Source organism: Prevotella sp. AM23-5 (genome assembly GCF_003473645.1).
GTDB lineage: Bacteria > Bacteroidota > Bacteroidia > Bacteroidales > Bacteroidaceae > Prevotella > Prevotella copri_A.
In genome coordinates this window covers 301-57,971 of sequence record NZ_QUCG01000008.1, presented here as the reverse complement: position 1 = coordinate 57,971, position 57,671 = coordinate 301, and the positions used below count along the sequence as shown (strand labels likewise).

Sequence of the window (57,671 nt, the reverse complement as noted above, 5' to 3'; positions counted from 1 at the left end):
ACGGTCGTAGATAACCTTGGATGGGCGCATAGAAGCACCAGTCTCTGCATAGTAGAGACCTACTCTATCACCACCGCGGGCGATAAACTCAGTATTGACGCCATAACGACGAAGACCATTTACTGCAATCTGGCCAATCTCGTGCTTTGGCAACTTTGATACGAAATATGCATCGTGACCATAGTTAGCAAGGCTAACAGCAACGTTAGCCTCACCACCACCAGGGATGATGCGAAGTGACTCACTCTGGATGAAACGATCGTTGCCTTCTGGTGACAAACGAAGCATAATCTCGCCTAATGTTACAATCTTTGCCATTGTTTGATAGTTTTAATTTCTTTGTTTTTATTGTTTGTTTACTAATAGACAATTTTTTATTGTAGTTGTCCGTAACCGTTGGCAAAAGTAGCTATAATTTCTCGAATACCAAAATTTAATCGCAGTTTTTTTCAATTCTAGCCTTATTTTTTCGTATTTTTCTCACTTTTTCCCTTTTTTCTCCTTTTTTTTCGTTTTTTGTGCAAAAAAAGAGCTGTGCATTCGCACAATTCAAAAAAATGTTGTATATTTGCGCCCGAATGCTGACGGTGTGACCGCACACAAACCAGCAATTCAACAAAACATAGTAAAAAGCACAGTTTGTGCGCACAGTTATTATATAATAATGTACGTGTGATGTGCTCAAACCATAAACTTAAAAACAATGGCCGAAAGAATCAGAATCAAGGATATCGCCGAAAGAGCAGGCGTATCTGTAGGAACAGTGGACCGTGTGCTCCACGACCGCCCGAACGTGTCGAAGCCGGCTCGTGAGAAGGTGGAACAAGCGCTCAAGGAAATGAATTATCAACCTAATATGTATGCCAGTGCATTGGCATACAACAAGGCTTATACTTTTTGTCTTCTGATACCGAAGCATGAGTCGGAAGCCTATTGGGAAGAGATAGAAGAAGGTGCAAGGAAGTGCGAAGACCAGCGCCGGGATTTCCATATTGATTTAGAGATTCGATTCTATGAGCGTTCCAACGAGGATTCTTTCAAGGCTGTTTCACAAGAGATTGTTGATGCCAAACCGGAGGGAGTTATCATAGTACCATCATCTCTGGAAGTGACACGTGGTTTTACAGACCAGTTGCATCAAAAGGGTATTCCATTTATCCTGCTCGACTCATATATGCCAGACTTGCGTCCTCTCTCCTTCTATGGACAGGATTCGTTCTGCTCTGGCTACTTTGCAGCCAAGATGCTGATGATGCTTGCGGGCAATGAGAAAGAGGTGATGCTGATGAGACAGACCAAGGATGGTCATGTGGTCAGCAAGCAGCAGGATAACCGTGAGGTGGGATTCCGTCATTATATGCACGATCATTTCCCACAGATTGTCATCAATGTGCTTGATCTTCCGCTCAATGGAACCCGCAACGAGTACCAGAAGATGATGGCTCAGTACTTTGATGAGCATCCTGCTACCCATCATTGTATAACAATGACATCGAAGGCACATCTCGTGGGAGATTATCTGCTGAAGTCCAATCGCCGTGATGTACAGATCATGGGTTATGATATGGTGGGCAAGAATGCGAAATGTCTGCGCGAAGGCAGTATCTCGTTCCTCATCGCACAGCATGCCTATATGCAGGGCTACTATTGCGTGGATACCCTCTTCCGTGCCATCGTTCTCAAGAAGAAGGTGAATCCGGTGAATTACATGCCTATTGAGCTGCTGATGAAGGAGAATATCGATTTCTACCGCAGAACGCAGATCTAAGCTCGCAACGAGTACAACGGCTATCGTGAGATTTCCATTTTCAAGAATGGAGTAACATTGTAATAACTTAAAAAGAAACATGAGTAATAAGAAAGGATTGTTGGCGTTGTCGCCATTGTTTTTGTTGATTGTCCTCATCGTGGCATTCACCGTCTATTCGGTAGATGCCAGTCATAAGGATACCAATTTGTCGCTCACCGTGGCATTTATGATCTCCAGTATCTATGCCATAGCGATTTCTGGTGGTATGCCCATCAAGAGTCGTGTAGATACCTATAGCAAGGGTGCCGGCGCCAACAATCTGATGCTCATGCTGTGGATATATGTATTGGCAGGTTCCTTCGCAGCTTCGGCTAAGGCGATGGGAGCTGTCGATGCAACAGTCAATCTTGCACTCAGCATTCTTCCGGCAAGCATGATCCTGCCGGGACTGTTTCTGGCAGCCTGCTTTATCTCCGTATCCATCGGAACAAGTGTAGGTACTGTTGTGGCACTTGTTCCGATAGCTGCGGGACTCGCCCACTCCATGGACGTTAATACAGGTATGATGACAGCTATCATCGTTGGTGGAGCTTATTTTGGAGATAATCTCTCCTTTATCTCTGATACCACGGTAGTAGCTACCCAGACTCAGAATTGCAAGATGAGCGATAAGTTCCGTGTCAATTCTCTTATCGTAGTACCTGCCGCTGTTATTGTACTGGCCATCTATGCCGTGATGGGTATCGGTCTGCAGGCACCTACTGATATTCCGGAGGTAGAATATGTCAAGGTGCTCCCTTATCTGGTAGTACTTGTCACTGCTGTGGCGGGTATGAATGTGATGGCGGTTCTTACGATGGGAACATTGCTCTGTGGTGTGATTGGTATAAGCTGTCAGCTTCTGGGTGCTACCGGAGGTTACGATCTATTCGGCTGGTTCTCAGCCATGGGTAACGGAATCATCGGTATGGGCGAACTGGTCATCATCGCAATGATGGCGGGTGGCATGCTCGAAATCATCCGTGAGAATGGCGGTATCAATTATATCATCGACAAGATTACGGCACACGTCAGTAACAAGCGAGGAGCCGAACTGTCTATTGCAGCACTGGTTTCCATGGTCAATGTATGTACTGCCAACAATACGGTTGCCATCCTTACCGTAGGCAATATAGCCAAGAAAATCGGTGATAAGTTTGGAGTAGATAACCGCAAGGCAGCCAGTATCCTCGATACTTTCTCCTGCACGGTTCAGGGCTTGATACCTTACGGAGTACAGATGCTTCTGGCAGCAGGTCTTGCCAATCTGAGTCCGATGGATATCCTTCCATACCTCTATTATCCTCTGGCTATCGGTTTAGCTGCACTGTTTTCGATACTATTTCGTTACCCGAAGCGATATAGCTAGGAAGGAAGTGGCTTATTATCAATTGTTTAACTTTAAAATGAATGCACGATGGATTTTTTACAGAGAAACCTTTTTGTCAAGCTGCGTTCCGACCACTTCCATACAAAGGAGGAGATGGAACCGATGACTACCTTCAAGCAGAAGAAGATAGCCCAGATGATGAAGAACCTCAGCGATGTGCCTGCGGGTGAAGTACGCATGAACAATGGTTTCCTGAACCGACGTTTAGCCAGCATACAGGAAAACGAGCGTCATGCCATCGACACCTCTATTGAGACCATCCACTTACTTCGCATCATCGTATCCAATATCAATGGAATATTAGCAAATGGCGTTAATCTCGGTGGCATCATCGAGATGGGAAACTACCTGCGCACCAAGGGCGACAAGGTAGATTTCGTAAAACTGGAAAAATGGCTGCGCAAGCTCCGCATCCAGCGTATGGCGCAGTTGCAGGGCAGTGTACTTATCCTTTTCTTCGAATTTGAACAGGATGATATACCTTTCGTGCGCCGTGTAGAACGTGGTGCCTACAAGCTGACCCTCCGTTCGCTTTATTATAACAGTCTCGATCAGCAGGAAATTTTATTCGAGCAGACTCAGGCTGGATTCGTTCGCACCACCGGAGGCACGATGCGCAAGAACCTGCGCCGCAGTATGCGGTATCTGGAATATGCGCCCATAGAAACTATCAGTAATTTCTGCAATAACTTCTACCGCTCGCTCTCAGAAATCGAAGAATAATATAAAATATATAAAAAATAAGCATACTCTGTGACGAATTTCAAGTGATTTTCGTACCTTTGCATCTATGAAACGATTTTGTATAACAATAATATCATCAATTATAGCATTATGCGCAAGTGCGCAGGTGCAATGCGAGGATACCTGCAGTCATGTGCATGGCATAGACCTCAGCCACTATCAGGGCAATGTGTTCTGGGAAACGGTGGGCGATAACTCCAAGATGGCGTATGTCTATCTGAAGGCTACCGAAGGTGGAACCAATGTAGATAGCAAATATAAGCAGAATATTGATCTGGCGCATAGATATGGACTCAAGGTGGGTTCATACCACTTTTACCGTGCCCGTATTCCGCAGAAGACCCAGTTGGAGAATTTCATGGCTCAATGCCGTCCGGGCGACCAGGATCTCTTGCCGATGATCGACGTAGAGACCAAGAGTGGTTTGGAGACAGAGGAGTTTTGCGACTCACTCTTTAAGTTCCTGCATCTCGTAGAAAAGGCATACAGACAGAAACCGCTCATCTATACGGGTGCCAACTTCTATGACCATTATCTCTTGGGAAAGCTCGACAGTTACAAACTGATGATAGCACAATATACCAAGCGAGAGCCTGTGCTCAAGGATGGAAGAGACTTTGAGATGTGGCAATATACCGGTAAAGGAAAACTGAACGGTATCAATGGCTACGTGGATAAGAGTAGATTCATGGGCAGGCATCGATTGAGAGAGATTAGATTCAGACACAGATAAGACATTGTTACTTGGAACTTTGAACTTTATGATTAGTTTTAAGGTAAAGAGTGAATAGGGTCTGAAAGCATAGAAACAAGAATATATTTTAGTAAAACATAAACTTTAAATAAAACTATGGCAATTATTAAATGTCCAGAATGTGGTCGCCAGATCAGTGACAAGGCTCCAACCTGTCCTAGTTGTGGCGTTGAGATAGCTGGAAAAATCACTAAATGCCCTCATTGCGGTGAGGTTTATTTCAGCAGTCAGGAGATGTGCCCAAACTGCCATGAGATAGCAGTGGGGGTAACACGTCCTCTTGAGGCACCTGCATCACCGGTGTCGTCCGCAGCATCGGCAGCAACACCGCAGGCTCCTGCGGCTACAGCTACTCCTGTGGCTCCAACTACTCCTTCAGCACCTCCTACCCCTCCTGTTCCACCAGTACCTCCAGTACGTCGTCCTGTAGTTACAGCAAGCGGAAATGATGGCGGAGAGGGCAATACTCCTCAGGAACCACAGAAGAAAAAGAACACCCGCTCTATCTTCATCATCTCATTCATCTTTGCAGTCTTGGCATGTGGCATTATGTATTACTTCTACGACAGTGCCAATCGCAACAAGGAGATGGAAGCTTATGAGTATGCGATGCAAAGCAGCGATCCGATGGTACTGCAGAGTTATCTCGATACCTACAAGGATGCAGATGAAGCACATCGCGATTCCATCATGGCTCATCTTGACCAGTTGAAGCAGAACGACCAGGATTGGACCAATGCGGTAGTGAGCGGATCGAAAGAAGCTTTGGAGGATTATCTCCAGAAGTATCCTAACAGTTTGCACAAACAGGAAGCTTTGCTTAAAATAGATTCCCTCGACTGGAATGTGGCTAAGGCTGCAGATACAGCTGATGCCTACCAGGCATACCTGAATGCTCATACAGATGGTGCTCATATCGAAGAGGCTGAAAATGCCCTGAAGAAGGTGAAGAGCCGTGATCTCCAGCCAGAAGAAAAGCAGATGGTAAGCGGATTGTTCCGTCAGTTCTTCCAGAGCATCAATTCCCGTAATGCGGATGGATTGACAGCTACCTGCGAGGATATTCTCTCTTCCCTGCTTGGTAAGAACTCGGCTACCAAGGCTGATGTCGTTACCTTTATGGACAAGCTCTATAAAGATAATGTAGCCAATATGAACTGGCACATCAACAACGACTACCAGATCAAGAAGCGCGAGGTTGGCGATGAGGAATATGAGTATCAGGTACAGTTCTCTGCCCGTCAGGACGTAGATTTGACAGATGGCACCAAGAAGGAACAACTCTTTAAGATTTCTGCAGTTGTTTCACCTGATGGCAAAGTTTCTGCCTTCAATATGAACAAGGTTTCTGAGCCACAGCAATAGAATTGTTCTGATTAAAAGATTCGTAGTTCTAAAACAATATAAAAGAATCATAAGATTCAAAAACAATATAAAAAGAAAGCTCCGATGGTTTGTTGAGTCCATCGGAGCTTTCTTTTTTCCTTTTACTTTGCTTCCTTCATCTGTCGGAGCAATTCCTTCTGTTTTTCATTCAGACCAGTAGGCAACTTCACGTTATAGGTAATCATCAGATCACCGAAGGTTCCATCACCTCTGTCATACCCCTTGCCGCGAACACGTACCTTGGTACCGTTCTGGGTTTCCGGTTTGATTTTCAGTTTAATCTTTGAACCATTGCTCAATGTGATGATACCCTCACCACCGAGCAGTGCGGTGTACATGTCGATATTCACATTCATGTTCATCTCGCCCGTATTCGTTCTGGCGCTATGACCACCGCAGCCGCCGTTACATCCGCCTGTACCATATTCAGCACCGGCACCGAAACCAGCACCTGCTCCGCCGAATCCGCCAAAGCCACCGAAACCGGCACCTTGTGAACCGCGGGCACGACCTCCGCCGAAGAGATTTTCGAAGAAGCTGGAGAAACCTCCTCCTCCACCGAAGCCACTGAAGTCGAAGCCTTCGAATGGATTTCCACCTGCGGCACCTCCGCCGGCAGCTCCATCATAGCCTCCACCACCGAAGCCTCCTACATTCTTCCACTGTTCGCCGTACTGGTCGTACTTAGCACGCTTGTCCGGATCGGAAATCACCTCATACGCCTCGTTCAGCGCCTGGAACTTAGCCTTTGCCTTTGGGTCGTTAGGATGCAAATCCGGATGAAACTGTTTAGCACGCTTGCGATATGCAGCGCGCACATCCTTCTGCGGGATGTTCTTATCTACACCGAGAATCTTGTAATAATCTACAAATGCCATAGTATAATACCTCCTATTTTTATGATTTTTATAAGAATCCAACAAAAAGTATGCCGTAATTGCCAACTTTTTTGTAATTTTGCAGTTGAAACAAATAAATTCGAGAAAAAGTATGAAACAGTTATTCGCAGCGCTCCTCTTGGCGCTCACTTTTAATTCGCAGGCAATGGCACAGCAGCGCACCGTCAAACTCAGAGTGATTCAGACGAGTGATGTACATGGTTCTTTCTTCCCATACGATTTCATCAATCGCAAACCGAAGGCTGGAACCCTGGCACGCGTATCCTCTTATGTAAACGATCTGCGCAAGACCTATAAGGACAATGTCATCCTCCTGGAGAATGGCGATATCCTTCAGGGACAACCTACCTGCTATTTCTATAATTATGTCAACACCCAGGCTCGCAATGTGGCAGCTGATGTAGTCAACTATATGAAGTATGATGCCCAGGCTTTCGGTAATCACGATGTAGAGACCGGTCATGCGGTTTACGATAAGTGGATCAAGGAGTTAAACTGTCCGGTGCTGGGTGCCAACATCATTGATACCAAGACCGGTAAGCCTTATGTGAAGCCTTATATCATCCTGAACCGTGAGGGTGTGAAGATAGCCGTTCTCGGTATGTTGACTCCAGCTATTCCCAACTGGCTGACAGAGAATCTCTGGAGCGGTATGAAGTTTGAGAATATGGTGACCTGTGCCCGTAAATGGATGAAGATTATCCAGGAGAAGGAGAAACCGGACGTAGTCATTGGCGTCTTCCACAGCGGTAAGGATGGCGGTATTGTCACTCCCGAATATGAGGAGGATGCCTCCCTGCGGGTAGCAAAGGAGGTGCCAGGCTTCGATATGGTACTCTTCGGACATGACCATACCCGCTGCAATGAGACGATCCTGAATGTGGAAGGTAAGCCTGTGGTGTGTCTCGACCCTGCCAATAATGCACTGAATGTGGCAGACGCCGAGGTAACCATTACCCTGGATAAGAAGAAGGTGAATGGCAAGAAACAGTATGTTGTGACAGACAAGAAGATAGTTGGCAGTCTGCCAGATGTGACAAAATGTCCTATTGATGAGGATTTCATGAAGGCATTCGAGCCACAGATTGCAGAAATCAACAAGTTTGTCAGCAAGCAGATCGGAACTTTCAAGAATACCATTCACAGCCGCGAGTCTTTCTTCGGCAGCTGCGCCTTCAATGACTTCATCCTCAACCTGCAGCTTCAGATCACGAATGCCGATATCGCCTTCAATGCGCCCCTCCAGTTTAATTCTACCATCCAGGCGGGACCTATCTACGTTGGTGACATGTTCAATCTCTATAAATATGAGAATCAGCTCTACGTGATGCGCCTTACCGGTGAGGAGATCCGCAAGCATCTGGAGATGAGCTATGACCTCTGGGTGAATACGATGAAGAGTCCTGATGACCATCTTCTCCTGCTCGATACCCAGACCAAGGGCGACCAGCAGCGCCTGGGCTTCAAGAACCTCTCCTTCAATTTTGACAGTGCTGCCGGCATCGATTATGAGGTAGATGTTACCAAGCCAGACGGCGAGAAGGTGAAGATTCTGCGTATGAGCAATGGTCAGCCTTTCGATGAAAAGAAGTGGTATAAGGTGGCAGTGAACAGTTATCGCGGCAATGGCGGCGGAGAGCTCCTCACCCGTGGTGCAGGTATTCCAAAGGATAGTCTGGATAGCAGAATCATCTATCGCAGTGAGCGCGACCAGCGTTACTACCTGATGGAAGCGATAGAAAAGATGGGAACCGTAGATGCCAAGCCAAACAACAACTGGAAGTTTGTGCCGGAAGCATGGACCAAGCCTGCTGCCCAGCGTGACTATGAGTTGCTTTTCGGAAAAAAGCAATAGCACGCTACCCCCAGGGAAATCCCGTCAAAGCATATCATAAAGTTGAAAGTTCAATATTCAAAGTTCAAAGTAATGAAGTATTGGTTTATATTTTGCAAGACAGATATCTTGCTCGAGAAGAGAGAAGATGGAACCTATACGATTCCATGTAGTGAGGAAAGTCCGGTAGCAACCAAGCCTTGGACCCATATCCTCAACATCACACCGATGAATGACGGTACGGAAGTGAAGACTTTCACCATTCCAGAGCCCGTAACCGACAATCCGAAATATGAGATGTGCGGTTTGCGTCCTAGCTTTTACAAGCTCTCCCCAGAGTTGTATCAGAAAGCGGGAAAATGTCAGGAACTGAACTATTGGGATATGAATACCCAGTTTTGCGGTGTATGCGGTTCACCTATGAAGATGTCAACAGATATCAGTAAGAAGTGCACCGAGTGTGGCAAGTCTGTCTGGCCCTCTCTCGCTACAGCCATCATCGTTCTTATCAAGAAGGGCGATCAGGTGCTGCTGGTTCATGCCCGCAACTTCAAGGGTAACTTCGATTCCCTGGTAGCCGGTTTCGTGGAAACAGGTGAGAGTCTGGAGGAAGCTGTTCATCGTGAGGTGATGGAAGAAACCGGTCTGACCATCAAGAATCTCAAGTATTTCGGTTCTCAGCCATGGCCGTACCCAAGTGGCTTGATGGTAGGATATACAGCCGAATATGTAGATGGTGAGATTCATCTTCAGAAAGAAGAGCTTTCCCGCGGCAAATGGTTCAGCAAGGACAATCTCCCTGTTCTGCCGGAGAAATTGTCGATTGCCCGCAAACTCATTGATGCCTGGCTAGAGGATAGAATATAAACTTTCGCAAGCAGACTATACTCGCCCTGGACTAATGATAAGTATAGGGTAGAATCTTGAAATGAAGAAATACAGAAGAGATGAAAGAAAAACTTTGGAATGCGAATTACATCAAGGTGATGACCACCAACTTTCTGCTCTACTTTGCCTTCTATCTCCTCACCCCACTCCTTCCACTCTATCTGAGTGAAACTTTCGGGGCTACGAAGGATGTGATAGGCATTGTTCTGAGCGGATATACGGTGGCGGCACTCATCATCCGTCCGTTTAGCGGATATGTGGTGGATGGATTTTCCCGCAAGAAAGTGCTGATGGTCTGTCTGACGGCTTTTGCCATCTTCTTTGCAGGATACATAGCAGCCAGTACCATCCTGATGTTTGCCATCTGCCGAACCCTGCATGGTGGACCTTTCGGAGCGGTAACTGTTGCCAACAGTACCTGTGCCATCGATGTCTTGCCAGCGAGCAGACGCAATGAGGGTATCGGTCTTTATGGATTGAGCAACAACTTCGCCATGGCGATTGCCCCTTCCATAGGTATCTATCTGCACAATCTGGTGGGTAGCTATATGGTACTTTTCTGGATAGCCTTTGTGGTAGCCATTGCTTCTGTAGTGATAGCTGGAACGGTGAAACTCCCAGAGAAGGAAATCATCAGAAACAAGGAGAAGCTCTCGCTCGACCGCTTCTTCCTGACCCGCGCCTGGCTGTTGGCCATCAACATCTGCATGTTTGGTTTCTGCTGGGGTGTATTGAGCAACTATCTCGCCATTTACAGTAAGGAGGAATTAGGCATTACCGGAGGAACGGGTACCTATTTTGCAATCCTCTCTATGGGATTGTTCATGAGCAGATTGCAAGGCAGAAAGGCTTTGAGTCAGGGTAAGCTGACCCAGAATGCTGCCGAAGGAATGCTGATATCGCTCGTTGGTTTTACGATATTCGTAGCCATCAAGCATCCGATAGCCTACTATCTTTCAGCAGCATTGATAGGATTGGGAAATGGTCACCTGTATCCAGCCTTCCTGAATATGTTTATCAATGTTGCCCGTCACGACCAGCGTGGTACGGCTAACAGCAGTATCCTGACCGGTTGGGACCTGGGATTCGGAATCGGTTGTCTTCTGGGTGGTGTTGTAGCCGAACATTTCGGTTATAGTGGTGCCTTCTGGATGGTAGCAATCGAAAATGCTGCCGCAGTGGTATTGTTCTTTGCTGCATCCCGGGTATTCTTTGAAAAAAGAAGACGAAACGATTAGCAAAGGAATAAAAAAGTATAAGTTTTTTCCAGGTTAAAGTTTAGCTTCCATCAAGGGCTAAACTTTTACCCTTAAGGCTAGAAATATTTACCCTTAAGGGAAATTATATTTTTCCTTAAGGATAAATCTTTTTTTCCTTAAGGGTAGTTTTCTGCTGGTTTTAAACCGGTATAGAAGTCCAATTAAAGAAAAAGAGCATTCGTAAGGATTGTGGAAACAAACCCTTTCGAATGCTCTTTGCATTTTTCTTACATGCAGTTCTCTCTTAGAATGGGAGATCATCTGCGCTGCCACCTGCTGCAGGAGCTGCTGGCTGAGCTGGAGGGAATGGAGCTGTTGCACCCTGAGCAGGAGCAGGAGCTGCCTGAGGAGCCGCACTTACTGGAGGGAATGGAGAACCAACTGGCTGCATGCCACCCTGCATGGCAGCAACAGCATTAGGATCTACACGCTGAATATTCCAAGCGCGGACACTGTTGAACCAACGACCATTATATTCGTGTGCATCCAAATCAAAAGAAACCAAAAGTTCCTCACCACTCTGGATGTTGAACTGAGCAAGACGATCTGCTCCGAAAACATCGAAGCAAAGCTTCTTTGGATACTGCTCGTGAGTTTCGATAACGAACGACTGAGCCTTCCACTCACCTCTTGCAGAAACGCCGCTTCTTTCAGGTAAAACGGCAATTACCTTTCCTTGTAATTCCATATTATTATTTTAAAAATTGTTTCAATCCTTCGCCTGCCGAGCCCCATTTTCTTCGAGAATCAAAAGATGTATGAAGAGGCTCAAAAACGAGTGAATCTATCTGTTATTTTTCTTTCTGACTGCGAAATTACTAAAAATAGTTTTAAAACAAAAACATTTCTTCGATTATTTTTGTCTATCCCCAATATTTTTTGTATTTTTGTGCTCATAATTGCGCAAATGCCCCAATTTGCCCGTCAAGTAAGGAGCATCAGCAATGAAAATGAGATAAGTAATATAGAAAATTAATAATATAAAATAACGACTCATGAGATTTACAGTTTCAAGTTCAGCATTGAACAGCAAGCTCAATATGCTTGCTAAGGTGATTGGCAGCAAGAATTCTCTGCCTATCCTTGACAATTTCCTGTTTCAAGTTGCCAACGGCGAGATGACCATCACCGCAAGCGACAGTGACAACATCATCAAGAGTACCATCGCTCTCACTGACTGCGATGGCGAAGGCGAGTTCTGCGTTGCCAACCGCGTCATCCTGGATGCATTGAAGGAGTTGCCTGAGCAGCCTCTCAGCTTCGATGTAGATACAGATAGTTATGCCATTAAGATTGTATATCAGAATGGTCTCTATAATTTCACAGGCTTGAATGCTGAAGACTATCCTCCAACACAGGATATGGGTGATGCCTGCACTACCCTCGTCTTGCCAGCACAGGTGCTGATCGACAATATCAACCGTTCTCTCTTTGCAACAGCTAGCGATGAGCTGCGCCCAGTAATGAATGGTATCTATTTCGACCTTACTCCCGAATCGCTTGCCATCGTAGCAAGTGATGGCCATAAGTTGGTAAGAAGTAAGAACTTCACTGTCAAGAGTGAGACTCCTTCTTCATTCAACCTGCCAAAGAAGCCAGCATCATTGCTGAAGAACATTCTGAGCAAGGATGATGAGGCAACCATCAAGTTTGATGCACGCAGAGCTGAGATTCAGTTTAGCGATGGCGTATTGAAATGCCGCCTCATTGATGGTCGCTATCCTAATTACAACTCAGTGATTCCTGCCAACAACCCATGTGAGATAACCGTAGATCGCAAGGGCTTGCAGAGTGCATTGCGCCGTGTTTTGCCATTTGCCAGCGAGAGCAGCCAGCTGATCCGTTTCCATATCGAGAGCGGCCGTTTCGAGGTTTCTTCAGAAGACATCGACTTTTCTACTTCTGCCAAGGAAGTATTGGCTTGCGAATATAGCGGTTCCAGCATCAGCATCGGTTTCAAGGGTAGCAGCTTGATGGAAATCCTGGGTAATCTGAACAGCGATCAGGTTGTCTTCCACTTGGCTGATCCTAGCCGTGCCGGTATCATTGTACCAGCTGAGCAGCCAGAAAACGAGGACATCCTCATGCTCATCATGCCAATGCTCCTTAACGAATAAGGAGCTTGGTTCATCTAAACACCCCTTCCCTATCAGTAATATATAGTAATAAATATTAGAAGTAATGAAATTAAATCTTACTAAGCCTCTGATCGTGTTCGACCTAGAGACTACTGGTCTTGACATGGTGAAAGACAGAATCATCCAGATCTCCTATATCAAGGTGTATCCAGATGGAACAGAGGTACGTAAAAACCAGTTTATCAATCCAGGGAAGCCAATCCCTGAAGAGGTGGTTGCTCTTACAGGTATCAGCAATGATGATGTAAAGGATGCACCAACCTTCAAGCAGTTGGCGGCTACCTTCAACCAGGAGTTCTCCGGTTGTGATTTTGCTGGCTATAACTCCAATCATTTCGATGTACCTATGCTTGCAGAGGAATTCCTGCGTGCCGGCATCGATTTCGATTTCTCTAAGTGTCGCCTCATTGATGCCCAGAACATCTTTATGAAGATGGAGCGTCGTAACCTGGCTGCTGCATACAAGTTCTATTGCGGCAGAAAGATGGAGGAAGACTTCGAGGCACACCGCGCCGACCAGGATACCGAGGCTACCTATTGCGTGCTGAAAGGCGAGCTGGACCATTATGCCCCTGGTGTTCAGGAGGAAGCCGACCGTGTACTCAACAATGACATGGACGAGCTTGCGGAGTTCTCCAAGCGCAACGACAATGTAGATTTTGCCGGACGCATCGTTTGGGAGGAGTTGAAGGATGCTGACGGCAATGTGATACTCGACGAAAAGGGCAATCCTCGCAAGCACGAGGTATTCAACTTCGGCAAGTACAAAGGATGGGATGTGGCAGAGATTCTGACCAAGGATCCTAGTTACTTCACCTGGGTATTGGGAAGCGATTTCACCAACAATACCAAGCAGGTACTCACCCGTATCCGTCTGCGCGAGTTCAACAAGAGAATGGGAAAATAATATGTTAAAAGGAAAGAAAATCGTATTGGGCATTACGGGTTCCATTGCAGCCTACAAGTCATGTCTTATCATCCGTGGTCTCATCAAGAAGGGAGCTGAGGTGCAGGTGGTCATTACGCCTGCCGGTAAGGAGTTCATTACCCCTATCACCCTCTCTGCCCTGACCCACAAGCCCGTGGTAAGTGAGTTCTTCTCACAGCGTGATGGTACCTGGAATTCGCACGTGGATCTCGGTCTCTGGGCGGATGCCATGGTCATTGCACCATGTACGGCATCTACCATGGGCAAGATGGCGCATGGCATTGCAGACAACATGCTCATCACCACCTATCTCTCCATGAAGGCACCAGTCTTCATTGCTCCTGCCATGGACCTTGATATGTACAAGCATCCTTCTACCCAGGCTAACATGAAGACCCTTCTCGGCTATGGTAACCATATCATCGAGCCGGAAGTGGGATTCCTTGCTTCTGGATTAGAGGGAAAGGGACGTATGGAGGAACCGGATGTCATCGTGAATTACCTGGATAGATACTTCAACATGATGGAGAGTGCCGATGAGGTTGCTGATGTAGAATCAGAGAACCAGAAGACTGCAGGGAAAGATCTCTGCGGTAAGAAGGTGATGATTACAGCTGGACCAACCTATGAGAAGATTGACCCTGTGCGCTTCATCGGCAATTATTCTTCAGGAAAGATGGGATTCGCACTTGCCGAAGAATGTCTTCGCCGTGGTGCGGATGTTACTTTGGTGGCAGGTCCTGTCTCTTTAGATTGTAGTCCTGCTATCCACCGCATCAATGTGGAGAGCTGTGAGGAGATGTATCAGGCAGCCACTGCAGCCTTTGCTTCATCTGATGCAGCCATTCTCTGTGCAGCCGTAGCTGACTTCCGTCCTGCCAATGTAGCTGATAAGAAAATCAAGCGCGAAAAGGATGACCTGGAGCTGACACTGGTGCCTACCCATGACATCGCAGCAGCTTTGGGACAGATGAAACAAAAGAATCAGCGAATCGTAGCTTTCGCCCTGGAAACCAACGATGAAGAGAGTAATGCCCAGAAGAAAAGAGTGAAGAAAAACGCCGATTTCATCGTGCTCAACTCTACCCGTAATCCGGGCACTACTTTCCGCACTGACGACAATCAGATTACCATCATCTCTGAAAAGGGAAAGAAAGAATATGAAAAGAAACCGAAGACTGAGGTGGCTCGCGACATCATTGACGAGCTGGCTCTCCTGTTTTAGTCCGGTATCTTTAGCTGGTGGCCTCCTGTGCTGCAGTCCTTCTACGATTTCAGCACAGGAGCTGCAAGCTAAGATTACCATCAACCATGCCCAGATCTCGGGTACGGAAAAAGGCGTATTCGACAATCTGCAACAGACCTTGCAGCAATTCGTCAACAATCGCCAATGGACTCATCTTCAGTTTCAGAAGAACGAACGCATCATCTGCAACTTCAATATCACCGTCACCAAGTATGACAGAGACCAGAATCTCTTTACCTGCAAGGCGCTGATACAGGCCAATCGCCCTGTCTTCAATTCGGCATACACCTCCACCTTATATAATAATGTGGACGATAACTTCACGTTTCGTTTTGCCGAATACGACCAGTTGGAGTTCAATGAGCAGCAGATAGACAATCAGCTTACAGCTCTCTTTGCCTATTATGCATATCTTATCATCGGCATCGATCTGGATAGTTTTGCCCCCAAAGGCGGTGAAGACATCCTGCAGCGCTGCATGAATCTGACAAACAATGCCCAGAATCTGGATTATCCCGGATGGAAGGCTTTCTCTGATGACCGCAACCGATATGCCATCATCTCAGACTATCTGGATGGAGCGTTGGAACCCTTCAGACAGTTGCAGTATGACTACTATCGGAAAGGACTCGACGAGATGGCAAATAATGCGGAAAGAGGTCGTACCGAGATAACCGCCGCCCTGGAGACAGGACTGAAGAAGGCGAAGGAAAACCGCCCGCTCAGTTTGTTGCCACAGATATGGACCGACTTCAAGAAGGATGAACTTGCCAACATCTATCGCGGCAAGGGAACCCAAAAGGAAAAGGAGAGCATCTATGAACTCCTCTTCTCCATCAATCCTTCACAGAATAAATATTGGGATCTGGTCAAGGAATAATCTTTCAGGAATCATCTGTCTGGATAGATTTTTCAGGTTGGAATCTTCATGAGATCATCTTCCAGAACGGAAGCTTCTGAAAATCAGAATCAGCTTTCCCTTTATATCTTTATCAAAAAGTAGAATAAATATGCTCAAGCAATTATATATCAAGAACTTCACGCTCATCGACGAGCTGAACATCTCTCTCTATCCTGGCTTCTCCGTCATCACGGGTGAGACAGGAGCAGGAAAGAGTATCATCCTCGGTGCCATCGGACTGCTTCTGGGTAACCGTGCCGACAGCAAGGCGATCAAGGCTGGAAGAGACCGATGTGTGATAGAGGCTCACTTCGATCTCTCTAGATATGGTATGCAGAAATTCTTTGATGATAACGACATCGACTATGATGCCGATGATACAATCATCCGAAGAGAGTTGACTGCAGCCGGCAAGAGCCGTGCCTTCATCAATGACACCCCGGTGCCTCTCACCCGTATGAGAGAATTGGGAGAGCAACTCGTGGATATCCATTCGCAGCATCAGAATCTTCTTCTGCAGAAAGAAGACTTCCAGTTGAATGTGGTGGATATCATCGCTCAGGATGCCGACCAGCTCAAGGTTTACCAAAAGGAGTATTATGCTTATCGCAAAGCCAAAGAACTTCTGGAAGAGCTGAAAGCCGAGATTGCCAAGAACCGTGAGAACGAGGAGTTTATGCGCTTCCAGCATAAAGAGCTGGATGATGCAAATCTGCAGGAAGGCGAATTGGAACAGCTGGAGCAGGAAGCAGAGACCCTGAGCCATTCGGAGGACATCAAGACCGCTCTCTACGAGGCAGACAGTGCGCTTTCAGGAGACGACGACAGTATACTTGACAAACTGAAGAATGCCACTCATCAACTGGAAAATATCTGTGATGTCTATCCAAGCATGGCTGATGTGACTGGCAGAATGCAGAGCAGCTATATCGAACTGAAGGACATCGCACAGGAAATCAGCAGTAGTGTAGATCACGTGGAATTCGATCCTAACCGATTGGATGCCATCAATACCCGTCTGGACAAACTCTACACCCTGCAGCAGAAGTTCCATGTGGAAACGGTGACCGAACTCATTGCTACCCGTGACCGCATCGCAGAACAGCTTGCACATATCGATAATGGCGATGAAGACATCGAAGAGAAGGAAAAAGAAGTTGCAGCTCTCCTTGCCAAGGCTGAAAAGCAAGCTGCCCTACTCACTTCTATCCGTCAGAAATCAGCAAAGGCCATCGAAAAAGAGATGAAGGGCAGACTCATCCCGCTGGGCATTCCGAATGTGAGATTCGAGATTGCCTTTGCAGAAAAGCCACTGTCTGGAAATGGTGCCGATAAGGTCAGCTTCCTCTTCAGTGCCAACAAAAGTACACAGTTGCAGCCTGTCAGTCAGGTTGCTTCGGGTGGTGAGATTGCCCGTGTGATGCTCTCGCTGAAGGCAATGATCAGTGGAGCCGTGAAGTTGCCAACCATCATCTTTGATGAGATTGATACCGGCGTAAGCGGCAAGATAGCAGAAAAGATGGCAGATATCATGGAAGAAATGGGACTTCAGAACCGACAGGTACTCTCCATCACCCACCTGCCACAGATAGCAGCCAAGGGTAGCCATCATTACAAGGTATTGAAGGAGGAAACCGAGAATGGAACCATCTCGCACATGAAAGAACTCAACAACCAGGAGCGCATTGAGGAAATTGCCCAGATGCTCAGTGGCAGTGATATCACGCAGGCAGCTCTTGCCAATGCCAAAGAATTATTGAGAATATGAAAAGAATAAATATGATACTGATGGGACTGATGCTGGGTGCATCATCCCTCTTCGCTCAGCCAGGCTCTGTACAGAAAGCCGCTAAGAGCGTATTTACACTCACCACCTTCAACAAGGATGGTAACATCATTTCTTCTACACAAGGTGTGTTTATTGATAACAAGGGAACGGCTATCGGTACCTTCAAACCGTTTATCGGTGCTGTGAAGGCTACCATCGTGGATGCCAGCGGAAAGTCGTTGGACGTGGATGCTATCCTCGGTGCCGATGAACTTTACGATGTGGCTAAGTTCAGGGTACTGGGTAATACCACGGCTGCCAACATTGCAACAGCAGAATCACCTGCGGGCAGCAAGGTTTGGCTCGTTCCTTATTCTATCAAGAAGTCACCTTTCCAGCAGGAGGATATCGCAAGCGTTGAGAAGTTTAAGGAAACTTACAATTACTACATCTTCTCCAACACCGTACCCGACAATGCAGTGGGTTGCCCATTCGTCAACAAAAGCGGTCAGGTGATTGGTATCATGCATAGCAATGGTCAGGTAACTGCCATTGATGCCAACTATGCCAAGGAGTTGAAGGTGACAGGACTTTCCACACTGGATGCAGCCCTTCGCGAAACAGGCATCCGTACTGCTCTTCCTGATACCGAACAGGAGGCGATTACGATGATGACGCTCAACAAGTCTCAAGTGTCCCGCGACATCTATGGCAAGTATGCAGATGAGTTTATGACAAAGTTCCCTGCTTCAGCATTCGGCTATAAGGAAAAAGCAACTCTTCTTGTAGATAAGAACGAGTTTGCCGAGGCAGCCAAATGTATGGAAGATGGAATCAAGAAATCTTCTGCCAAGGATGAAGCCCACTCCAATTATTCTGATGTCATCTATCAGAAACTGATCTATAAGGGTGATTCTACCTATACAGCCTGGACTTACGACAAGGCGATAGAGGAAGCACAGAAGGCATACGCCATCAATGCCAATCCTGTATATCAGCATCAGGAGGCACGCATCATCTTTACCAAGGGTAATTATCAGAAGGCATACGATATGTTCATCGCCCTGACCAAGACTTCAGTCAAGAATCCGGAAATCTTCCTGGAGGCTGCTCAGGCTAAGATTCAGCTCAAGGCTCCAGCTACAGAGATCAAGGTTTTGCTGGACAGTGCAGTCAATGCGGCTAAGAACTCGGGCACCATGGCTGGTCCTTACTATCTGGCTCGTGGTGATTTCCAGGCGGAACAGGGAGAGTATCGCAGTGCTATAGCTGACTACAATATGTACGATTCGATAGTCCGTCCTGCTAATCCTGCATTTTTCTATGCAAGATACAAGGCTGAGACCAAGTTGCGCATGTGGCAGCCAGCGCTGATTGATATTGCCCGTACCTGCTACCTCGCTCCTAACGAGCCTACCTATTTTGCAGAATGGGCTAGTCTTGACTTGCGTGTGAAGCGATATGCAGAAGGCATCAGTGCAGCCAAGCATTGCATAGAGATTGCTCCAGAATATGCCGATGGCTATCTCCTCCTCGGTTTGCTCCAGATGGAGAACAAGCAGAAGGAAGAGGCTCGCAAGAACCTGGAAAAAGCAAAGGAACTGGGAGATACCCGTGCTGAGGGTTATCTCAAGAAACTGAAATAATAAAATTAAAGGTACATCAAAGGATTGCACTTTCAAACGCCCTGAAAGGGCAAAAGCTCATAGGAGGGTGTGTCAAAAGTCCAAGACACACCCTCTTCTTCGTTTCTTCAAGAACGCAAGCCCGCTAGGTGTCTCGGAGAATTTGAACACCGCCCCCGCTAGGCGTCTCGCCGGATTTGCAATCCGGCGTTAAAAAAAGTCCTAACCTATTTAGGCTCTGCGGATTTGCAATCCGCAGCAAAGAAGTATGCTTTTCCTTTTGTTGGGGGATTACAAATCCCCCAGTTCTAATAGGTCGAACCTTTTTTTACGGCGGATTGCAAATCCGCCGGGACGCCTAGCGGGATTCATACATCCCCAGGGCGTTGCCCTGGGCTAGGAGCTTTTGGGCCTTCAGCCCGTTCTTGAGCCACAAGCGAAAGTTCTGTGATATAAAACAAAAAGTGGATTAACCTTTCGATTAATCCACTTTTGTGATTCCGTTGGGGTTCGAACCCAAGACCCACAGCTTAGAAGGCTGTTGCTCTAATCCAACTGAGCTACGGAACCAACACTGCTATTTTTCATTAGCGAGTGCAAAGGTAATACTTTTTTGCGAAACTACCAAATTTTCCCGCATCTTTTTTACAATAAAACCGAATATTATGCAACTTTTCTCCTTCTATGAATTGAAAAGCGCATAATATTCGGTATTCCTCATTCTTTTATGCATCAAAAAGAACGAATATCTTTTATGCATCAAAAAGAATGAATATCATCTTCCACTTATTATTCAGTAATCAGTGTAAACTCTGAACCCGAAGCATAATCCTGACCATTTTGCTCATTCAATGCACGCAGACGGAAGTAGCGAGCCTTGACAGGCTTGTTCAACATCACCTTCTGCAGCTTGGCAGTCTTCTCAAAATGACCCTTCAGGATTGGCTCACCCCAAGTCTTGTTGTCGTTGCTGACGTAGATTTCATAATCCTTGATGCAACCATTCAAAGAACCATCCTGGCGTGCCAGATAAGTAAAGCCCTTGATGACCTTCTGCTTGCCAGCATCGAAGTCAACCCAGTGAGGATACTTCGCCAATGTAATGGAATACATCGTATGCCAGAATGTAGAAGGATCGCCATCTACCAAGTAGGCAGCATCACCCTCATCAGGCTCCTGGCTGGAAGCAAAGGTAATCTGAAGACTGGATGTCTGCTGATTCTGCTGCATCTTCTTCATCATCTCCTTCACCATCTCACGACCTGTAGCTGAAACCTTCACGATATTTCCAAGCTCTGACTTCACTGCTGGACGGATGATGAATCCGAATGTTGTAGGAGTACTGCGTACCTGATCTGGTGTCAAAGGACCACCCTGTCCACAGCTGGCACCGCCCAATCCTGTAACCTTTGCATCCAGGTGCAAGTGAGTACCGCTGCTCTTTGGCAACTGATATGGATGTGCTGCCAAAGTCAACTCCTGCTGACTCCAAGGCAATGCTGAGGCAGACATTGTACTGTCAGAGATGAATACTACACCCTGCTGGTTGTCGTTAGTAACGGCACACCAACGTACCTCCTCGCGGTTGCCCTGTGCCTGTGGCTTAGGAAGCATGATGCCCTGCTCTGCTACCGGACTGTGGTACCAACCGATAAACTGGCTGGTCTTGCGGTCGTTATAGTTGTTGACAGGTCCGCGTCCATAATAATCATACTGGTTCAACTCGCTTGGCAATACCATAGAATAGCCGATACGAGGCAAGATGACCTTGGAACGGTTAGCACCAATGGCACTCTGCATCTCGATAGAACCATCCTTATAGATAGTATAGATCTGGCGTGAAGTGAACTTCAGGTCAGCATCTGTCAAGGCATGCTTGTTCTTCTCGAAGTTATAGCAAGACTCTGGGTCACGGTCGCGGTTGCTGTAATTCACATCGCATCCCTCCTTACCCTGACTCTCTACAGTAAAGTCGAGCTGGTAAGTACCATTCTTCTTGGCAGTATAGTTCCAGTTCTTCACTACATGCTGCAGGTCGTACAGACCATTCTTGAACCATGCATTGTGGTATCCGATACCGGCATCGTTGTCAGTAGGAGCACGATATGCATCGAGCTTAGGACCATTGCCATCCTTGATGATATCCTGGCTGCCATACTTCAAGCTATAGATAGCACCGGTATTCAGGTCGAATGCCACCTGGAAGTTGCCACCATTGATGTTGGCACGCTTAGCCGCCTTATCTACCGAAAGCTTCATCGCCTTACCGTTCTTGGCAACAGTAGCGATAGAAGGAGCAGCCACATCAGCGCCCTTCACTCTCAACTGTTCTTCCATCTGCGGATAACCCTTGGCTGCCCAAGGCATATCCTTGCCCAGAAGGAACTGAACTGTTACGAAGTACTCGCTCTTAGGATCGAGGCTTGCATAATCGTATGGCAAGGTATAGAAGCCCTTCTCGCGAGGACCCACGATATTCTTGGCACCCTGCAATGGCTGATTCTTTGAAATGCAGACACCGTCCTTATAGAGAGACCATACAATCTGGTAATTCTTGAGAGGCTCGAAGTAGTTCTTGTTGAAGATTTCAATCTGTCCCTGCTTCATATCTACAGCCTTCACGCCTACATTCTGATAAACCTTCTTTACCTCATAGTACTGAGCCTTAGGTGAGAAGTCTGGGCGAACGATACCATTCATGCAGAACATACCATCATTTGGCTTGTTGTCCTTACCGAAGTCACCACCGTATGCCCAGTAGGTCTTTCCGGTTACAGGATCCTGCTTGTCAAGAGCCTGGTCAACCCAGTCCCAGATAGCTCCACCCATGAAGAAGTTGGTGCTCTCGATTGCCTCCCAGTAATCTATCAGGTTACCGCAGGCATTACCCATAGAGTGAGCATACTCAGAGATGTGGAACGGATACTTCAGCTTGTACTTGCCCTGTACGGCACCCTGAACCCAGGCGATGGAAGGATACTGGTTAGAACCCATATCCACGATATCATTATTACGCTCATACTGAACTGGGCGGCTGGTATCGTAAGCCTTGATGGCATTGTAACAATCTACAAAAGTTTTGCCTGGACCAGCCTCGTTACCCAAACTCCAGATTACTACAGATGGATGATTCACGGTAGCGTGTACCATCTCCATATTTCTGGCGATATGAGCGTTGCGGAACTCTGGTACATGAGAAAGACTCTGCTTGCCATAGTAGTACTCATGGCTCTCAAGGTTAGCTTCATCCTCCAGATAGATACCATACTTATCGCAGAGATAATACCAGTAAGGTGCATCTGGATAGTGGCAGTTGCGCACATGGTTGATGTTACCACGCTTCATCAGGAAGATTTCGTTCTCCATCTGCTCGCGGGTAGCAGTATGACCTAACAGCGTATTGTTCTCATGACGGTTGACACCCTTCAGTTTGATAGGCTGTCCGTTGAGATAGTAGTATCTTCCTGCTAATCCGAACTCATCCTTCTCGGCAGGAGTCTCCTTGATTTCCACCTTTCTGAAGCCCACGATGGTAGAGAAGGTCTGAACCGTTCTGCCCTTGGCATCCTTCAGTTCTCCTACCAATGTATAACGGTAAGGAGCTTCTGCACTCCAGAGCTTCACCTTGTTGGCAGCATCGAGCGTAGTCTCCAGAACTATCTCTCCCTTGGAATTCAGTTTTCCTACGAGAGGAGTAGAAGCTGTAATGCCTTCCATCAAGTCGTTGTCGTCGGAATAAAGACGGTTGGCATAGAGTGAATACTGCAAGGTATAACCCTTGATGGCCTTCTTGGAAAGGTTCTGCAACTGTGCTGTAATATGCAAGGTGGCATGGCTGTAGGTTTCATCCAGGTCAGGAATAGCCTTGATGTCTCTTACCTGAACCTGTGGTTTGGCAACCAGAGCCACGGTGCGGAAGATACCAGGCAAGCGGAACATATCCTGACTCTCCAGGAAAGAACCGTCTGAATGGCGATAAACCTCTACAGCTACCGTATTCTCCTCACCCTCCTTATTAAGATAAGGTGTAATGTCGAATTCAGCCAGGTTGCGTGAGTTTTTGGAGAATCCCACATACTTACCATTTATATATAGGTAGAAGAATGAATCTACACCATCGAAGTTCAGATAGATCTGCTGTCCCTTCCAGTCTGCAGGTACGGAGAAGGTTCTGCGATAAGACCCCACCTCATTGCGGTTGCGATAGGTCATCCAGTTGGTAGGAGGTGTACGCATCACTCCACCCTTCCAGTCGTTCATCGGCTGCCAGGAGTGCTGGAAGATGACACGCTGGTTAGAATAGAGCGGATCTCCATACTTGTTGTTTCCATCTTTCTGCAGTCCAGCCAAATTCCAGTTCATAGGCACCTTGATATCGTCCCACTGAGAGACATCATAGTCTGTACGGTAGAAATCCTTAGGACGCTCATCAGGATTTGGAGCCCAATGGAACTTCCATAATCCATCGAGAGATTTCCAGTAAGAACTGTTCTCCGGTAAAACCTTTCTCGCCTCTTCGACATTGCGGAACGAGAAGAACCAGGCATGTGGCTGCTGCTTGTTGACAGCTACGGAATCAGGACTTTGCCACTCCCATCCCGTAGGCGCAGCCTGCTGATTGTAGAAGTAGCCTCCTAAAGTACCATCTGCCCATGCCGATGAGCAAATGAGTCCGGTTAAAAGTAATAAATAAGTTTTCTTCATAAGTTGATGTTATTGTTTCTAATTATTTCCTTTGCAAAGTTACGCTTTTATTTTGAAAAGGCAAAATAGTAGAAGGGAAAAAGCGAGAAAACACCCGATTTTTTGAGATAAGTCTTTAATCTTTGCCCTACCCGATGATTTTTTGCACGAAAAACTTGGCGGAATCACAGAAAAGCTGTATCTTTGTCGCATATAAACAATCTAATGGCAATATAGATATACTAAATATATTATTAATTAATAAATTCAATCTTAAACAAAGACATTTATGGTAAACAGATTCATTCTTAATGAAGTTTCCTATTTCGGTCCAGGTGCCCGCAAGGAGCTTCCTACAGTAATCGCTAGTCGTGGTTGGAAAAAAGCTTTGGTTGTAACAGACAAGGGCTTGATGAAATTTGGCGTTGCCAAGATGGTACTCGACGTATTGGACGAGGCTAACATCGCTTACGAGGTATTTGATGACGTAAAGCCAAACCCAACAGTTTCCAATGTTACTGCAGGTATTGAGGCTTGCAAGAATGCTGAGGCAGACTTCATCATCGCTATCGGTGGTGGCAGTTCTATGGATACCGCAAAGGGTATCGGCGTGGTTGTTACTAACCCAGAGTTTGCCGACATCGTTTCTCTGGAGGGTGTTGCTCCTACCAAGAACAAGTGCTTGCCTATCGTAGCTCTTCCTACTACAGCTGGAACCGCAGCTGAGACAACCATCAACTATGTGATTATCGACGAGCAGCGCCAGCAGAAGATGGTATGCGTGGATCCTAACGATATTCCAGCCGTAGCCATCGTAGATGCAGAGCTGATGTACTCTTTGCCAAAGGGCCTCACCGCAGCTACCGGTATGGATGCGATGACTCACGCTATCGAAGGTTTGATTACCAAGGCAGCTTGGGAGATGAGTGATATGTTCGAGCTCAAGGCTATCGAGATGATTCATAAGTACCTGCCTATCGCAGTGAATGATCCTACCAATCCTGAGGGTCGCAACGGTATGGCTGTAGCTCAGTATATTGCCGGAATGGCATTCTCTAATGTAGGTTTGGGCGTTGACCATGGTATGGCTCACCCGATGAGTGCCCTTCATGATGTTCCTCACGGAGTAGCATGTGCTATCCTGCTTCCTACCGTGATGCGTTTCAATATGGAGGTAAGTGTTCCTAAGTACGTACAGATTGCCAAGGTTGTGGGTGTTTACAAGGATGGTATGACCGACCAGGAGGCAGCAGAGGCAGCATGCAATGCTATCGAGGAGTTGTCTAAGTTGGTAGGTATCCCACAGCATCTCAGCGAGTTGGGCATAACGGAGGCAGACATCCCTGCCCTTGCCGAGCAGGCATTCACCGATGTATGTACTCCAGGTAACCCTCGCGAGGTTTCTAAGGAGGATATCATCGCCTTGTATCACAAGATTTTGTAATATAGGTAAAGATAAGATAGAACTTTAGTAGTTTAATCGCCCCAGAAAGGACAAGCATAATTAATGCTTCACCTTTCTGGGCGATTTTTTATTCATTCAATCCCTCAACTAGGCACAAAGACGTAACTGAGAGGTTGCCATGATAGTACTGACAATGCATAAAGCAGCTTGTATTGCTTATTGCCTCACTATGGCACAACATTGCCCCTTACCAGGGCAATAACCTGCCATTGCCAGGCACAAAACGATACGTTGGGAGCTGGTAAAAACAGCCACTCTCTTTTTTACTCTTCACCCTTCACCAAATCGGCTGAAACCCCGATAAACACTGGGGTTGCGAGAGGTGAAGAGTTACGCACCACTCTTCACCACTCTTCACCTTATCACAAAGTCCTGACATCATTGGAGACTGAAGCTGGTCATCATTGATGAACGAAGGATTACTTAACAAAGAGAAAACTCTCCCAAAAATATTGAGGGTGAAAGGTGGTGAAGAGCGGCGCTAACTCTTCACCCGCACAAATACCTTATATCCAAATACTTATGCCATTTTTGTGAAGAATGAAGAGTGTTTTTGAAAGTGGCTTACTATTACGGCGGATTTCAAATCCGCCGGGACGCCTGGCGGGGGGCAAATTAGCCATAAATGCGGAGCCGCTTACTTTTAATTTCTTTTCCTTCATACAAATCTGATAAAATTTCTTCTTTAGTCATACAACTCCTTTTTTTTAAATTTGCTTTCAAAATACCGAATATCACTGATGAACTACGAATTGTTTTTTAGAATTTAGTGAAGTATAGCCTCAACATCTTAGAGCGGAGCATCATTTTATCGCCCTTGAGCTTCTCTTTGTAGAAAGCTTCTCGCAGATTATTGATACCATAGCTTCTGATGCTGTCATTCACAACGGTTGCAGGAATATCACCACCATTTTCTCCATGATCCTGATGCCAGTTGTTCTTGTAAGGCGAATGCAGGATCAGACTGTCACCCTTCTGTTCGAATCGGAAATAATAGCCACGGAAACTGTACATATTCGTGGGGGTAATACTGGCACAAGATATCAGCTTATGCTGCACTCCCCAGAATACACGTTCCTTGGAAAGGTCGAGATAGTTGCCCGTAGCCAACGTATCTACCCGTTCCAGATGCCAGAATCCATCAAGATCTCCATTATCGCTCGTCTCGATGGTACAGGAATTCACTACCAAACAGATAGCTGCTATCAAATATATTATTCTTTTCATTATCTTTTCTCTTTCATAAAGTTAGAACTTGACGATACCTTGTCTTGTCAGGGTAATCTGGAAACCTCTATTGTGTCCCAGCATCTCTGTACTGCCGAAATCCATACCGTAAGCGGCCTTTACAGTATATCTTCTTAAGAAGTGGTAGATGCCTTCTGCCATGAAGCTTACATTATGATGCTTCTTGGTAAATGGCAGGACATAGGTTCCCCATCCCTTCTGATAGGAGGCAAGTACACGATAGCCGAATTTGTCGGAAGGCTGACCATCGAATCCCAGGTGATAGGCGATGAAACGGTTATCCTTCACCTCAATCTTTCCATCTGTATTATAGATTGGCGAACGATAGAGCGGATTACCCATTACCTGTCCCCAATGCTGCCAGCCAGTATAGTTACTGTGATTGTAATAATTGTCCATTCCAGCCAAATGATCAGGAATATTCACGGTATGATCATGGTTATATGGACCACTCTGATATTTAGTATGTATATACTCCAAAACAATATTTCGTAACCATCTGCCATATTTGATATTCAGTTCCGCACCCAGCATCATGTCCTGGAGGGAATACATAAAGAAGCGATGGCTTTTCTTGCTCTGCCACTCCTTTCCTTCGCCATATCCATTATAATCAAGCATAAACATCTGACTGTCATCCTCGAAGAAATGATCAGCATAAACGCCCAACTTCCAGGTGTCAGCATTATAGTTGATGCGCATGAGCCAAGACCCCAACTGGTTGCCGGCAATATTGGCATATTGACCTTCACCATCATCATGACCGCCAGGAATAAAAGCATGCCACATTCCCTTTAATCCTCCTTCTGTAGCTTTGCATTTGAGTCCGCCATTTCCATCATAGGTGTATGGCTTGCCACCAAACTGTGCTGCCATTTCCAAGCCCAATTCGATACTCAAAGGGCAGAATGCGGCTTCGTTTCCTATTCGCAGATAGCCAGCCTTGCTATGATAGAGCACGCCTTCCGAATACTTGGATTTGCGCTGGGTGAAATCATGCTGCCAGTTTTCATCGGTAAATTTTCCAAAAGCTATATGTCCCTTGAGTTGAACCCAATGATTAAGAATAGGTAGCGTCCAATATTCCGGCAAGGCTAATCTTACCTGCGGTACAGGTCGAGCGTTAATGCCCAGCGTCTGGCTACCACTGGAAAGCGTCTGGTTCTTCAATTCCATCGGATATTCTTTAGCACCCACACTGAGCACACCATGCAGCCATCTTACTTCTGCAAAAGCCTGCTGCACAATAAACTTGCTGGTAAAATGAGTGGGCAATACCAGATCTACACCATAACCTACTCCCCATCTGCGCTGATTATCTGTGGATAGAGGTCGTATCAAACTACCTCTCAGATAGGCATTCGCCTCTTTCAGAGAACTTAAGCCATAACGATTGGCATTGAGCCAAAGGGGTGTTTTGCCCTTTGAAAAAGCAGACTGTATATCTATCCGGTATTCCAGAGCACTATCGAGTCTTAATTTTGCAGGTTCCGCATCTTCCTGCCAACCATATTGCGCCTTCACTGATTGCGGACACGCTACGGTGAGGAGGCAAAGCGAAACTAAACAGAAAACTTTCTTCATATCAATGTTTTATCTATAAAACTGAATAAACACTCATTTTATTGTAGTTTTTGCAGTTACTTTAACATTCCTTACGAAAAGTCAGGCTATAAATCTGGAATGGAAAGATAAAATTCGCCAAAATACAATAATTCAACAATACATGCGTTACATTATATAAGATATAAGAATTAGATTAGTAAGGTTTTTGTAAACAAGATAAACAATGGAAAATAAAGAAGAACATCTCAAACAAATAGATGTGGTGGCAATAGCCAAAGAGATGAAGAAACATAAGAAACAGTATCTTATCGCTCTTCCTGTCACCTTCGTACTCTCTTGCCTGCTCATCCTCTGCGTGCCAAGGTATTATACAAGTACGGCAAAATTGGCTCCGGAAATATCAAGCTTCAGTTCGAGTTCATTAGGTGATATTGCCTCTTCATTCGGCTTCGATATAGGAGGAAACTCTGCAAACGGAGATGCCATCTTCCCGGAACTCTACCCTGAGCTGATAGAATCCAACGACTTTATGGTCGGTATGTTTGATGTCAAGGTGAAATCTAAGGATGGAAGTATCAATACTACCTATTATGATTATCTTGCCACCAAGCGACAGACACCTTGGTGGTCTAAAGCGTATAATTCCGTAAAACAGCTGTTTGATACACCTGATTCTACACCCGTAAGTAAAAACGGAAAAGCTAATCCATTCCAACTTACCCGACGTCAGGATCAGATAGCCCGACTTATGAGCAAAAACATCAAATGTAATATTGATAAGAAGAACTATGTAATTTCCATCACCGTAGAAGATCAGGATCCTCTGATATGTGCAACCCTTGCTGATACGGTTCAGGCTAAACTTCAGGATTTCATCACTTCCTATCGTACCAAGAAAGCGAAGAAAGACTTAGAGTACTACAAGAAGTTGAGCAGTGATGCCAAGTCAAAATATGAGCGCATCAGACAGCAGTATGGCAGTTATTCAGATGCCAATCAGGATGTGGTATTGGAAAGTTACCGCCTGAAAGCCAACGATATGGAAAATGAGATGCAGTTGCTTTACAACACATACACGAGTCTTCAGGCTCAGGTTCAGCAGGCTCAGGCGAAACTTCTGATGCAGACTCCAGCCTTTACGACCCTGCAGAGTGCATCTGTGCCATTGAAACCGGCAGGACCTAAGAGAATGCTGTTTGTTCTCGGAATGACTTTTCTGGCTTTTATCGTCGTGACTGTATATTCCATTAGAAAATTGATTTTTAGAGAGTAGAAATAATAATAATGAGGAATATGAATGAACTGAATCATAGTAACCATTCGAAGCGAATAGCCACCAATACTTTGGTGCTATTTGCCAGAATGCTCATTATTACCATTGTCAATCTCTATACTGTGCGCTGGGTTCTGAAAGGTCTTGGTACAGAGGATTATGGCATATACAATGCTGTGGCAGGTGTGGTTACTACTGGCACCTGTATCAGCAGTGTTCTAGCGATGGCTACACAGCGATTCTATTCTTACGCAATAGGCTTGGGTGAGAAGGAAAAGCTAACCAGAATATTCTCTGCCAGTGTGAATTTAGTTATTGTGTTTTCGATTATCACAATCCTAGTTCTTGAGCTTGTAGGAAATTGGTTTGTTTCCACACAGATGACAATTCCTGCTGATAGGCTGTCGGCTGCAAGTTGGGTATTCCAGTTTTCTATATTTTCTTTTATTTTTACCTTGCTTCAGATACCATATATAGGAGCAATCTTTTCTAATGAAGATATGGGAGTATATGCACTTGTATCTTCAGCAGACTGCTTCGTAAAGTTGTTGATTGCGGCTTTAATCTGTATGTTTGGTTTCGATCATCTTATTTTATATAGTGGAGCCATGATGATGGAATCTGGCTTAGTGATGGTAGTTTATATGCTTGTTGCTTCTCGCAAATACATCGAATGCAGATATACAACAAAAGGTATAGACAAGGAGCTATACAAAGAATTGATATCTTTCTCTGGATGGACATTTTATGGTGCTTTGTCTGGAATGGGCATGACTCAGGGAAGTATCATTTTGCTCAATATCTTCTTTGGTCCACTGGTAAATGCTGCATTTTGTATTGGTAACCAATTATACAATGCCATCAACACGTTGAGCAATAGTATAGTTGTTGCATTCCGTCCAACATTAATCAAATCCTATTCGTGCCAGGATATGCCATATATACAGCAACTATATTTTTCTGCCAATAAGGCAATTTTGTATTTGCTGTGTTTGGTTGCAATGCCTTTGATGTTGGAAACGGAATATGTACTGCAATTCTGGTTAGGATACAGCACACCTGAAATCATACTCTTTTGCAGACTCTATATTATATATACGATAGTTTTGACTTTACATAATCCGATTACTATCATTATGCAAGCTACAGGAAAGATCAGAAAGTATAGTTTATATGTAGAAAGTCTTACCATTATGAATATTCCTGTTTGTTGGGGGCTGTTTATACTAGACTGTCCTTCTTATACTATCTTTATCGTAATGATAGTCTTGTGTCTGATAGCTCACAATATAAGATTAGTGATGCTGAGAAAAGCTATTCCAGAACTGAAGCTGAGAAGTTATTATAAACATCTGATACTTCCTGCCTTCTTCATACTGGGCATAACGAGTATATTGGAACTGTTCTTGCTTCAGTTACCGATAGCAGGTTTTCAAAGATTTGGGCTAATCGTGATCTCTTCAGTTATGGTAATGTCAATATTGATATACGTATGGGGCTTTTCGGAAGCCGAACGAAAATTATTGCATTCACTGATTCATAAGGTAGTGAATAAAAGGCAAACAGTATTATAAAGGAAACAATAAATTATGGGATACATTTTACTATCAGTACTTTTGATAACGATTATACTTTGTTATCTGGAAGATTACATCAAGAGATATAGATCTTTTCTATATATCTTGATGGGATTCGTTATGGTTCTCATAGCAGGATTACGCGAAATAGGTCTGGATCCTGATTCTGAAAATTACGAGTATTCTTTCCAGCATTATTATCAGAGTTCTGAGATGGGTATGGTAGAACCATCGTTTACTCTCATATCTGCTGTTCTAAATGTATTTACAGATAATGTGCATCTTTTGTTTTTAGTTTATGCATTCCTTGGTGTCACTATCAAGCTATATGCATTCAAAAAAAACTTGCAATGCATTTTCGTGCCAATGATGTTATATATAAGTTTCTACTTTGTATTGCATGAAATGACACAAATCAGAGCTGGAGTTGTGTCTGCTTTATTCTTGTTGGCTGTGTACCACATAGCTAAAAAAGAAAAAAGAAAAGCATTACTGCTGATCATAGTTGGCTCATTCTTCCACTATTCCTCCTTAGCTCTGCTACCAACACTCATGTTTGGCAATAAAGATTTCAACCGCAAAGAAAATATAATGATAGCGTTACTCATCCCCCTAAGCTATCTCATATATTTCGGTGGTATCAGTATGCTGCTGAATACTGACATTCCACTTATCGGTAACAAACTAGCCATCTACCAGCAGGCAATGGAAAAAGGAAAAATGACAGTAAACATAAATGTCTTTGATCCTGTACACCTTGTCTCCGTGATGTTGTTTTACTACACATTATATTTTCGAAAGACAATCACCGCCTTCAATGAAAACTATAATGTTGTAATAAAAATAGTGGCACTAGGGCTGTTCTTGCATACAAGTTTGGCTTTTCTCCCAGTTCTAGCTTTGCGAATCAGTCAGTTATACTGTATCGTTAACATTTTCTTATTTTCAGGGATCGTATATACAGTCAAACAGAAATGGATGGGAATTACAATCCTGGTGTTATTATCGATATTCCAAATGTATCTCGCTTTACCTCATTATGGATTAGGTGATATCGTGAGATTTTAAATAAAGAAATACAATGAAAGCAAGAGTTATAGCATTTTACCTGCCACAGTTTTATCCGATTCCCGAAAACGACAAGGTTTGGGGACCGGGATTCACAGAATGGACGAATGTAGCCAAGGCTCGTCCGGTTTTTCATGGGCACTATCAGCCCAGAATACCGGCAGATTTAGGTTTCTATGATCTTCGTTTGCCTGAGACTCGCGAACAGCAGGCTCAGTTGGCACGCGAAGCAGGTATAGAAGGTTTCTGCTACTGGCATTACTGGATGGGTAACGGTAAGCGCCTGTTGCAGCGTCCTTTCGATGAAGTACTAAATTCCGGCAAGCCTGACTTTCCTTTTTGTCTCGCATGGGCCAACCATGATTGGATAACAGGAACATGGAAGAACAATGGTGGCAACCAGATGATCTGCGAACAGAAATATCCTGGAGACGATGATTATATTGCTCACTTTCATTATGTTCTTCAAGCTTTCAAAGACCATCGCTACATTACCGTAGATGGAAAGCCACTGTTCTTGATATTCGACCCTTACCACTTTAAGGATGTTCGTCATTTTATACAACTCTGGCGTGACTTAGCCAAAGAAAGCGGATTGAAAGGTATATACTTCGTTGCTATGTGCTCAGCCACAACCACCATAAAGCGCAATGAAGATGGCTCTTTGAGCAGAGTGGTTCCTAATCTGGACAGTGCTTCTGAGGTTTATGAAAGCTTTATCAAACTAGGATTTGATGGCATTAATCCAATGGGAAAAAACCGCGCAGAAATGGTGTATCAAGGAAAATATTGTCGCATCATTCGAAGAGCATTACAAAAGAAGTTTTCCTTTCTGCCTCCGTTGAAATATGATTATCCGAAAGTGATGAAGCATTTCTATATGCCCGAAGACCAATGGAACAATGTATTCCCTACTCTCTTCCCACAATGGGACAGAACTCCAAGAGCAGGCAAGCATGAGGGGATATACGTAAACGCTACCCCACAGAATTTTGAGGAGCATATCAGAGGGGCACTTCAAATTATTAGAAACAAACCGGAAGATAAGAAAATTCTATTCTTGCGTTCTTGGAACGAATGGGGCGAAGGAAACTATGTGGAACCAGACTCATTATATGGCCACGGTTTTCTAGATGCCATAAAAAATGAAATAAAAGCGGAATAAAATGGAAATAAAAATAATCCCGACAGGAGGACTTTGTAATCGACTGAGAGCTATCGCAACTACCATTGCGATAGCAAAGCACTATAACTGTTTGCTATCCATCTATTGGAACAACAGTAGAGGGCTCAAGGCAAACTTTGCCGACTTATTCGAACCTATTCATATAGAAAAAGTGCATCTGATAGAGAATACGCAATGGCTATATCATATCAACGGAACCAAGGATTACCTCTTGAGAAAATGGTTCCTTCGGTTGGGTAATGAGCAGGTAGTTTTCAATCATAGTATCTATAGAGAAGGAGATATCTATCAGAAGTTGAAGAGTCATTATAAGGGCAACCTGCTCTTGATTTCTTGCTATCCTATGTGTACGGATTATCAAATTCAGAACATATTCGTTCCGAAAAGAGATCTTCAGCTGCGGATTGATCAAATAACCTCGACTTTCTCGAAAAATATGATTGGTGTTCATATCAGAAGAACAGACAACATAGCTTCTATCAAATCTTCACCAATAGATGTTTTTGTCCATCTTATGCAACTCGAAATAGAAAAAGAAGATACTGTTAAGTTTTATGTGGCTAGTGATGATGAGAAGGTAAAAAAAGAACTGCAAGATAAATTCCCGGGAAGAGTCATTACATTAATGGATGATACCAGCAGAGACTCTCTCGAAGGTATGAAATTCGCTGTAGTGGATTTATTCTGTCTAAGTATGACTAAAAAAATATTGGGTAGCGTGGCATCTTCCTATTCACAAATTGCAGCAGAAATTGGCGGTATCAAAGTAGAATATGCTAAATGTAATGAGAATTAAATAGTTTATGACACCAGAAATAAGTATCATCATACCAACTTACGCTCCTGGAGAATTACTCAGGATGTGTTTAGATAGCCTGGAGCAGCAAACTTTAGGCAAGGATGCGTATGAGGTTTGCCTCGTTTTGAATGGAGACAAAGAACCTTATTATGCCAATATAAAGGAGTATCTGAAAAATTACAAGATGAAGGTTCATTTGATTTATAGTGAGCACAAAGGTGTTTCGTTTGCTCGAAATCTAGGCATAGATTTTGCAAAAGGTAAATACCTTACTTTCATTGACGATGATGATCTTGTAAGTCCAAACTATCTGGAACAATTAACCAAAAACAGTTGCGACAATGGAATCACTGTTGCCAATATGATTGCTTTCAGAGGACAAGTTGAAAATGTGGCAGATCATTATCTCTCTTCGGCTTATCAGCGATATGATGTAGGGAAGAAAAAGAATGTTTTCCGTCATCGCAGCCTGCTGTCTAGTGCTTGCTGCAAGCTTATTCCCCGCACATTGATTGGTGATATTCGCTTTAGAACGAATTTATCTCATGGCGAAGATTCCTTCTTTATGTTTATGGTATCGGCAGGTATCAGACAAATAAACGTTACACCTTCATCCGCCATTTACTATATTCGCAAGAGAGACGACTCATCCTCAAGAAGAAAGGAGAATAGGCGCAAAAAGCAGAAAATGGAGATCAAGCTCTTCTATTTCTATACAAAAGAGTATTTCTCACATATAAAAAAATATAATTTGCTATTCTACGTAAGTCGCATTGTTGCAACTGCTTACAAATTGTTTCTAGAGGATTACGTAAGACCTCTGTAAAAGCATCTTGCTTCTTTTACAATATTAAGCAGTTTTGTTCGTTATAATATAAAAGGATAAAAGAGAATGGATAGGAACAGGTTAGTATCAGTTATCATGCCTACTTATAATGCCGGCAAATTTCTTGCCGACAGCATCAGTAGTATCCTAGACCAAACCTATCCTGACCTGGAACTGCTGATTACTGATGACGGTTCCACGGATCCGGTAACTCTGGATATTCTGTACAAGATAGAGGAAAGGGATAGCCGGGTGGATGTGCTCTATCTTGACCACAACCATGGAGCAGGATACGCCCGGAACAAGAGCATAGAACGTGCCAGGGGAAGATACATCGCTTTCTGTGATAGTGACGACCGGTGGACACCGGATAAACTGGAAAAACAAATCGCATTCATGAACCAGAAACAGTGTGCTCTATCCTGTGCCTCATACATCATCTTCAATTTGAACGAACAAAAATCTGTAGGCATCAATATCGCTCCGCCTAAAATCACCTTCTCTATGATGAAGCGGGATAATAAAATAGGTTGCCTCACTGCAATCTACGATACCCAACTGCTGGGCAGAAAATACTATATGCCCACTTTGCGCAAGCGACAGGATTGGGCACTTTTCCTGCAAATCCTGAAAGATTGCAAGGTGTGTTATTCCTACCCCGGCAAGCCGCTGGCTGTGTATTGCCGCCGCAGGCATTCCATATCCAGCAGCAAGATATCACTTGCTAAATACAATATAGCTGTTTATCGTAGCATTCTGGGGTATGGATGGTTGAAGGCTTGCTTCTACTTTGCTTTTTTGTTTTTGCCAACATACATTCTGAAGCTAATGAAGCGAAAACAGGATAGTTACTGCTTTGTTAAAAGAAAAGGATAGCTAAATATAATATATCGCACAACTTTACGTTTATATAGTAAATGGAATAACTCTATATGAGAAATAGTATTGTTAAGACAAAAGTCATAGCAGATGGAATGAGTGCTATGGAGCGAAACGTCAAGCGAGCTGGCGACTTTCTGTTAGCAACTATCAGCTTACTGCTCGTTTCGCCTCTCATGCTTCTAATATATATAATGGTAAGATGTGAAGATGGTGGACCAGCTATTTTCAAGCAGGAACGAATCGGACGGTTTGGGCGCCCCTTCAACATCTATAAATTCAGAAGCATGACGGTGGATGCAGAAAAGAACGGTCCTCAGCTCTGTTCCCATAAAAAAGATAAGCGACTTACACGTATAGGCAAGTTTCTGAGAAAACACCATCTGGATGAACTTCCTCAACTCTGGAACGTGATTTGTGGCGATATGTCGTTTATTGGTCCAAGACCCGAACGAAAGTTCTACATAGACCAGATTATGGAGCGTGACCCTAGATATAAGAATCTGTATCAGATTCGCCCTGGTGTTACTTCCTACGCAACCCTCTATAACGGATACACAGATACGATGGAGAAGATGTTGCGCCGCCTGGATATGGACCTATACTACCTGGAGCATCGCTCATGGTGGTTTGATGCCAGAATCTTAGGCAAGACTTTCATCAAGATGATCTTCGGAAGAGTTTTCTAAAACAAAAAAGTCATATCCCCAATCAAAGGGATATGATTTTTTTGTTTCTTACAGATTATTCGAAAGCCCCAGCAAAGCCAAGGCTGCCTCATTATATTCATTGATGACATCAGCCTGCTTCATACCCATATCTATCGCCTCCTGCAAGGCATTGGCATATTCCACATAGCTGATTTCGCCACTCTCATACTCGGAAGTACTGAGGCGAACGATTTCTTTTGCCTTAGAAATGTTCTCGCCGTTATAATAAGCCATGCGTTTGGCTGCATTCTGGAAACGGTTGTAGCCTAGGCGATAATCACGCTCCTTTTCTCTCCGCTCCTGCTGCATCTCCAGTTCTGCTACCTCACGATCCTTCTTGGCAGCCTTCACCTTTGCCTTGGTAGCGCCGTAGAAGAGAGGCACGCCTACTCCAATCTCAAAGCCGAAGAAGTTACCCTCGGTAAAACGCTGACGGTCGATGTGGTAAGGATCCCAACTGGAAATGAGTGCCTGGGTACGGACCGTAAGCGAAAGAGATGGCGCATAACCAGACTTGGCGCACTTCACCTCCTTATCGAGTGCCTTCAGACGGTCTTGCTGATACTGCGCATCAGCAGTCTGCTGATAGTTGAAGGTTCCGCTGACAGGAGATTCCAGTGCAATGAGATAAGATTCGGCAGGCAAAACAGGCTGATCGGTATTCAATAATGCCATCAGTTCCATCTGCTTGTTCTCAGCCTCACTCTTTACATTTACCATCTCTAAATGGTTTTCATTACGCAAGCGCTCGGCTGTAAGGAACTCCAGCTGTCTGGCTTCGCCTGCCTTGTAACGCTTCTCGGCTACATCGCAATAACGGTCGAGGATAGAATCCTGGCGCTGAAGGATGCTCAGTCGATGGGTCTGATAGAGCATCGCATAATAAGCAGAAGCAATCTCAAGCTTAATTTGCTGATTAGTTACACCCAGACGACTTTTCTCTGCCTGAGTTTCTGCCTTCAGCTGACCACGGCGGGCGGTATAAACCGTTGGAAATTCGATGCCTTGCGAAAATGCAAGAGCATTGTCAGTATCGCCGCTTGAAGCCGGATTCTGTCCGAAAGCAATCTCTGTCTTGTCCACATCCCATGCCGTTCCTTCCATTACCTTGGCACGTTCTATCGATTTTCGTCCAGCCTGCAACGTCAGGTTCTGCTTATCTGCCAACTGGAAACACTGCTCCAAAGTCATCTTCGTGCCAGAAATGGTGGCATCGAAAGGCTGAGCCTTTGCCTCTGAAGGAGCCAGCAGCATCAAAACTGCTGCCAGCCCGAATATAGTTTTCTTTTTTCTATTGTTCATCCTAAATGTTTTTATGTTATCTTCTAAAAAGCCTATTTCCTGGTGAATGTCTTGTAGATAGCAGGCAACACCAGCAAGGTGAGCAACGTACTGGTTATCAGACCACCTATCACCACCGTAGCCAGTGGGCGCTGTACCTCTGCTCCATCACCCTGAGAAAGTGCCATCGGCAGGAAGCCCATAGAGGCAACAAGTGCCGTCATCAAGACAGGACGCAAGCGAACCATACAGCTCTCGATGATGCGATGATGAATCAATTCTGTCACTCCACTGGATGCTGACAGTTTGTCTGCTGTCTTTTCTTCACGTTGCATCTGGTTCATCTGTCCGATAAGTACGATTCCATTGAGCACAGCTACACCAAAGAGGGCTATGAAGCCGACACCTGCCGAGATGCTGAAAGGCATACCTCTGATCCACAAAGCCCAGACGCCTCCGATGGCTGCCAGCGGAATGGCTGAGAAGACGAAGAGCGACTCACGGACATTCTTCACTGTAGCATAGAGCAACAGCAAGATAATGACAAGCGCTATCGGTATCACTACCATCAGACGGTTGGTAGCACTCTGCAGGTTTTCAAATTCACCACCATAATTATAATAGTAACCATCCGGCAACTTCAGCTTTTCATCGAGAATCTCCTGGATATCCTCCACGGTACTCTGCACATCCCTGCCCTTCACGTTGAATCCAACATAGATGCGGCGGGCACCATCTTCATGAGAAACCTGAGCCGGCGCTGGTGAATAATCAATTTCTGCCACCTGGGACAACGGAATATCCGTACCATCCTTGAGAGGTATGCTCAATTGCTCAAGCGTCTCTACGTTGCGCTGCGAAGGATCCATACGGAGCACAACATCAAATTTCTTGTCTCCTTCGTACAGAGAACCCGCCACGGCACCGGCAAAGGTGGTTTCCAATATCTCACTGATATCATCCACACTAACCCCGTAGGCTGCCATCTTCTCATGGTTGTATTTTACCTGGATCTGAGGCAAACCGGCAACTTCCTCAACAAAGATACCGCTCACGCCCGGCACATCTTCTATCATTCTCTTCACCTTGCCTGCCTGCTGAGTGAGCACGTCCAGATCATCACCAAAAATCTTGATAGCCACATCCTGCTTGATACCTGTCAGCAGCTCATTGTTGCGCATCTGGATGGGTTGAGAAATCTCTGCTTCCAATCCAGGAATGGCACTCAAGGTTTCCTCCATCTTCTCCATCAATTCTGGAGTAGTCTTGGCAGAGGTCCATTCGGCCTTCGGTTTCAGTGCAATCATGATGTCGGCACGTTCTACAGGCATCGGGTCGGTAGGAATCTCAGCACTACCTATACGGCTTACTACCTGCTTGATCTCAGGATATTCCTTCTTGAGCAACTTTTCAGCCTTGGTACAACTCTCCACCATCTGCGACAATGAAGTTCCCTGCGACATACTCATCTCCACGGCAAAGTCACCTTCTTCCAGACTTGGAATGAATTCGCCTCCCAGATATTTGAAGCCCACGATACTGACGCAGAAAAGAGCCACAGCACCAGTGATGACATCCTTGTTACGTGCCAAGACCCAGTCTAGAACCGGACGGTACCATGCCTGCAACTTTTCAATCACGCGGTCGGAGAATGTTTTTCGGGTATGAACCTTTCGACTTAACATCAGCGAACTTGCCATCGGCACATAGGTAAGCGAGAGAATGAAGGCTCCCAGAATGGCAAAGAATACCGTAAGTGCCATCGGACGGAACATCTTTCCTTCGATTCCTACCAGTGTCATCAGCGGAATATATACAATCATAATGATGATTTCACCGAACGCAGCACTCTGACGGATTCGGGAAGCAGAGAAATGAACTTCCTCGTCCATCTGTTTCTGAGTCAGGGCAAATGGGATTGCTGCTCCGCCATTCTGACATTGAGCAAGATAAGCTGCACGAACTTCCAGCTGCGAGAAATGACCGGTATTGATATGTGTCACCACAGCTTCAACAATGATGACCGCAGAATCCACTATCATACCAAAGTCGATGGCTCCCAGCGACATCAGGTTTCCGTCGATGCCAAAGGTCTTCATCATACCGAAGGCAAAGAGCATACTCAGTGGGATGACACTTGCTACAACAAGTCCGGCTCGCCAGTTACCTAGGAAGATCACAAGTACGAAAATTACGATAAGTCCGCCTTCAATCAGGTTGCGGGCGATGGTACCCTCTACTCTATCCACCAGGTTGGTACGGTCGATAAACGGTTCGATGACCACACCTTCGGGCAATGATTTCTGAATCTGACTGATTCGCTCCTTCACGTTTTTGATTACATCCTGGAAGTTCTCGCCCTTGAGCATGATGGCAATACCAGCCACCACCTCGCCTTCGCCATTGCGGGTAACGGCACCGAAACGGGTGGCATGGCCCAACTGAACCTTTGCCACATCGCCCACCTTGACTGGTGTTCCATCCACCGTCTTCACCGTGATGTTGGCAACATCCTCCAGATTCTTCACGACACCGATGCCTCGGATGTAATACTGGTTGGAGTTCTGCTCGATGTAGCTGCCACCCGTATTGGCATTGTTACGCTGCAAGGCATCAAACACCTCGCTCACGGAGACTCCGCTGGCGTTCAGCTGGTCGGTATTGATAGCCACCTCATATTGCTTGACATAGCCGCCCCAACCGCTTACTTCGGCAACGCCCGGGGTTCCGGAAAGCTGTTTGCGCACAATCCAGTCCTGCATGGTTCGGAGTTGGGTGAGCGAGTATTTATGCTCGTATCCCTCCTTGGCACGAATGGTATAGTGGTAGATTTCGCCCAATCCGGTGGCAATAGGTCCCATCTCTGTCTCGGTGTTCTTAGGCAGTTCTTTCTCCAACTGTTCCACTACCTGACTCACCTGCGAACGTGCCCAATAGATATCGGCGGCATCGTCGAAGACAAGCGTGATGACCGAGAGTCCGCTTCTTGAAATGCTACGGCGTTCCTGGATGCGGGGTATATTTGCAAGCGCCATCTCTACAGGAGTGGTTACGTATTGTTCCACCTCCTGAGCTCCCAGCGAAGGAGCCTGTGTGATGACCTGCACCTGATTATCTGTAATATCTGGGGTGGAATCGAAAGGAAGATGCACCAGCGACCAGACACCCCATATCGCCAGGGCTATAGAGAGTACTCCAATCACCAGTTTGTGGCGAATGGAATAAGTAATAAGTTTCTGAAACATAAGCTTTAATCTAAAAATGATTCGTTGAAAACTATTAAAGCTTAATGCGCATGCTCACCATGTTCGCCTGTAAGCGAAGCCAGATAATAAGCGTTCGCAGTTACAATCTTCTTGCCGGCAGCTCCATCCTTGCCCTTCAGCAGATGGTTGCAAAGCTTCACCTCTGTATATTTACCATCCGAAGCGCCTGTGGTCACCTCATGACGGGAGAAGCTGTAGTTACCCTTGCTGGGAGCTCCATTGAGAGCGAAGACATACTGCTTTCCATCTGCGCTCACAATTGCATGGGATGGCAAGGCGAGACACTGCTGGCTACCTGTAGCTATCTTTCCGCTTACATACATACCTGCGAAAAGCTTTCCGCCATGAGTATTGGCTGAAGAAGAATGCAGATAACTCTTCACGCTAGCTGCATCCAACTTTACGTGGACAGCAACGGCTTTCGAGTTATCGTTAAAGTATTGGTTCATACCATAAACGGTTCCTGAAAGTTTTACACCAGGCTGGTTAGTCAGGTTTATGGTCACCCGATTGCCCACCTTGACCTTCGCCAAATCCTTCTCGAAGACATTGAGGTCGCATTCCACTGCCTGGGTGTTTCTGATCTTCATCAGAGGAGTCTGCATATCAGCATAACTTCCCAGACTGGCAGTCATCTCGCTCACGATGCCGGAGATAGGCGCATGCAAAGGGAATGCTGTGGTAAACTTGCCTTTGGATACAGCGGAAGTAGAAATACCCATCTGGCTGAGCTGTCTGCCAATACCCAAAAGATTGGCATGAGCCACTTGGTAATCTTTCTTGGTCTGCTGTAAGGTACGCTTCACACCTGCTCCCTGCTTACTGAGCAGAAGTTGGCGCTCCAAATCAGCTTTGGCAAGTTCACACTCCTTGGCTGCAGAGTAGTACTCACGCTGAAGACTTACCACATCTGTATTTTCAACGGTAGCAACAACCTGTCCTTTATGAACAAGCTGCCCTTCTTTTACAAAAATAGATTTCACGATACCGCCCATCAAAGAGGCAACATCCCCCATCGCCTGTGCACGCAGTACGAGCGATCCCTTCGCTTCTATGGTAGCATCCATCTCACGCTCCACAGCCACACCCATCTTCAAATCTACGGTGCTTACCTGCTTGGCAGTCAACGGAATATGATCAAAATCTACTTCTTCTTCATGCTCATGTTCCTCGTGTGCATGAGCCTCTGAACCGGTCTGCTTCCCAAAGAAAGCGAATCCAGCCCAGGCAATCGCCGTAACGGCGACAATCAAAATTACTCTTTTCATGCTTGTTTTTTCCTTCTATCTTATAATTTTACACTACAATTTCACGCAACGGATCTTATCAAAAATCCGTTGGCAAAAGTACACGAAAAATCTTGCAACTCAGTTGCATTCGAATCTTCAAATCGATTTTTGCAACCAAGTGGCAAACTTGTAAAATCATAAAATAGAAGGAGGTCCCCGTCTGCTATAGCCTGCCGCCAGTTCCTCTGCAAGAGGAGAAGCTGCCACATGCTGCCATCTCACTGAAATGAGTGAGAGACGAGGGAGGGTTAAAAGGGAAGAACAGGACAGGACCACAAGCTGATGGTTCTCATCAACCTGCAACTTGCGGATACCCTTCACCATCTTGGAATTGACGACAAACTGATGCATTTGACGAACGCTACAGTTCTCACGATCGCTATCATTTTCCTGATCATGATGGTCGGTATGCTCATCATTGATGTTGCCATCCTGCTCACATTGCTCCTGAATCATACAGATACGCCCCATGTGGTGATGATGGGTCATCACCGTGGATAGCAATATGCTCAATGTAGCTATCCAGAGACTGAATATGTATAATCTTATTTTTCTCATTCGCAATTTGGCTACAAAATTACAGTTTTTTTGCAATATTACCAAGACGACGTGATGATTTTATAGCATTTTTTCTAAAAAAAACTAAAAGACTAGTAACCGTACTTGGTTCATAGCCGTATTTAAAACAAAATTTAGTATCTTTGCAATCAAAATTAGTACATAAATAAAAATGAAAAAGTTTATTGCAGTTTTACAGTTACTCTTCGTAGTAATATTGGCTCATGCGCAGATGATGAACCCTGTGAAGTTCTCTACCTCGCTCAAGACCAATGGAACCGCTGTAGCGGAAATCGTGTTTAATGGAAAGATTCAACCGGGATGGCATGTCTATTCTACAGGTTTGGGCGCAGACGGACCTATTTCAGCCACTTTTAACGTAAACAAGCTTGACGGTGTAGAACTCGTAGGCAAGTTGCAGGCTCGTGGCCATGAAATTTCCAAGTTCGACCCTCTCTTTGAGATGAAGTTACGCTTCTTCGAGGGTAGCGCTACTTTCGTACAGAAAGTGAAGTTCACCAAGCCTAACTATCTTATCGATGCTTATTTAGAGTATGGCGCTTGCAGCGACCAGAATTGTCTTCCTCCTAGCGAGGCAAGCTTCAAGCATAGTGGTAAATCTCCTGCTGTAGATGGTAAGGATGCTGTCAGCCCTGAAGATGCGAAAGCTAACGGAAAGGTAGAAGATCCAGCAGCTATCGCTAAGGCGAAAGCAGACTCTTTGGCTCAACTTGCCGTAGCAGAGAAAGTAGATAGCACAGCTAATATTGATTCTTCATTCTCTGTAGATGGTGATGATGCTAAGGCTTGGTGGAAACCGGTTGTAAAGGAGCTTCAGGCGTTTGGTGGCAACAATGACATTGCCAACCATTCACTCTTCTATATCTTCATTATCGGTTTTGTGGGCGGTTTGCTCGCTCTTGTAATGCCATGTATCTGGCCTATCATTCCGATGACAGTAAGCTTCTTCCTGAAGCGTGCCAAGAATGACAAGAAGAAGGGTATCCGCGATGCCATCACTTATGGTTTGAGTATTGTCATCATATACTTGGCACTCGGTCTCACCGTTACAGCCATCGCAGGTCCTAGCACTCTCAATGCGCTTAGTACAAGTGCCGTGTTCAACATTATCCTCTTCTTGCTTCTGGCAGTCTTCGCTTTCTCATTCTTCGGATGGTTCGAAATCAAGTTGCCAGACAGTTGGGGTAATGCTGTAGATAATAAAGCTTCCAGCACAACCGGACTCATCAGCATCTTCCTGATGGCGTTCACACTCGTGCTCGTAAGTTTCTCTTGTACCGCTCCTATCATCGGCCTGCTTCTGGTACAGACAGTTACATCAGGTGACTGGTTGGCACCAACCATTGGTATGTTTGGTTTTGCCCTTGCTCTCGCCTTGCCATTCACCCTCTTTGCACTCTTCCCATCTTGGTTGAAATCAGCTCCTAAGTCTGGTTCCTGGATGGAGACCATCAAGATTGTGCTTGGTTTCATTGAGCTTGCCTTCTCTTTGAAGTTCTTGTCTGTAGCAGATTTGGCTTATGGCTGGCACATTATGGATCGTGAGGTATTCCTCTCACTCTGGATTGTCATCTTCGGCCTGCTCGGTCTCTACCTGATTGGCAAGTTGAAATTCCAGGTAGATGCTATCGGCGGTGACCTCAACAAGCCAATGCCAGTAGCTTGCATTATGCTTGGTCTTTGTTCCTTGGCTTTCTCTGTTTATATGATTCCTGGTCTTTGGGGTGCTCCTTGCAAGGCAGTAAGTGCTTTTGCCCCACCAGTAAATACCCAGGATTTCAACCTGAACACCAAGGTGGTAGAACCTGCCTATAAGGACTACGAGGAAGGTATGGCAGCAGCGAAGGCAGCAGGCAAGCCAGTACTGATTGACTTTACCGGATACGGTTGTGTCAACTGCCGTAAGATGGAGGCTTCTGTCTGGACAGACCCTAGTGTTACTGACATTTTGACAAAGGACTACGTACTCATCTCTCTCTATGTAGATGACAAGACTCCATTGTCACAGCCTATGGAGGTGACTTTCAATGGCGAAAAGCGTACATTGAGAACCATCGGCGACAAGTGGAGCTACTTGCAGGCAAGCAAGTTTGGTGCTAATGCCCAGCCATTCTACATTCCTGTGGATAATGAGGGAAATCCTCTGAACGCTGCATTCAGCTTCAAGGAGGATGTCAGTGCTTATCTTGACTTCTTGCATAAGGGTCTTGATAACTATCGTAAGTAATAATTAACTTTTCATAAGGCGGGAGTGGCATGTTATTTGCTGCTCCCGTTTTTGTAATTAAAGTATAACACTATAAAAAGAGGCATTTATGAACAATAAAGAAGTTCCAGTCCTGCTTTTGACAGGCTATCTGGGCAGTGGTAAGACTACCCTGCTCAACAAGATTTTGGCTAACAAGAAGGGTATCAAATTTGCCGTTATCGTCAACGATATCGGTGAGGTGAATATTGATGCAGCTCTCATAGAGAAAGGTGGTGTGGTAGGTCAGAAGGATGATTCCCTGGTTTCACTCCAGAATGGATGTATTTGCTGTACCTTGAAGATGGACCTTGTAGAACAGCTCAAGGAAATCGTAGATATGAAGCGTTTCGACTATATTGTAATAGAGGCAAGCGGTATCTGCGAGCCTGCACCTATAGCACAGACCATCTGCTCTATCCCATCCCTGGGTCCTCAGTATATCAAGAACGGTATCTTGCGCCTAGACAGCATCGTTACTGTAGTTGATGCACTTCGTATGAAGGACGAGTTTGCCAATGGTTCTGATTTGATGAAGCCAAACCTCGATGAGGAAGATCTCGCTTCTCTCGTCATCCAGCAGATGGAATTCTGTAACATCATCCTTCTCAATAAGGCAGCAGATGTGGAGCCTAAGGAGTTGGAGCACCTGAAGCAGATTATCCGCGCCATCCAGCCTAAGGCAGAGATTTTCGAATGTAACTATGGTGATGTAGATCTCGATCTGATTGTCAATACTCACAAGTTTGACTGGCAGACTGTTGCAACATCAGCAGGCTGGATTCAGGAAATCGAATCTGAACGAAGCGGAGAAGAGGACCATGAAGAAGAAGAGCATGAGCATCACCATCACGATCACGAGGATCATGAACATGGTCACCACCACCACCATCATCACGATCATGACCATGACCACGAAGGTGGCGAGGTTGAGGAATATGGTATCGGAACCTTCGTATATTATCGCCGCAAGGCATTCGACCTGGGTCTCTTCGATGAGTTTGTTGCAAGAAAATGGCCTCGTGACATTGTTCGTGCCAAGGGTATCTGCTATTTTGCTGATGAACCAGATATGTGCTATGTTTTCGAGCAGGCAGGTCAGCAGAAGACAGTCAAGCAGGCTGGTCAGTGGCTCGCAACAATGCCAGCCGACCAGCTCGCAGAACTGCGCAAGAACAATCCGCAGCTCGAGAAGGAATGGGATGAGAAACTTGGTGACCGTATGATCAAGATTGTATTCATCGGTCAGCACATCAAGGACCAGAAGGATGCTATTATCGCCGAACTTGATAAGACTTTAGCACTCTAAGGGAAGTCGCCCTGTCAGGCAAAAGCATGAAGAGATTTATGTTTTTTGTCCTCACAGGGCGTTATATTTTACTTGTAAGACTTAAGAGATAATAGCGCATTTTAACTACCGAAAAGATGAAAAAAACAGAAATTAAAGGAAAAATGCGGGTAAAAATGCAGTTTTTTCTTCGTTTGTACTTTTAATTCGTTTTTTTTTGTTAAATTTGCACCCGATTAATAAATAATTAAGTGAATATACAAAGAAATGAAGACCGATTTTCGACCTGCATATATTAAGGACTTTGAGGCGTGTTGGAACATCATTGACCAGGCTCGTCGCTCTATGATCGCATCAGGACGTCATCAGTGGACTAATGACTATCCTGCTGAGCACGATATAAAAGACGACATCAACAATGGTAACGCATACGTACTTACCGTAGATGGCGAGGTGGCTGTCTATGGTGCAGTAGCACTCAATGGTGAACCACAGTACGATTTTATCGATGGCGACTGGCTTACCACAGGCGATTATTATGTAATACACCGCTTTGCTACGTTGCCTAAATATCAGCGTGAGGGTTTCGCACGTATATTTATTAATAAGGTGAATAGTCTCTGCGAGGTAGAAAAGGTTCCTAGCATCAAGGTAGATACCAATTTCGATAATCTTCCGATGATTAACTTGCTCTCTTCCATGGGCTTCTGCATCTGCGGAAGAATCAACTATGGGAACAGAGGTATGCGCTTTGCTTTCGAAAAGCAAACGATACAGCCACAAATACAATAACGATTTATAGACATTATGGAGGATAAATTAAATAGAATGAGAAGCTTGGTCAATCAACTGAACCAAGCTTCTGATGTTTATTATAACGGCAAAGGTGAAATCCTTACCGATTACGAATGGGATGCGCTGTTCGACCAACTCAAGAAGCTGGAAGAGGAAACCGGCGAAATTCTCCCCGATTCCCCTACCAACAAAGTTTCTGAAGATACTATCGTCGGTCAGAAGGAAGAACACGAGTTCGCAGCTCTCTCTCTGGCAAAGACCAAGAAGGTCAGCGACCTCGTCAAGTGGGCAGAAAACCGCCCTATCTGGATTTCCTGGAAGCTGGATGGCCTCACCTTGGTTGTGACATACGACAATGGCAAACTGACCAAGGTGGTAACTCGCGGTAATGGTCATATTGGCACCAACATTACGCATCTGGCACCAGCTATCAGTGGTATTCCGCAGTCTATCACGGAAAAGGGACATCTCGTGATTCGTGGCGAGGCTGTCATCTCCTATGCCGACTTCGAGCAGTTTATCATCGAAAGCGAAGGTGATTACGCCAATCCGCGCAATCTTGCATCCGGATCTCTTTCTTTGAAAGATGTAGAAGAAGTAAAGCAGCGTCACATCCAATGGATTCCTTTCACCCTGGTTTATTGCGAACAGGAAATCACATCATGGGGCAAAAGAATGCTGTGGTTGGAAGAACAGGGTTTTCATCCGGTAGAACGCCAGAAGATAGAGCAGCCAACTTCTGATAACATCCAAAAGGAAATTGATGCTTTTACAGCTAAGGTGACCAACAAAAAGAATCCTTTCCCTGTTGATGGTCTCGTCATCTGCTACGATGACACCTCCTATGCTGCCACTGGTTCCGTAACAGGTCATCATGCAACAAGAGCCGGTTACGCCTTCAAATGGCAAGATGAGCACGCCGATACCGAACTCGACCACATCGAATGGTCGTGTGCTGCCAATACCATCACTCCTGTGGCTGTCTTCAAGCCTGTAGAACTGGAAGGCACAACTGTTCAGCGAGCATCTCTCTGCAATGTAAGTGAATGCGAGCGTTTGGGTATCGGAGGCAAGGGAACCCGATTGCAGGTAATCAAGGCCAACAAGATAATCCCGAAGGTGATCAATGTAACAGAATCACTGGGTGTTTTTGAAATTCCTGAAGTGTGTCCTGTCTGTCATGCTGAAGCCACCGTTAGAGAAAGCGAAAGCGGTACGAAGACTCTGCATTGCACCAACCCACATTGTGCAGCCAAGCAGATTAAGAAGTTTGCCAGATTCGTGAGCAAGGAAGGCCTGAACATAGAAGGAATCTCAGAACAGACTATCTGGAAGCTGGTAAACGAAGGCTTGATCAGTGAGTATGCAGACTTTTATCATCTTTCTGATCATGCCTATGTCATCTCTTCCTGGGAAGGATTCGGAAAGAAGAGTGTAGGCAATATGCTGGAAAGCATCCGCAAAAGCCGGAATACAGATGGGCGTCATCTGCTCTATGCACTGAACATCCCGCTGTGTGGAGGCGATGTCGCCAAAAAGCTGATTGAACGCTATCCTGTCCAGAAACTGATAGAAACCGCACGACTCTGCATGTTTGATGATGAGTTTGCCAGCATCGACGGCATTGGACCGGAAAAAAGTGCCAAATTCATCGCCTGGTTCAAAGATGACAACAACTTCGCTCATGTACAGCATCTGATGAAGGAGCTGACCATTACAGAACAGGCTCCTGTAGAGAAAGGTACGCAGTGTGAAGGACTAACCTTCGTTGTAACGGGCGATCTTTATCATTATAAAAACCGCACCGAGCTGAAGGCTTACATCGAAAGCCAAGGTGGCAAGGTGACGGGAAGCGTAAGCAAGAGTACCAACTATCTGATTAATAACGATGCTGCCTCGCAGAGTTCAAAGAACAAGAAGGCACACGAACTCAACATCCCTATCATCACGGAAGATGAGTTCGTTGAGAAATTCGGATAAAAAGAAATCCCTTAGACTTCCACAAGCCTAAGGGATTTTTTTATTCTGTTATTCTTGAGAATTAATTTGTTCCGCAATATTGTCCCATAAAAAGGATACCGCCACTCTGACTGTCCTGAATCATATACACGAATGGACGGTCAGCGATGAACTCCACATTTCTTGTCTCCTCAGGTGCCATGGCTGTCAGCATCACGGCAGCTGTTACAGCAGCAGCCTTTGTTCCCTGCTCATTCACCTCTATCTTTGCCTTCTGGAGCATCTTGCTTACAAAGAAATTGCCGTCAGCAAAATGACTGAAGTTCGCTTTGCCTGCCACAAACATAGAAGGAGCACCCAAATCACTGATGATTGCATTCAGAGGCAGTTCCTGCTCGATGGTAAATTTAGGCAACTTGAGATTCACCATACAGTTTTCCATATTCTGCGAAATCTGATTCAGCTTCTCTTCATCCAAACCTTTCATCATTTCTTGGATATTCTTGCCCTCATTTGGCAGAAGTACCAGCATGCGATAGCTACCATTGCCATAAGGAAGATCTACAGCCTTGAAATCCTTGTTCTCAGCATAGAAGAGCTTCTTTACCTGATGCATCATTTCTACTTTCTGAATATCACGTGTATAGCCACGGAAGTTCTCCAGCTTAGTGTCCTTGGCATTGAACTTGTTCTGCCATGTTCCCTTGAAATAGATGGCATTCATCAAATACGATACTGCATCGGCTGAAACCTGATCAATAATGCGGGGAATCATGCCGTTGGTCTTTTCCTTGCACCAGCCATTGATACGGTCGGTAGTCTTGGTAGAAGTGAAGTCAAGACTTTCGATACCAGCCAAATAACTATCGCTCACTTTCTGACAGAAATCCTTGTTGAGCTGGAAGTTCTTGTTTACTGCGATATAATTGGCAATATTAACAGTTGTCTGCTTGTCTTGATGATTGGCATTAAGAAGCATCGCCTTATAAAGCTCATTCAGATCGCTGACAGAAACTCCTTCGCAACCGATAGCTTTCAAGATCTCCTGCTGCGTGATTCCATCCGCACCATTTGCCAGCATTCCCATCAGATAAGATACGCTCATAGGTGAAATCACCTTAGACTCCATATCTGTAACCTTATTGAAGAGACGAAGCGCAAATGCATTGTTCTTCTTCACAATATCCTGCTGGGTGTCAGAAAGAACAAGATAGCTATTATCCAAATTCTCTTCATTCTTACCCATTTCGCTGTCCTTGCTTGCATTGGAATCACCGTTTATTTTCTTGCTGCTAGCACAAGAAGTCATAGCCATTGCAGCCATCATCATCAGGGCTGCCATAGTTATCTTACTGTCATTTCTCTTTTTCATAATCTTTTAATTTTGTTGATAATCTGTCTATGAAATGCAAGTTGCTGCGATTCCTTGCATCGGAAGGCAAAAATTTAAGACTCGTTAACTGCCTCATTACCTGGCAACACACGCAAATGATATCTGTTACCATCGAAGTCAACACGCATAAGACTCTGAGGTTTGGTTATCTTGGCTAACTCAAGAGCCACATGCCCCATCGTTCTGCGAAGATTCAATTCGATACAAGATACAAGTTCTAACTGACCATCCTTTGCTGCAATCATCATATCTACTCCAAACGGCCCATTATAGTTTTCCTTTAACGCAGGTTCAACTATATCAATAATCTTCTGTCTTGCAGAGAGAAGCACATCTTCACTGATGTATTTCTTCATCATTTCAATCTTCTCTTCTTCAGAGCAGAGCAAGTTACCGGTATAGGCATTTTTGACGGTATCGAAGAGCGAGAGTCCCAGATAGTGTACCTTGCCGTCACGCATCTCGAATTCCATACCAAAATCTTTCACCTTATTATAATATGGCTCTACGGTAACACCACCCTGTCTGAAGATGATGTTGCTTACCCAGCGTTGGAAAGCCGGATATTCACCGTTTGTCCGGAACTCATCGGCAGAAACATATTTCACGCCTCTACCACTGCTGCTCCAAGGAGCCTTGACTACAGCCTTGCCCCACTTCATCACGCATTCCTTAACCAGAGCAAAGTTATCTGCATACACTACATTCTGCTGCAGATGTTCAGCAGCCCATTGGCGGCTGCTTATCGCGCGTACCTTATCTAATACCTCATCAGTAGGCAGCATAATCTCTGGCAAACCGATACGTTCCAGCTCGCCTTTCAGACTCAAGTCCCATCCCCAAGGATGCACGCAGTCTATAAACTCCGTCTTAAGCAGATGCTCAAGCTGCAGTTTGGTTATAAACTCAACTTTTTCCAACAGGTGTTCTCCAAAATGGCGCACCTTATCGCGTGCATTGTCTATGTCGTCAACAAGCACCAAGTCACCCTGATCTGCCCACAAGGCAGGTATGAATGCAAGGTCGCTTCGCAACTGTCTTCCTGCATGTGGAGCGGTAAACTGTCGCAAATGAGCGGCCAATGCCAAATCGTGTTCTGGATTGAAGATATGTAGTTTCATACTGCAAAGATACAAATTATTGAGAGAAAAACGGCAAAAGAAGGTAAGTTTTACTTAGAAAAGTGCTAAATAATGAAAAAAATGTTAGTTTTTGCTATCTAGAGTTTGCAAATTTAAAATATATTATTACCTTTGCATCGTAAAAAACAAATATGAATCAATATTAAACGCATGGAAGAAGCATTCTTCAGAACACATACATACCTAGTTGAGCATACAGATGCTCCAGTCAGACGAACCTTGATGGATGAGATTGACTGGAACGATCGTATGATTGGCATCAAAGGCACTAGAGGCGTAGGCAAATCTACCTTTCTCCTCCAGTATGCCAAGGAACACTTTGGACCATACGATCGCAAGTGCTTGTATGTGAACATGAACAACTTCTATTTCCAGAGCAGAGGTATTGCCGATTTTGCAGGTGACTTTGTGAATCAAGGTGGACGAACACTCCTGATAGACCAGGTGTTCAAACAGCAGGACTGGAGCAAGGAGCTCCGCAAATGCTACGACTTGTATCCTGAATTGAAGATCGTGTTTACAGGTTCCAGCGTCATGCGCTTGAAGGAAGAGAATCCAGAACTCAATGGCATCGTGAAGAGTTACAATCTCCGTGGCTTCTCATTCAGAGAATATATCAATCTGAAGACGGGCAACGATTTCCAGCCATACGAGCTCGAAGATATTCTCCGCAATCATGAACACATCATCAAGCAGATCCTTCCCAAGGTGAGTCCGATGAAATACTTCAATGATTATCTGCATCATGGCTTCTACCCATTCTTCTTGGAACAGCGTAACTTCACAGAGAATCTACTAAAGACAATGAATATGATGACCGAGGTTGACATCCTCCTCATCAAGCAGATAGAACTGAAGTATCTGCCAAAAATAAAACGCCTGTTCTACGAGTTGGCTGTCGAAGGCGCCAAGGCTCCCAACGTGAGCCAGCTGGCCGAAAGCATCAATACAAGTAGGGCAACCGTGATGAACTACATTAAGTATCTGGCGGATTCCAGACTCATCAACATGATCTATCCAGAGGGGCAGGATTTTCCGAAGAAACCATCCAAGGTGATGATGCATAATACTAACTTGATGTACGCGATCTATCCTATACAGATTGACAAGCAGGAAGTGATGGAAACATTCTTCGTCAATTCACTTTGGAAAGACCACAAAGTTCACCAGGGCGGCAAAGACCACTATTATACAGTGGATGGCAACAGGAAATTCAGAATCTGTGATGCACAAACTCCCAACAAGATGCGTAGTAATCCAGATACCATCTATGCCCGTTACAATACGGAGGTGGGCAAGGACAACAAGATTCCGTTATGGCTCTTGGGATTCCTGTATTAACGAAATTTCGAAAAGAAGAATTAAATACAAAACATTTTTAATATTTTATCTAAAAGTAAAATGGCTAAAGAGAAAAAATTTATCACTTGTGATGGTAACACAGCTGCCGCACACGTAAGCTACATGTTTACAGAGGTTGCTGCTATCTACCCTATTACTCCATCATCTCCAATGGCGGAGCATGTAGATGAATGGGCTGCCAAAGGTCGTAAGAACCTTTTCGGTCAGCGAGTTTCTATCCAGGAAATGGAGTCTGAGGCTGGTGCTGCCGGTGCAGTTCACGGTTCTCTCCAGGCTGGTGCCTTGACTTCAACTTACACTGCTTCTCAGGGTTTGTTGTTGATGATTCCTAATATGTACAAGATTGCTGGTGAGTTGCTCCCTTGCGTATTCAACGTATCAGCTCGTACATTGGCTTCTCACTCACTTTGTATCTTCGGTGACCACCAGGACGTAATGGCTTGCCGTCAGACTGGCTTCGCTATGTTCTGCTCTGGTTCTGTTCAGGAGGTGATGGACCTCTCTGCAGTTCCTCACTTGGCTACATTGGAGACAAAGGTTCCTTTCATTAACTTCTTCGACGGTTTCCGTACTTCTCACGAGTACCACAAGATCGAGGAGATGGATATGGAAGACATCCGTCCATTGGTTAAGGAAGAGTTCATCGAGGACTTCCGTAACCGTGCTTTGACTCCTGAGCGTCCTGTTACTCGCGGTACCGCTGAGAACCCAGAGACATTCTTCACTCACCGTGAGGCTTGCAACCCTTACTACGATGCAATCCCTGAGGTAGTAGAGAAGTACTGCCAGGAGATGACTAAGATCACTGGCCGTGAGTACCACCTCTTCAACTACTATGGTGCTGAGGATGCTGAGAACATCATCATCCTGATGGGTTCTGCTACAGAGCCAGCTCGCGAGGCTATCGACTACTTGAACAAGCAGGGCAAGAAGGTTGGTATGGTTGCAGTTCACCTGTACCGTCCATTCTCTGTTGACTTCCTGAAGAAGGTAATCCCAGCTACAGTTAAGCGTATCGCTGTTCTCGACCGTACTAAGGAGCCAGGTGCAGAGGGTGAACCATTGTACCTCGACGTTAAGTCAGCTCTCTACGATGACGAGCGCAAGCCATTGATCGTTGGCGGTCGCTACGGTCTCGGTTCTTCTGATACAACTCCAGCTAAGATTGTTGCTGTATTCAAGAACCTCGAGTTGCCACAGCCAAAGAACCACTTCACTGTAGGTATCGTTGATGACGTTACATTCACTTCTCTCCCAGAAGAGGAGGAGATCCCAATGGGTGGCGAAGGCTTGTTCGAGGCTAAGTTCTATGGTTTGGGTGCTGACGGTACTGTTGGTGCTAACAAGAACTCAGTTCAGATTATCGGTAACAATACCAACAAGTATTGCCAGGCATACTTCTCTTACGACTCTAAGAAGTCTGGTGGTTTCACCTGCTCTCACTTGCGTTTCGGCGACAGCCCTATCCACAGCGCATACCAGGTAAATACTCCTAACTTCGTAGCTTGCCACGTACAGGCTTACCTCCACATGTATGATGTTACACGTGGTTTGCGTAAGAACGGTTTCTTCCTGTTGAACACTATCTTCGACGGTGAGGAGTTGGTTAACTTCATCCCTAACAAGGTAAAGCGTTACTTCGCTCAGAACAACATCACAGTTTACTATATCAACGCAACTAAGATTGCTCAGGAGATTGGTCTCGGCAACCGTACCAACACCATCCTCCAGTCTGCATTCTTCCGTATCACAGAGGTTATTCCTTTGGATCTCGCTGTAGAGCAGATGAAGGCATTCATCGTTAAGTCTTACTCTAAGAAGGGTCAGGACGTTGTTGACAAGAACTTCGGCGCTGTTGACCGTGGTGGTGAGTACAAGCAGTTGGCTGTAGATCCAGCTTGGGCTAACCTCGCTGACGATGAGGCTAAGGAGGATAACGCTCCAGCATTCGTTAAGGAGCTCGTTCGTCCTATCAACGGCCAGGCAGGTGACCTCTTGAAGGTTTCTGACTTCGTTAAGCACAATACAGTTGACGGTACATGGCAGAACGGTACAGCAGCATTCGAGAAGCGTGGTGTTGAGGCATTCGTACCAGTATGGAACGTTGAGAACTGTATCCAGTGTAACAAGTGTTCATTCGTTTGTCCTCACGCAGCTATCCGTCCATTCGTATTGACCGACGAGGAGCTCGCAGGCATCGAGGGTCTCGAGACTCAGGATGTTAAGGCACCTAAGGCATTGGCTGGTATGCACTTCCGCATCGAGACTTCAGTACTCGACTGTCTGGGTTGTGGTAACTGTGCTGACGTCTGCCCAGGTAAGAAGGGTGAGAAGGCGTTGACAATGGTTCCATTCAACGTTGATGCAGAGGATATGGTCAAGGAAGCAGCTAACTGGGAGTACCTCGTACACAACGTTGCTTCTAAGCAGGATCTCGTTGACATCAAGCAGAGCCCTAAGAACTCTCAGTTCGCTCAGCCATTGTTCGAGTTCTCTGGTGCTTGCTCTGGTTGTGGTGAGACTCCATACGTTAAGTTGATTTCTCAGCTCTTCGGTGATCGTCAGATGATTGCTAACGCTACTGGTTGTTCTTCTATCTACTCAGCTTCTATCCCATCTACTCCATATACAAAGAACGCTAAGGGTCAGGGTCCTGCATTCGACAACTCATTGTTCGAGGACTTCTGCGAGTTCGGTCTCGGTATGGTAATGGGTAACAAGAAGATGAAGGAGCGTATCGCTCACTTGCTCGAGGAGGCTAAGGCTAGCGAGAAGGTTTCTGCTGAGTTCGTAGCTGCTGCTGACAAGTGGATGGCTAACATGAACGATTCAGAGGGTTCTAAGGAGGCTGCTGCAGAGTTGAAGCCTCTCATCGCTGCCTGCGCTGAGAAGGGTTGCCCTATCTGCAAGGAGCTCAAGACTTTGGATCACTACCTCGTTAAGCGTTCACAGTGGATCATCGGTGGTGACGGTGCTTCTTATGATATCGGTTACGGTGGTCTCGACCACGTATTGGCTTCTGGTGAGGATGTTAACATCCTGGTACTTGATACAGAGGTTTACTCTAACACTGGTGGTCAGTCTTCTAAGTCTACTCCACTCGGTGCTATCGCACAGTTCGCTGCTCAGGGTAAGCGTATCCGTAAGAAGGATCTCGGTTTGATGCAGACTACATACGGTTACATCTACGTAGCTCAGGTAGCTATGGGTGCTGACAATGCTCAGACATTGAAGGCTATCCGCGAGGCTGAGGCTTATCCAGGTCCATCACTCATCATCGCTTACGCACCATGTATCAACCACGGTTTGAAGCGTAAGGGCGGTATGGGTCGTTCACAGCACGAGGAAGAGTTGGCTGTTGAGTGCGGTTACTGGCACTTGTGGCGTTACAACCCACTGTTGGCTGATGAGGGTAAGAACCCATTCACACTCGACTCTAAGGCACCTAACTGGGAGAACTTCCGCGACTTCTTGCTCGGTGAGGTTCGTTACCTCTCTGTACAGAAGGCATTCCCTAAGGAGGCTGATGAGCTCTTCTCTCAGGCAGAGAAGATGGCTAAGCTCCGTTACCAGACTTACGTTCGTAAGAGCCAGGAGGATTGGAGCGAGCAGATCTAATCTCAAAATAAAAATTGGATTCTAACATAATGAGCCTTGGTTGCTATTTTGGCAACCAAGGCTTTTTTTGTTTCCTTTTTGGTTTATTCACCCCACTCCTTCTTTACATCGAAGCAAGGACAATCCTTGCTGCCGAACTCATTGTGCCCATGTACCGTCGCCTCGGTATTCCTCCTTCAGTTGCTCAATGAGCGCTTTCAGCGCCGCCTTCTGCTGTGGAGTTCGGATATCTGTAAAGGTACTCATCTTCAGTGAGTTATACGCTCTCAGGTTGAGTCCGTCGTAACGAAATAATAGCTTCTTAAAACTGAATAACTGAATACTGAACACCTTTCCGCCTTGCATTCCGTCAGCTCCGTCGGCATTTTGCTCCCTTCGGAGGATTTTTCTCGATGTAATGGCGGTTCACCAGTTTCTTTGCATCATCGATTAGCCTTGACTATGCCTGCGTCAAAGAAAAATAAATTTTTCTTACCATATTAATTTATAATGTTACTCAAGTTTCGCATGTAAGCTCCACACGCCCTGAAAGGGCAGAAGCCCCTAGCCCAGGGCATCGCCCTGGGTTATTATGGACGCAACCCTGTCGCCCTGTAAGGGCAAAAGCTTTATTTATAAGGCTTTT

General features: G+C 45.4%; 42 protein-coding genes and 1 tRNA gene (1 of these 43 running past the window's edge). 29 read left to right on the top strand and 14 right to left on the bottom strand.

Annotation, left to right across the window (positions count from 1 at the left end; all coding sequences use genetic code 11):
* On the bottom strand, window positions 1-318 hold the beginning of the coding sequence (locus DW657_RS03520; protein WP_118311425.1) for a sugar kinase. Its footprint begins 705 nt before the window's first position; the window shows 318 of its 1,023 coding nt (coding positions 1-318); it begins with the start codon at window positions 316-318; its stop codon lies off the left edge, out of view.
* A gap of 385 nt (window positions 319-703) precedes the next feature.
* On the opposite strand from DW657_RS03520, the gene DW657_RS03515 reads away from it, so the two are divergent.
* The 5 genes from DW657_RS03515 (at window position 704) to DW657_RS03495 (ending at window position 6,042) form a co-directional block, all read left to right on the top strand.
* The gene (locus DW657_RS03515; RefSeq protein WP_118311424.1) at window positions 704-1,768 is read left to right on the top strand and encodes a substrate-binding domain-containing protein; all 1,065 of its coding nucleotides are present in this window, start codon (window positions 704-706) and stop codon (window positions 1,766-1,768) included.
* A gap of 79 nt (window positions 1,769-1,847) precedes the next feature.
* A complete protein-coding gene (locus DW657_RS03510; RefSeq protein WP_118311423.1) occupies window positions 1,848-3,158 on the top strand; it encodes a Na+/H+ antiporter NhaC family protein in 1,311 nt (436 codons plus the stop codon).
* Between the two features lie 48 nt (window positions 3,159-3,206).
* Window positions 3,207-3,902 carry a hypothetical protein gene (locus DW657_RS03505; RefSeq protein WP_118311422.1) on the top strand — a complete coding sequence of 232 codons (696 nt, stop codon included), beginning with the start codon at window positions 3,207-3,209 and terminating at the stop codon, window positions 3,900-3,902.
* A 67-nt stretch (window positions 3,903-3,969) separates the two neighbouring features.
* The gene (locus DW657_RS03500; RefSeq protein ID WP_118311421.1) at window positions 3,970-4,656 is read left to right on the top strand and encodes a glycoside hydrolase family 25 protein; all 687 of its coding nucleotides are present in this window, start codon (window positions 3,970-3,972) and stop codon (window positions 4,654-4,656) included.
* Window positions 4,657-4,773: 117 nt separating this feature from the next.
* Window positions 4,774-6,042 carry a zinc ribbon domain-containing protein gene (locus DW657_RS03495; RefSeq protein ID WP_118311420.1) on the top strand — a complete coding sequence of 423 codons (1,269 nt, stop codon included), beginning with the start codon at window positions 4,774-4,776 and terminating at the stop codon, window positions 6,040-6,042.
* A 122-nt stretch (window positions 6,043-6,164) separates the two neighbouring features.
* On the opposite strand, the gene DW657_RS03490 is transcribed toward DW657_RS03495, so the two are convergent.
* Entirely contained in the window at window positions 6,165-6,941 is a 777-nt protein-coding gene (locus tag DW657_RS03490; protein WP_118311419.1) for a DnaJ domain-containing protein, read from the bottom strand.
* 112 nt (window positions 6,942-7,053) lie between these two features.
* Between DW657_RS03490 and DW657_RS03485 the strand changes: the two genes are divergently transcribed.
* The 3 genes from DW657_RS03485 to DW657_RS03475 all read left to right on the top strand — a co-directional run bounded on the left by DW657_RS03485 (window position 7,054) and on the right by DW657_RS03475 (window position 10,922).
* Window positions 7,054-8,817: a bifunctional UDP-sugar hydrolase/5'-nucleotidase gene (locus DW657_RS03485; RefSeq protein ID WP_118311418.1), complete on the top strand. Its 1,764-nt coding sequence runs from the start codon at window positions 7,054-7,056 to the stop codon at window positions 8,815-8,817.
* Window positions 8,818-8,889: 72 nt separating this feature from the next.
* Window positions 8,890-9,663: an NAD(+) diphosphatase gene (gene nudC, locus DW657_RS03480; protein ID WP_118311417.1), complete on the top strand. Its 774-nt coding sequence runs from the start codon at window positions 8,890-8,892 to the stop codon at window positions 9,661-9,663.
* An 80-nt stretch (window positions 9,664-9,743) separates the two neighbouring features.
* Window positions 9,744-10,922 carry an MFS transporter gene (locus tag DW657_RS03475; protein WP_118311416.1) on the top strand — a complete coding sequence of 393 codons (1,179 nt, stop codon included), beginning with the start codon at window positions 9,744-9,746 and terminating at the stop codon, window positions 10,920-10,922.
* Between the two features lie 265 nt (window positions 10,923-11,187).
* On the opposite strand, the gene DW657_RS03470 is transcribed toward DW657_RS03475, so the two are convergent.
* Entirely contained in the window at window positions 11,188-11,631 is a 444-nt protein-coding gene (locus DW657_RS03470) for a DUF3127 domain-containing protein (RefSeq protein ID WP_118311415.1), read from the bottom strand.
* Window positions 11,632-11,938: 307 nt separating this feature from the next.
* On the opposite strand from DW657_RS03470, the gene dnaN reads away from it, so the two are divergent.
* The 6 genes from dnaN (at window position 11,939) to DW657_RS03440 (ending at window position 19,570) form a co-directional block, all read left to right on the top strand.
* Complete coding sequence (dnaN, locus tag DW657_RS03465; protein ID WP_118311414.1) at window positions 11,939-13,060, top strand: DNA polymerase III subunit beta; 1,122 nt, start codon at window positions 11,939-11,941, stop codon at window positions 13,058-13,060.
* Window positions 13,061-13,124: 64 nt separating this feature from the next.
* Window positions 13,125-13,988 (top strand): 3'-5' exonuclease, encoded by an 864-nt coding sequence (locus tag DW657_RS03460; protein WP_118311413.1) that lies wholly within the window; start codon window positions 13,125-13,127, stop codon window positions 13,986-13,988.
* Window position 13,989: 1 nt separating this feature from the next.
* Complete coding sequence (gene coaBC, locus DW657_RS03455) at window positions 13,990-15,234, top strand: bifunctional phosphopantothenoylcysteine decarboxylase/phosphopantothenate--cysteine ligase CoaBC (RefSeq protein ID WP_117661696.1); 1,245 nt, start codon at window positions 13,990-13,992, stop codon at window positions 15,232-15,234.
* Complete coding sequence (locus DW657_RS03450; protein WP_089542586.1) at window positions 15,170-16,135, top strand: DUF4835 family protein; 966 nt, start codon at window positions 15,170-15,172, stop codon at window positions 16,133-16,135. Before coaBC ends, DW657_RS03450 begins: the two co-directional genes overlap by 65 nt.
* Window positions 16,136-16,265: 130 nt before the next feature.
* Window positions 16,266-17,924, top strand: coding sequence for a DNA repair protein RecN (gene recN / locus DW657_RS03445; protein ID WP_118311412.1), 1,659 nt, complete (start codon window positions 16,266-16,268; stop codon window positions 17,922-17,924).
* The gene (locus DW657_RS03440) at window positions 17,921-19,570 is read left to right on the top strand and encodes a lipopolysaccharide assembly protein LapB (protein WP_118311411.1); all 1,650 of its coding nucleotides are present in this window, start codon (window positions 17,921-17,923) and stop codon (window positions 19,568-19,570) included. The genes recN and DW657_RS03440 overlap by 4 nt, the downstream gene beginning before the upstream one ends.
* Window positions 19,571-20,044: 474 nt before the next feature.
* On the opposite strand, the gene DW657_RS03435 is transcribed toward DW657_RS03440, so the two are convergent.
* Both DW657_RS03435 and DW657_RS03430 read right to left on the bottom strand, forming a co-directional pair.
* Window positions 20,045-20,119, bottom strand: a tRNA-Arg gene (locus DW657_RS03435).
* A gap of 219 nt (window positions 20,120-20,338) precedes the next feature.
* Window positions 20,339-24,253, bottom strand: a complete 3,915-nt coding sequence (locus DW657_RS03430; RefSeq protein WP_118311410.1) for a glycoside hydrolase family 2 TIM barrel-domain containing protein — start codon at window positions 24,251-24,253, stop codon at window positions 20,339-20,341.
* Window positions 24,254-24,521: 268 nt separating this feature from the next.
* On the opposite strand from DW657_RS03430, the gene fucO reads away from it, so the two are divergent.
* On the top strand, window positions 24,522-25,676 hold the full coding sequence (gene fucO, locus DW657_RS03425) for a lactaldehyde reductase (protein ID WP_118311409.1): 1,155 nt from the start codon (window positions 24,522-24,524) through the stop codon (window positions 25,674-25,676).
* 780 nt (window positions 25,677-26,456) lie between these two features.
* On the opposite strand, the gene DW657_RS03420 is transcribed toward fucO, so the two are convergent.
* Both DW657_RS03420 and DW657_RS03415 read right to left on the bottom strand, forming a co-directional pair.
* A complete protein-coding gene (locus tag DW657_RS03420) occupies window positions 26,457-26,924 on the bottom strand; it encodes a lipocalin-like domain-containing protein (protein WP_118311408.1) in 468 nt (155 codons plus the stop codon).
* Window positions 26,925-26,945: 21 nt separating this feature from the next.
* Window positions 26,946-28,529, bottom strand: a complete 1,584-nt coding sequence (locus tag DW657_RS03415; RefSeq protein WP_118311407.1) for a capsule assembly Wzi family protein — start codon at window positions 28,527-28,529, stop codon at window positions 26,946-26,948.
* Between the two features lie 205 nt (window positions 28,530-28,734).
* On the opposite strand from DW657_RS03415, the gene DW657_RS03410 reads away from it, so the two are divergent.
* The 8 genes from DW657_RS03410 to DW657_RS03375 all read left to right on the top strand — a co-directional run bounded on the left by DW657_RS03410 (window position 28,735) and on the right by DW657_RS03375 (window position 36,808).
* Complete coding sequence (locus tag DW657_RS03410) at window positions 28,735-29,784, top strand: chain-length determining protein (protein ID WP_118311406.1); 1,050 nt, start codon at window positions 28,735-28,737, stop codon at window positions 29,782-29,784.
* A gap of 20 nt (window positions 29,785-29,804) precedes the next feature.
* On the top strand, window positions 29,805-31,358 hold the full coding sequence (locus DW657_RS03405; protein ID WP_199658297.1) for a polysaccharide biosynthesis protein: 1,554 nt from the start codon (window positions 29,805-29,807) through the stop codon (window positions 31,356-31,358).
* Between the two features lie 15 nt (window positions 31,359-31,373).
* Window positions 31,374-32,429 carry an EpsG family protein gene (locus DW657_RS03400; protein ID WP_118311405.1) on the top strand — a complete coding sequence of 352 codons (1,056 nt, stop codon included), beginning with the start codon at window positions 31,374-31,376 and terminating at the stop codon, window positions 32,427-32,429.
* A 13-nt stretch (window positions 32,430-32,442) separates the two neighbouring features.
* A complete protein-coding gene (locus tag DW657_RS03395) occupies window positions 32,443-33,594 on the top strand; it encodes a glycoside hydrolase family 99-like domain-containing protein (RefSeq protein WP_118311404.1) in 1,152 nt (383 codons plus the stop codon).
* A gap of 1 nt (window position 33,595) precedes the next feature.
* Window positions 33,596-34,411, top strand: a complete 816-nt coding sequence (locus tag DW657_RS03390; protein WP_118311403.1) for a hypothetical protein — start codon at window positions 33,596-33,598, stop codon at window positions 34,409-34,411.
* A 7-nt stretch (window positions 34,412-34,418) separates the two neighbouring features.
* Window positions 34,419-35,240, top strand: a complete 822-nt coding sequence (locus DW657_RS03385; RefSeq protein WP_118311402.1) for a glycosyltransferase family 2 protein — start codon at window positions 34,419-34,421, stop codon at window positions 35,238-35,240.
* Window positions 35,241-35,306: 66 nt separating this feature from the next.
* Window positions 35,307-36,116 (top strand): glycosyltransferase family 2 protein, encoded by an 810-nt coding sequence (locus DW657_RS03380; RefSeq protein WP_118311401.1) that lies wholly within the window; start codon window positions 35,307-35,309, stop codon window positions 36,114-36,116.
* Window positions 36,117-36,172: 56 nt separating this feature from the next.
* Window positions 36,173-36,808 (top strand): sugar transferase, encoded by a 636-nt coding sequence (locus DW657_RS03375; RefSeq protein ID WP_118311400.1) that lies wholly within the window; start codon window positions 36,173-36,175, stop codon window positions 36,806-36,808.
* 48 nt (window positions 36,809-36,856) lie between these two features.
* On the opposite strand, the gene DW657_RS03370 is transcribed toward DW657_RS03375, so the two are convergent.
* From DW657_RS03370 to DW657_RS03355, 4 genes are all read right to left on the bottom strand, one after another.
* A complete protein-coding gene (locus DW657_RS03370) occupies window positions 36,857-38,131 on the bottom strand; it encodes a TolC family protein (protein ID WP_118311399.1) in 1,275 nt (424 codons plus the stop codon).
* Between the two features lie 32 nt (window positions 38,132-38,163).
* Window positions 38,164-41,355, bottom strand: a complete 3,192-nt coding sequence (locus DW657_RS03365; RefSeq protein ID WP_118311398.1) for an efflux RND transporter permease subunit — start codon at window positions 41,353-41,355, stop codon at window positions 38,164-38,166.
* Window positions 41,356-41,396: 41 nt separating this feature from the next.
* A complete protein-coding gene (locus tag DW657_RS03360) occupies window positions 41,397-42,644 on the bottom strand; it encodes an efflux RND transporter periplasmic adaptor subunit (RefSeq protein WP_118311397.1) in 1,248 nt (415 codons plus the stop codon).
* Between the two features lie 156 nt (window positions 42,645-42,800).
* On the bottom strand, window positions 42,801-43,223 hold the full coding sequence (locus DW657_RS03355; protein ID WP_147381874.1) for a hypothetical protein: 423 nt from the start codon (window positions 43,221-43,223) through the stop codon (window positions 42,801-42,803).
* A gap of 172 nt (window positions 43,224-43,395) precedes the next feature.
* On the opposite strand from DW657_RS03355, the gene DW657_RS03350 reads away from it, so the two are divergent.
* The 4 genes from DW657_RS03350 to ligA all read left to right on the top strand — a co-directional run bounded on the left by DW657_RS03350 (window position 43,396) and on the right by ligA (window position 49,552).
* Window positions 43,396-45,471, top strand: a complete 2,076-nt coding sequence (locus tag DW657_RS03350; RefSeq protein ID WP_118311395.1) for a cytochrome c biogenesis protein CcdA — start codon at window positions 43,396-43,398, stop codon at window positions 45,469-45,471.
* Window positions 45,472-45,559: 88 nt separating this feature from the next.
* Window positions 45,560-46,798 carry a GTP-binding protein gene (locus DW657_RS03345; RefSeq protein WP_118311394.1) on the top strand — a complete coding sequence of 413 codons (1,239 nt, stop codon included), beginning with the start codon at window positions 45,560-45,562 and terminating at the stop codon, window positions 46,796-46,798.
* A 246-nt stretch (window positions 46,799-47,044) separates the two neighbouring features.
* Window positions 47,045-47,569 carry an N-acetyltransferase gene (locus DW657_RS03340; protein ID WP_089542609.1) on the top strand — a complete coding sequence of 175 codons (525 nt, stop codon included), beginning with the start codon at window positions 47,045-47,047 and terminating at the stop codon, window positions 47,567-47,569.
* A gap of 15 nt (window positions 47,570-47,584) precedes the next feature.
* Window positions 47,585-49,552: an NAD-dependent DNA ligase LigA gene (gene ligA / locus DW657_RS03335; protein WP_118311393.1), complete on the top strand. Its 1,968-nt coding sequence runs from the start codon at window positions 47,585-47,587 to the stop codon at window positions 49,550-49,552.
* Window positions 49,553-49,613: 61 nt separating this feature from the next.
* Here the strand turns inward: ligA and DW657_RS03330 are convergent, their stop codons facing one another.
* Together DW657_RS03330 and DW657_RS03325 are read right to left on the bottom strand one after the other, a co-directional pair.
* Window positions 49,614-50,903 carry a serpin family protein gene (locus DW657_RS03330; protein ID WP_118311392.1) on the bottom strand — a complete coding sequence of 430 codons (1,290 nt, stop codon included), beginning with the start codon at window positions 50,901-50,903 and terminating at the stop codon, window positions 49,614-49,616.
* Window positions 50,904-50,977: 74 nt separating this feature from the next.
* On the bottom strand, window positions 50,978-52,045 hold the full coding sequence (locus tag DW657_RS03325; protein ID WP_118311391.1) for a hypothetical protein: 1,068 nt from the start codon (window positions 52,043-52,045) through the stop codon (window positions 50,978-50,980).
* Window positions 52,046-52,216: 171 nt separating this feature from the next.
* Here DW657_RS03325 and DW657_RS03320 point away from each other — a divergent pair, with 171 nt between their 5' ends.
* The gene (locus tag DW657_RS03320) at window positions 52,217-53,407 is read left to right on the top strand and encodes an ATP-binding protein (protein WP_117661670.1); all 1,191 of its coding nucleotides are present in this window, start codon (window positions 52,217-52,219) and stop codon (window positions 53,405-53,407) included.
* A gap of 60 nt (window positions 53,408-53,467) precedes the next feature.
* On the top strand, window positions 53,468-57,046 hold the full coding sequence (gene nifJ, locus DW657_RS03315; RefSeq protein WP_118311390.1) for a pyruvate:ferredoxin (flavodoxin) oxidoreductase: 3,579 nt from the start codon (window positions 53,468-53,470) through the stop codon (window positions 57,044-57,046).
* A gap of 138 nt (window positions 57,047-57,184) precedes the next feature.
* Here the strand turns inward: nifJ and DW657_RS18290 are convergent, their stop codons facing one another.
* Window positions 57,185-57,391, bottom strand: coding sequence for a hypothetical protein (locus DW657_RS18290; protein ID WP_233546598.1), 207 nt, complete (start codon window positions 57,389-57,391; stop codon window positions 57,185-57,187).
* Window positions 57,392-57,671: the final 280 nt, after the last annotated feature.

What these genes read in the sequence shown, in the direction of transcription:
- DW657_RS03390 (WP_118311403.1), top strand. Translation starts at nt 33,596, where the DNA reads ATGGAAATAAAAATAATCCCGACAGGAGGACTTTGTAATCGACTGAGA.
- DW657_RS03430 (WP_118311410.1), bottom strand. Translation starts at nt 24,253, where the DNA reads ATGAAGAAAACTTATTTATTACTTTTAACCGGACTCATTTGCTCATCG.
- nudC (WP_118311417.1), top strand. Translation starts at nt 8,890, where the DNA reads ATGAAGTATTGGTTTATATTTTGCAAGACAGATATCTTGCTCGAGAAG.
- DW657_RS03490 (WP_118311419.1), bottom strand. Translation starts at nt 6,941, where the DNA reads ATGGCATTTGTAGATTATTACAAGATTCTCGGTGTAGATAAGAACATC.
- fucO (WP_118311409.1), top strand. Translation starts at nt 24,522, where the DNA reads ATGGTAAACAGATTCATTCTTAATGAAGTTTCCTATTTCGGTCCAGGT.
- DW657_RS03330 (WP_118311392.1), bottom strand. Translation starts at nt 50,903, where the DNA reads ATGAAAAAGAGAAATGACAGTAAGATAACTATGGCAGCCCTGATGATG.
- DW657_RS03450 (WP_089542586.1), top strand. Translation starts at nt 15,170, where the DNA reads ATGAAAAGAAACCGAAGACTGAGGTGGCTCGCGACATCATTGACGAGC.
- DW657_RS03375 (WP_118311400.1), top strand. Translation starts at nt 36,173, where the DNA reads ATGAGAAATAGTATTGTTAAGACAAAAGTCATAGCAGATGGAATGAGT.
- DW657_RS03420 (WP_118311408.1), bottom strand. Translation starts at nt 26,924, where the DNA reads ATGAAAAGAATAATATATTTGATAGCAGCTATCTGTTTGGTAGTGAAT.
- DW657_RS03370 (WP_118311399.1), bottom strand. Translation starts at nt 38,131, where the DNA reads ATGAACAATAGAAAAAAGAAAACTATATTCGGGCTGGCAGCAGTTTTG.
- DW657_RS03385 (WP_118311402.1), top strand. Translation starts at nt 34,419, where the DNA reads ATGACACCAGAAATAAGTATCATCATACCAACTTACGCTCCTGGAGAA.
- DW657_RS03505 (WP_118311422.1), top strand. Translation starts at nt 3,207, where the DNA reads ATGGATTTTTTACAGAGAAACCTTTTTGTCAAGCTGCGTTCCGACCAC.
- DW657_RS03340 (WP_089542609.1), top strand. Translation starts at nt 47,045, where the DNA reads ATGAAGACCGATTTTCGACCTGCATATATTAAGGACTTTGAGGCGTGT.
- DW657_RS03460 (WP_118311413.1), top strand. Translation starts at nt 13,125, where the DNA reads ATGAAATTAAATCTTACTAAGCCTCTGATCGTGTTCGACCTAGAGACT.
- DW657_RS18290 (WP_233546598.1), bottom strand. Translation starts at nt 57,391, where the DNA reads ATGCAAGGCGGAAAGGTGTTCAGTATTCAGTTATTCAGTTTTAAGAAG.
- DW657_RS03495 (WP_118311420.1), top strand. Translation starts at nt 4,774, where the DNA reads ATGGCAATTATTAAATGTCCAGAATGTGGTCGCCAGATCAGTGACAAG.
- DW657_RS03350 (WP_118311395.1), top strand. Translation starts at nt 43,396, where the DNA reads ATGAAAAAGTTTATTGCAGTTTTACAGTTACTCTTCGTAGTAATATTG.
- DW657_RS03485 (WP_118311418.1), top strand. Translation starts at nt 7,054, where the DNA reads ATGAAACAGTTATTCGCAGCGCTCCTCTTGGCGCTCACTTTTAATTCG.
- DW657_RS03510 (WP_118311423.1), top strand. Translation starts at nt 1,848, where the DNA reads ATGAGTAATAAGAAAGGATTGTTGGCGTTGTCGCCATTGTTTTTGTTG.
- DW657_RS03355 (WP_147381874.1), bottom strand. Translation starts at nt 43,223, where the DNA reads ATGAGAAAAATAAGATTATACATATTCAGTCTCTGGATAGCTACATTG.
- DW657_RS03325 (WP_118311391.1), bottom strand. Translation starts at nt 52,045, where the DNA reads ATGAAACTACATATCTTCAATCCAGAACACGATTTGGCATTGGCCGCT.
- DW657_RS03500 (WP_118311421.1), top strand. Translation starts at nt 3,970, where the DNA reads ATGAAACGATTTTGTATAACAATAATATCATCAATTATAGCATTATGC.
- DW657_RS03395 (WP_118311404.1), top strand. Translation starts at nt 32,443, where the DNA reads ATGAAAGCAAGAGTTATAGCATTTTACCTGCCACAGTTTTATCCGATT.
- DW657_RS03515 (WP_118311424.1), top strand. Translation starts at nt 704, where the DNA reads ATGGCCGAAAGAATCAGAATCAAGGATATCGCCGAAAGAGCAGGCGTA.
- DW657_RS03360 (WP_118311397.1), bottom strand. Translation starts at nt 42,644, where the DNA reads ATGAAAAGAGTAATTTTGATTGTCGCCGTTACGGCGATTGCCTGGGCT.
- DW657_RS03415 (WP_118311407.1), bottom strand. Translation starts at nt 28,529, where the DNA reads ATGAAGAAAGTTTTCTGTTTAGTTTCGCTTTGCCTCCTCACCGTAGCG.
- DW657_RS03405 (WP_199658297.1), top strand. Translation starts at nt 29,805, where the DNA reads ATGAATGAACTGAATCATAGTAACCATTCGAAGCGAATAGCCACCAAT.
- ligA (WP_118311393.1), top strand. Translation starts at nt 47,585, where the DNA reads ATGGAGGATAAATTAAATAGAATGAGAAGCTTGGTCAATCAACTGAAC.
- dnaN (WP_118311414.1), top strand. Translation starts at nt 11,939, where the DNA reads ATGAGATTTACAGTTTCAAGTTCAGCATTGAACAGCAAGCTCAATATG.
- DW657_RS03345 (WP_118311394.1), top strand. Translation starts at nt 45,560, where the DNA reads ATGAACAATAAAGAAGTTCCAGTCCTGCTTTTGACAGGCTATCTGGGC.
- DW657_RS03410 (WP_118311406.1), top strand. Translation starts at nt 28,735, where the DNA reads ATGGAAAATAAAGAAGAACATCTCAAACAAATAGATGTGGTGGCAATA.
- DW657_RS03400 (WP_118311405.1), top strand. Translation starts at nt 31,374, where the DNA reads ATGGGATACATTTTACTATCAGTACTTTTGATAACGATTATACTTTGT.
- DW657_RS03320 (WP_117661670.1), top strand. Translation starts at nt 52,217, where the DNA reads ATGGAAGAAGCATTCTTCAGAACACATACATACCTAGTTGAGCATACA.
- nifJ (WP_118311390.1), top strand. Translation starts at nt 53,468, where the DNA reads ATGGCTAAAGAGAAAAAATTTATCACTTGTGATGGTAACACAGCTGCC.
- recN (WP_118311412.1), top strand. Translation starts at nt 16,266, where the DNA reads ATGCTCAAGCAATTATATATCAAGAACTTCACGCTCATCGACGAGCTG.
- DW657_RS03470 (WP_118311415.1), bottom strand. Translation starts at nt 11,631, where the DNA reads ATGGAATTACAAGGAAAGGTAATTGCCGTTTTACCTGAAAGAAGCGGC.
- coaBC (WP_117661696.1), top strand. Translation starts at nt 13,990, where the DNA reads ATGTTAAAAGGAAAGAAAATCGTATTGGGCATTACGGGTTCCATTGCA.
- DW657_RS03365 (WP_118311398.1), bottom strand. Translation starts at nt 41,355, where the DNA reads ATGTTTCAGAAACTTATTACTTATTCCATTCGCCACAAACTGGTGATT.
- DW657_RS03475 (WP_118311416.1), top strand. Translation starts at nt 9,744, where the DNA reads ATGAAAGAAAAACTTTGGAATGCGAATTACATCAAGGTGATGACCACC.
- DW657_RS03380 (WP_118311401.1), top strand. Translation starts at nt 35,307, where the DNA reads ATGGATAGGAACAGGTTAGTATCAGTTATCATGCCTACTTATAATGCC.
- DW657_RS03440 (WP_118311411.1), top strand. Translation starts at nt 17,921, where the DNA reads ATGAAAAGAATAAATATGATACTGATGGGACTGATGCTGGGTGCATCA.